Source organism: Catellatospora sichuanensis (assembly GCF_007483665.1).
In the GTDB taxonomy this organism is placed as follows: domain Bacteria; phylum Actinomycetota; class Actinomycetes; order Mycobacteriales; family Micromonosporaceae; genus Catellatospora; species Catellatospora sichuanensis.
Window position 1 is genome coordinate 295393 of the sequence record NZ_ML660183.1, and the last position, 56907, is coordinate 352299.

The following is a 56907-nucleotide window of genomic DNA, read 5'->3' on the forward strand; positions in this document are numbered from 1 at the left end:
AGGCGGCCGGTCTGGGGGTACCCGGGTGCGGGCGCGCCGCCCGGTACGGCCCCCCCGCGCCCCCCCGCCACGGCGCCTGCTCAGTGGTGCCCGGCGTGGGCCAGGTGCGACGAGTGGTCGACGACACCCGGCTTGCCACCCGGCGGCACCACCACGAACTGGCCCATCATGCCCGCGTCCTCGTGGTAGAGCACGTGGCAGTGGAACATGTACGGGGTGTCCGCGTCCGCGAAGTCACTGAACCGCATGATCACCTCGAAGGTGACGTCGCCCGGCAGGTAGATCGTGTCCTTCCAGCCCGACAGATGCGGCGGTGGCGCGGCCCCGTCCTGGGTGAGCACCTGGAACTGCACGTCGTGGACATGGAAGTTGTGCGGCTGGCCGTCCCTGTTGACGAGCTTCCAGATCTCCACGCTGCCCCGCTCCGGGGCGAAGTCGATCCGGGTCATGTCCATCTGCTTGCCGTTGATCGCGTGACCGCTCATCGTGAACCGGCGCTCCTGCGCGGCGTCCTTGCGGTCCAGCCGCGCGGTCTCCACCAGGCGCTGCGGCACGGCCGGGCGCGGCGCGAGCGTGCCCGCGGCACGCAACTGCAGCACGTCGAAGGTGTCGGCACCGCCGACGAACCGTTCGAAAGGCCCGGCGCCCAGGTCCGGCGGGTAGCTGCGCAGCACCGCACGCTCACCGGCCCGCACCGTCACCACGATTTCGGCGCGCTCGCCGGGCGACAGGGTGATCCGGTCGGTGTCGTACGCCGACGCCAGCAGCCCGCCGTCGGTACCGACCAGCGCGAACCTGCGCCCGTCGGTGAACCCGAACTCGTAGGAGCGGGCGTTGGACCCGTTGAGCAGCCGCAGCCGTACCCGCTCGGTGGTCACGTCGAGGTACGGCCCGACGGTGCCGTTGACCGCGATGGTGTCGCCGAGCACCCCGACCCCGCTCATGAACTCGGAGCTGTCGTCGAGCTCGCCGTCGCCGTCGAACTTCTTGTCCTGCACGATCAGCGGGATGTCGTCGACGCCGTACTCGTGCGGCAGCGCGTCCACCGACGTCGCCGGGTCGTCGACGAGGAACAGTCCGGCCAGCCCGCGGTACACGTGCTCGGAGGTCTCCCCGTGCAGGTGCGGGTGGTACCACAGCGTCGCCGCGGGCTGGTCCACCTTCCAGGTCGGCGACCACGTCTTTCCCGCCGCGACGAGCTGGTGCGGGCCGCCGTCGGCCTCCGCGGGCAGGTGCATGCCGTGCCAGTGCACCGTGGTGGTCTGGTCCAGGGCGTTGGTCACGTTGACCGCGACCTGCTCGCCGCGTGCGGCCCGCAGCGTCGGCCCGAGGTAGCCGCCGTTGAACCCCCAGGTCGGCGTCGCGCCGCGGCCGAAGTCGTGCTCCCCGGCCTGCGCCTTGAGATCGAACACCCGTCGGCCGCCCTCCATCCGCGACGGCGCGAGCGGCGGCACCGCCAGCGGCCGGGTGAAGTCGACCTGGTCCGCCGTCGAGATCACCTGCGCGTTCCAGAGCCACACACCGGCTCCCGCGCAGACCGTGCACAGCAGCAGCACCACCACACCGATGATCGCCAGCACCCTCCTGAGGCGCACCCTGACCAGCTCCCTTCCCCGTGTCCCTGTGAGCGCTGACAGGGTGCCGGGACGGAGGTGGCCGCGTCGAGCAATCGACGCCGATACCCGGGACGAGCCAGGGTCAACCCTGGCTCTGTGTTCGAGTTCACCGGGAAAACCCCGGGGGGATAACCCGTGCGAGCGCTTACGGTCGGACGATGACCGCGACGACCGAGAACGAGACCGCCGCCGCGACCCGGGCACCGTGGCCGCTGGCGGGACTGCTCGTGGTGGCCGCGGGCACCTTCCTGTCGGTGACGACCGAGATGCTGCCGATGGGCCTGCTCAGCTCGATCAGCCGGGACCTCGACGTGTCCGAGCCCACGGTGGGCCTGCTCGTCACCGGATACGCCCTGATGGTGGCGCTGTTCGCGGCTCCGCTGGGGCGGCTCACCGCCCGCTTCCCGCGCCGCGGGCTGCTGGTCGGCGCGCTCGTCGCTTACGCCGCCAGCAACGTGATCATGGCGTTGAGCACGGTGTACCCGCTGGCGGCGGCCGCCCGGCTGATCGGCGGCCTGACCCACGGCGCGTTCTGGGCCATGGTCGCCGGATACGTCGCCCGCATGGTCACCCCCGACCGGGTCGGCCGCGCGGTGACCCTCGTGTTCACCGGCGGCACCGTGGCGATCCTGGTCGGCCTGCCCGCGGGCACCGCGCTCGGCGTCGCCGTCGGCTGGCGGGCCACCTTCGCCGTGCTCGCCGGGATCTCGCTGGTGCTGGCGTTCGTCGGCTGGCGGCTGTTGCCCGACTACCCCGGCGAGACCCCGGGCGGCGGGATGAGCCTGCTGCAGGTGCTGCGCACCCCGTCCGTGGCGATCGTCGTGGTCACCACCGCGGTGACGATGCTCGGCTACTTCAGCTTCTACACCTATATCTCGCCGTTCCTGCAGTCCACCGGCCTGAGCGAGGCGGCGCTGAGCCCGGCGCTGCTCGGCTACGGCGCGGCCGGCGCGGTCGGTCTGCTCGCCGCCGGGCTGCTGGTCGACAAGCGGCCCCGGTTCGCCATGCTGGCGGGCACCGCCACGCTGACCGTCGCGCTGATCGGCCTCGCCCTGTCCGGCCGCTCCCCGGCCGCGGCCGTGGCGGCGGCCGCCGTCGCCGGCATGGCGCTCAACGCCCTCGCAACGCTGTTGCAGGCGGCGATCCTGCGCGCCGCCCCGGCGGGGGCCGCCGACACCGCCGCGGCCCTGAACGCGTCGGCGTTCAACGTCGGTATCGGCGGCGGCGCGCTGGTCGGCGGGCTGGTGCTCGCCGGCTGGGGACCGGCCGCGCTGCCACTGGTCGCCGCACTGCTCACCTGCGTCGGCGTTTTGGGCGTGGCCTACGGGCGGCGCGAGGGCTTCCCTGCCACCGTCCCTTCGTCGGCCGGCTGATCCGGACGACCCGTACCACTCGATCGGCGGCGGCAGACCGGATTCGGGTCTGCCGCCGTTCGTCGCGTGCCCGGTGCAGCGGCCATACCCCGAATGCGCCGCACTGCGCGTGACGCTAAACTGCGAACAGCGTTCGCTGTTTAGGACCGAGGGGAGCAGTCATGGAACGGGTCACGGCGCCGGACGGCGCGAGCATCGCCCTGCATTCGACCGGCACCGGGCCGGGGGTCGTGCTCGTGCACGGCGGCGGGATCACCATCGACGAATACCGCCGACTGGTCGCCCGGCTCTCCGACCGGTGCACCGTGCACGCCTACAACCGGCGCGGCCGGGCCGACGCGCCCGCCCGGCGGGAGCCCTACTCCGTCGAGCAGGAGATCGACGACCTCGGTGCCGTCCTGGAGCACACCGGAGCGCGCTACGTCATCGGGCACAGCTACGGCGGATTCGTCGCCCTGCGGGCCGCGCTGCGCCTGCCGATCGAGCGGCTCGCCCTCTACGACGCGGCACTGTGCATCGACGGGACGCCCGAGTGGACCTACCTCGACGCCGTGGAGGAGGCGCTGCGCAGCGGCGAGACCGCCCGCGCCGTCGCGATCGTCGCGGCCGGGGTCAACACCCACTCCGCGGTGTCCCGGCTGCCGCTGAGCGTGCGCACCGCGATCTGCCGCGCTTTCCTGCGTACGCCGATCGGCCGCAAGATGGGCGACCTGCTGCCGATGTCGATGTTCGAGACCAGGCAGGTGGTCGCCCACGCCGGCTCGGCCGACGTGTATGCGGCAGTGACCGCCGACGTCCTGCTGGCCTGCGGCGCCAGCGCCCCCGGCTACTTCGCCGAGCACCACGAGAAGCTGGCCCGCGTCATCCCCCGGTCCCGGACGATGGTCGTCGCCCGCGGCCGCCACGACGCGATCGCCATCGCCCCGCCCCGCCTCGTCGACCCGATCGCCGACTTCTTCACCACCCCCTGACCACACCATCCACCGGCGCCGCCCAGACCCGCAATCCCGCCCCGCGTGCACAGGACGGGGCGGGAAGGCGGCCCATCGGGGTCGCCACCGCCGCCCCCTGCGTGCCAGGACGGCGCGGTGCAGGCAGAATGTTCCACCGTGACGACGTCCATTGCGCAGCGCATTGCCGAGGAACTCGGCGTACGGCAGAACCAGGTGAACGCGGCGGTCGAGCTCCTCGACGGCGGATCGACCGTCCCGTTCATCGCCCGGTACCGCAAGGAGGTCACCGGCGAGCTGGACGACGCCCAGCTGCGCACCCTCGAAGAGCGGCTGCGCTACCTGCGTGAGCTGGAGGAACGCCGGTCGACGATCCTCGAGTCGATCCGCTCCCAGGGCAAGCTCGACGACGCCCTCGAAGCGATGATCAACGGTGCGGACTCGAAGGCGCGGCTGGAGGACATCTACCTGCCGTACAAGCCCAAGCGGCGCACCAAGGCGATGATCGCCCGCGAGGCCGGCCTGGAGCCGCTCGCCGACCTGCTGCTCGGCGACCCCTCGCACGACCCGCAGACCGCCGCCGCCGGCTTCGTCGACGCCGACAAGGGCGTCGCCGACCCCGCCGCCGCGCTGGAGGGCGCCCGCTCGATCCTGGTCGAGCGCTTCGGCGAGAACGCCGACCTGATCGGCGCGCTGCGCGAGCAGATGTGGACCCGCGGGCGCATCGTGTCGAGGATGCGCGACGGCAAGGCCGAGGAGGGCGCGAAGTTCTCCGACTACTTCGACTTCTCCGAGCCGTACGCCAAGCTGCCCAGCCACCGCATCCTGGCCATGTTCCGCGGCGAGAAGGAGGAGGTGCTCGACCTGGTCATGGAGCCCGACGAGCCCGCCGCCGAGGGCGCGCCCGCCGGCCCGACCATCTTCGAGCAGCGCATCGCCGCCGCGTTCGGCATCAGCGACCGCGGCCGCCCCGCCGACAAGTGGCTGGGCGACACCGTGCGCTGGGCCTGGCGCACCCGCATCCTGGTGCACCTCGGCCTGGACCTGCGCACCCGGCTGTGGCAGGCCGCCGAGGAGGAGGCCGTCCGGGTCTTCGCGATGAACCTGCGCGACCTGCTGCTGGCCGCCCCGGCCGGCACCCGCGCCACGATGGGCCTGGACCCCGGCTACCGCACCGGCGTGAAGGTCGCCGTCGTCGACGCCACCGGCAAGGTCGTCGCCCACGACACCATCTACCCGCACGTGCCGCACAACCGCTGGGACGCCTCGCTGGCCACCCTCGCCAAGCTGGCCGCCGCGCACAACGTCGAGCTGATCGCGATCGGCAACGGCACCGCGTCGCGGGAGACCGACAAGCTCGCCATCGACCTGATCAAGCTCGCTCCGCAGCTCAACCTGACGAAGATCGTCGTGTCCGAGGCGGGCGCGTCGGTGTACTCCGCGTCGGCGTACGCCTCGCAGGAGCTGCCCAGCCTCGACGTGTCGATCCGCGGCGCGGTCTCCATCGCCCGCCGCCTGCAGGACCCCCTCGCCGAGCTGGTGAAGATCGACCCGAAGTCCATCGGCGTCGGGCAGTACCAGCACGACCTGTCCGAGGTGAAGCTGTCCCGCTCGCTCGACGCGGTCGTCGAGGACTGCGTGAACGGCGTCGGCGTCGACGTGAACACAGCCTCCGCGCCGCTGCTGGCCCGGGTCTCCGGCATCAGCACCGGCCTGGCCGAGAACATCGTGATGCACCGCGACACCAACGGCCCGTTCCGCTCGCGCACCGCGCTCAAGGAGGTCGCGCGCCTGGGTCCGAAGGCGTTCGAGCAGTGCGCGGGCTTCCTGCGCATCCCCAACGGCGACAACCCGCTCGACGCCTCCAGCGTGCACCCCGAGGCATACCCGGTGGTGCAGCGCATCCTGAAGAACAACAGCATCGAGATGGCCAAGCTGATCGGCAACGGCTCGCTGCTGCGCACCCTCAAGCCCACCGAGTACGCCGACGACGTCTTCGGCCTGCCGACCGTCACCGACATCATCAAGGAGCTGGAGAAGCCCGGCCGCGACCCGCGCCCCGCCTTCAAGACCGCCTCCTTCAAGGACGGCGTCGAGAAGATCGGCGACCTGCAGCCAGGCATGCTGCTGGAGGGCGTGGTCACCAACGTGGCCGCGTTCGGTGCGTTCGTCGACATCGGCGTGCACCAGGACGGCCTGGTGCACGTGTCGGCGATGTCGCGGACCTTCGTCAGCGACCCGCGCGACGTGGTCAAATCCGGCGACGTGGTCAAGGTCAAGGTGCTCGACGTCGACATCCCGCGCAAGCGCATCTCGCTGACCCTGCGCCTGGAGGACGAGGCGGCTCCCGCCGGTGCCGCACGCCAGGGCGGCGGAGGCGGCGGAGACCGTGGCCAGCGCGGCGGTGGCGGTGGCGGTGGCGGTCAGCGCGGCGGCGGTTCGGGCGGCGGCCAGCGCGGTGGGCAGGGCGGCCAGGGCGGCCAGGGTGGTCAGCGCGGCGGGCAGCCGCGCCAGCAGCGCAGCGAGCCGGTCGGCAACAGCGCCATGGCCGACGCCCTGCGCCGCGCAGGCCTCGACAAGCTCCGCTGACGCGCGTACGACGCTCCATCTTTTATCGACGCTGGCCTATCTCATCGAAAATCCGAGCCTCGGATTCGACGAGATAGGCCAGCGTCGATCACGATTGCCTGCGTTGGTTGAGCCGGCGATGGCTGAGCGCGACGAGGCCCACGCCGCCGACGATCGGCACCAGGCTGCCGAACCCGAACAGGACGTTGTTGGACTTGCCGTCCTCGATGTCGGCGATTCGCCACTGCCGCAGCCGCACCTCGCCCTCCCTCCGACTCGGACAGCAACTGCTCGGCGGATGCCTGCTCGTCGACGAGCTGCGTATACCCGTACACGGCCACCGCCCCGACCAGCAGTCCGAACCCGACCAGCACCACTCCCACCGCGTACCAGAGTCTCCACATGACGTATGCCCTCCTGCCCGTGCCGATGAAGGGCGAACGTAGGACCGGATTCGCCCGCGTGACCCGACCGTGGGGCGTATCCGCACGTGTCATGGGAGAACAAGTCCCCGGTGCGGGCCGGTGCGGGAGGCAGACGCGACGCGCACGAGGGTCGTGGCGTCCGACCGCCGGGGCCCCGCCTCCGGTGTCGGCTTGCCGATACCTCAGCCGCCTCGATCACCTCGTTGAACGGTCGAGATTGGTCTATCGAGGAGGATCCGCGTGCGCGGACGGGCAAACAGGGCGGCGCTGGCGGCGCTGGTGGGCGTGGCGGCCGCGTGCGGCGGGGTGATCGCGGGCGGGTCGCCCGCCTGGGCCGATCACCAGGTGACGGCGACGTACACGGCCAACGGTGGTGAGCAGGTCTGGAACGTACCCGCGGGCGTGACGAACGTGCATGTCGTCGTGATCGGCGCGCGCGGCGGGGGCGGCGACGGCAGCGGCGAGGACGGCCGCCCCGGCGCACGGGTCGAGGCCGACCTGGCGATCCCGGCCGGCGTCACCCGGCTGTGGGTCGAGGTCGGCGAGCGCGGCGGTGACGGCGGCGACGGCGCGTTCCCCGGCTTCGGCGGCGGCGGCGAGGGCGGCGCGGGCTCCCCGTTCAACGGCGGCGCGGGCGGCGGTGCGTCGGACCTGCGCACCTGCTCGCTGGGCAGCCCGTGCGACTCGGCCGCGTCGCGGCTGGTCGTCGCCGGTGGCGGGGGCGGCGGGGGCGGCGGCTGCTTCGCCGCCAGCTGCGCGCCGTCCGGTGACGGCGGCGACGGCACCTCGGGCGGAGCGGGCAACGGCGGACTGCCGTTCGGGCCGCTCGGGCTGGTCGGCTTCCCCGGCGCGTACGCCGTCGGCGGCGTCGGCGCGCTCGCGCCCGGCACCACCGGCGGGGGCGGCGGCGGTGGCGGCGGGGGCTGGTACGGCGGTGGCGGCGGCTCGTCCGGCGGCGCTCCCCCGGCCCCGCTGCTCGCCGGGTTCGACGGCGGCAACGGCGGCTCCGGCGCGAGCCACACCGCCGCGGGCGCGAGCAACGTCAGCATCGCCGAGACCGCCGACGACGCCTCGATCACCATCTCCTACCAGGTACGCGACACGACGCTGAGCTACCTCGGCGCGACCTCCGGCCCGGTGGGCGCACCGGCGAACCTGCGCGCCCGGCTCACCTACACCACCGGCGGCGCCCCGATCCCGGGCGCGACGGTGCAGTTCGCGCTGGCCGGAACGCCGGGCTGCAGCGCGGTCACCGACGCGGCCGGCGACGCGGCGTGCGCGGTCACCCCGCAGGCGCCCGCCGGCAGCCGCACGCTGACCGCCTCGTACGCCGGGGACACCACCCAGCACGCGTCGAGCGTGTCGACCTCGTACCAGGTCAATCGCAAACCGACCACGCTGGCCTGGACCGGCGACGTCACCGGCGACCACCACGACCCGGTCCGGCTGGCCGCGAAGCTGACCTTGACCGACACCGGCGCGGCACTGCCCGGCGAGCCGGTCAGCCTCGCGCTCAACGCGACCGAGTCCTGCGACGCCGTCACCGGCGACGACGGCGTCGCGAGCTGCACGGTCGTGCCGCAGGAAACGCCCGGCCCGTACACGGCGACGGCCGGCTACGCCGGGGACGAGGTGCACCTGCCCAGCGCGGCGACGGCGAACTTCACCGTGACCAAGGAGCAGACCCGGCTCGCGTACACCGGCGAGGTGAACGTCGCCAACGACGAGCCCGCACGGCTGACCGCCCGGCTCACCGAGGGCTCGGCACCGCCGCTGCCCGGTGACGGCACGCCCGTCGCCGCCGCCCCGGTCACGTTGACGCTGGGCAGCGGCCCGTCCGCGCAGACCTGCACCGCGCACACCGACGCCACCGGCACCGCCGCCTGCGTCATCGCCGACGTGGCCCAGCCGCTCGCCGCCGGCGGCCGGCTGCCCGTGACCGCGGGCTACGCCGGCAGCCCCTTCTACGAGCCGAGCCGGGCCGCCGCGACGGTCGGCCTGCAGCACGAGACCGGCCGGGCGTACGGCCTCTCCGGCAAACTCAAGGTCCTGGTCGGCACCGCCACCCTGCCCGCAGCCCCGGACACCGGCGCGGTGCGGACCCCCGACCCGTCGACCACCGCCACCCCGTGCACGGCCGCGGTGAACGTGCTGGTCCTGCGCGCCGCGGCGCTGTGCGCGAACGTCACCACCCGCACCGCACCGGGCGGCTCGACCGCGACCGCGACGGTCGGCTCGGTCGAGCTGGGCCTGCCCGGCCTGCCCGCGATCGCGCTGCGCGACGTGCGCACCACGTCCGTCACGGACTGCGCCGGGTCCACCGGCGCGGTCACGGTCGGGCAGCTGCTCGTCGGCGGCGTCGCGGTGACCGTGACCACCGGTCCGAACAGCACGGTCGCGATCCCGGGCGTACCCGGTGCGAAGATCGTGTTCAACGAGCAGGTGCCCGTCGACGGCGGGCTCACCGTGCGCGGCGTGCACCTCGTCGTCCCGCAGACGCTGGGCGTCAGCGCCGACATCGTGCTCGCCTCGGCCACCAGCGACATCCACCACTGCCGCTGACCGGCATCGGGCGGCCGGGCCGCGAAGGCCCGGCCGCCCGCGTTCACCACCGCGCGGCAGCGGTCACCGGCCGACCGCCTACAGGCAGACCCGCCACTGTCCGTCCTCCTTGAGCAGCGGGATGCCCAGCACGTACTGCGAGCCGTCGTCGGCCCGGGTCAGCTCCAAGGTGACGACACCGCTCACGGTCGAGTTGTGCTGCTCGACGTTGACGCCCGCCACCGAGTAGCCGCTGATCCGCGGCCGGGCGCTCTGCTCCGCGATGTACTGCTGCTCGCTGGTCAGTTCACGGGTGCGGCGGCACAGGCTCGCGTACGCGCCGGCGTAGTCACCGGCGACCAGGTCGTCGGCGTACGCCACAGCGGCGTCCCTGGGCGGGCCGGTCAGCGAGGTGATCCCGCGGTACGCGAAGAAGCCGGCGACGCCTGCGCCACCGCAGCAGAGCACGAGGACGATCGCGGAGATGATAAGGATCTTGCGTACCGGGCTCTTCGGCTGAGGCTGGCCGGGCGGCAGAGACGTCATGGCACACACTGTGCGCGACCACCGCAAGACCCGGGTATGCGGCGTTGGCATCTCGGCTCACGACACGGCAAGGTCACGGTATGCGTGAGTTCCGGTTCTCGTCGAACGTCTTCTCGGTGCCCTCCGGCGATGCCTTCGTGCAGCGCTGCCGGCTGGCCGAGCGGCTCGGCTACGACACCGTGTTCGCCGCCGACCACCTGGGCGCGCCCGCGCCGTTCCCGGTGCTGGTCGCGGCTGCGGCGGCGACCGAGCGGCTGCGGGTCGGCACCCTGGTCCTCAACGTGCCGTTCTGGAACCCGGCACTGCTGGCCCGCGAGATCGCCACAACCGACCTGCTCACGGGTGGGCGGCTCGAGGTCGGCCTCGGCGCGGGGCACATGAAGTGGGAGTTCGACGCGGCGGGTCTGCCGTTCGCCCCGTTCGGCGTCCGGGCCGGGCAGCTCGACCGGATGATCGGCGAGCTGGGGCGCTGGTTCCGGACCGACGACACCAGACCGCTGCCCGGCGGAGCCCCGCCTGTCCCGGTGCAGAAGCAGGGCTTCGGCGGGTACGGGCCGCCGCTGATCGTCGGCGGCACCGGCGACCGCATCCTGCGCATCGCCGCCGAGCAGGCCGACATCGTGTCAGTGGCCGGGGTGTACCAGATCAAAGGCGCGGAGCCGGGCACCTTCCGGCTGGCGTCGGCGGCCGAGACCGACGAGCGTGTCGCCTTCGTCCGCACGCACGCGGGTGACCGCGCCGAGCAGCTCGAGTGGCACGCGCTCATCCAGCGGGTGGTCGAGACCGGCGACCGGCACGCCGCCGCGGAGAAGGTGAGCGTCGACACCGGCGGTGCGATGACCGTCGAGCAGGCGCTGGAGTCACCGTTCCTGCTTTTCGGCACGGTCGAGGAGATGGCCGCCCAGCTGCTGCGGCAGCGCGAGCGCTACGGCTTCAGCTATCTCACCGTCCACGACCCGTACCTAGAGGTCTTCGCGCCCGTCATCGCCGCCCTGCGGGCCTGAGTTCGGTGTCCGCTGACCGTATGCCACGGGAAGGGAGTGACGTCATGACCGTCGCAGAGCACGTCGACGGCGTTCCGGCACCGCACCTGCGGCCCTACGTGCACCAGTACCTCGGCTATCACTACCGCGGGTTCGCCCCGGGCGTGCACCTCGGCCTGCCCTCGCCCGATCTGACCGTGGTGATCAGCTTCGAGGAGCCGACCCTGGTCTCGCTGGACCCCGGCCACACGCCGAGCGGCTACGCCGCCCTCGCCTGCGGCCTGACCATGGCTCCCGCGTTCATCCATCACGACGGCAGCCAGTTCGGGGTGCAGTTGGCGCTCACTCCGGCGGGCGCCCGCGCCCTGTTCGGCTTGCCGGCCGCGGCGCTTGCGGCGGTGGTGGCGCCGCTGTCGCTCGAGCCGCTCACGGATCGGCTGCGGGCGGCGTCGTGGCCGGAGCGGTTCGCCCTGCTGGACACGGCGCTCACCCACCGCCTGGACCCTGTGGAGGCCGCACCCGAACTGTCCTTCGCCTGGCGGCGGATCATGCGCTCGGGCGGCCTGCTGCGGGTCGGCGAGCTCGCCGCCGAGACCGGCTGGAGCAGGCGTCACCTGGGTGCGCGGTTCGCCGCCGAGTTCGGCGTCGGGCCCAAGGACGCGCTGCGCCTGGTCCGCTTCGGACGCTCGACCCGGCTGATGCGTGACACCCACCGGCCGGCCCTGGCCGAGATCGCCGCCGCGTGCGGGTACTACGACCAGGCCCATCTCGCCCGCGAGTGGCGCGAGTTCGCGGGCGTCGCGCCGTCGCACTGGGCGCAGGCGGAGGAACTTCCCATTCTTCCAAGCCACGACCACGTCGAAGCGGTCACGCTGGACGCATGAGTGACAACGCCATGGTCTGGCCCTGCCTGACCTACACCGACGCGCACGCCGCCATCGCGTTCCTGGAGGAGGCGTTCGGGTTCAAGACCACGGCCGTGCACGGCACCGGCCCGACCGTCGATCACGCGGAGCTGCGCTGGCCGCCCGGCGGCGGTGTCATGCTCGGCAGCCCGCGCCCGGACAACGTCCACGACATCCCCGCCGGCCAGGGCCTGGTCTATCTCGTCACCGACCAGCCCGACGCGCTTTACGCACGGGCCGTAGCCGCCGGGGCGACCGTCCTGCGCGAGCTGCGCGACGAGGACTACGGCTCCCGCGGGTTCAGCGTCCGCGACCCGCAGGGCGTGATCTGGAGCTTCGGCACCTACTCCGGCGAGTGAGCCCATCCGCCGCCGGAGCCTCGTCCACGGGGGGCGGGGCTCCGGCTCGGACTGGTCGCCGGACCAGGTCCGGTGGATCACGACCCACGTTCCGCCGGACACGGCGCTCCCGGCCGCTCCGGAGCAGCTCAGCCGACAGGGGCCGGCTCGGCGGACGTCGGCTCGGGCACCGGCTTGCGTCGGGCCTGGCGCCAGGCGGGCAGGTAGAGCGGCGCGGCCAGGGCGAGCACCGCACCACCGACCAGCATCGCCGTGCTGATGCTGGTCGCGGCGGCGAGAGCGGTGAGCGCGACCCCGCCGAGCGCTCCGGCGGGTTGCCCCATCATCGAGTTCAGCGAGATGACGCTGGTCCGGTACGGGCCGTCGACCTGGCGGTGCAGTAGCCCGGTGTGCAGCGGGTTCGACGCTCCGTGCACGGCGTAGCAGGCCAGGAAGGCGATCAGCACCCCGACGGGCCCCGCGAACACTCCCATGCCGACCACCGTCAGCCCTTGCAGGATCCGCAGCAGCGCGGCGCCGGGCGCGGCACCCGGCCAGCGCAGCAGCAGTGGGGTCAGCGCGGCCGCGGCGGCCGAGACCAGCCAGGCCGCCGAGCTGGCCGGGCCGAGCATCGCGGCGGCCCGGTCGGCGTCGCCGACCACCTCGGCGAGCCGGACCGGCAGCAGCCCTTCGAAGGTGACCATGCCGAAGCCCCAGAACAGTTCGACGGCCACGAGCGCCAGCAGCACTCGGGAACGGCGCAGCAGGCCGAACGCCTGGCCGACCATCCGGGGCGCTTCGCGCACCGAGGCCAGCAGTGCGCCCACGCCACGCGCCGGGCGGACCTCGGCCATCAGTATCAGCAGGACGATCAGGGCGACGACCTGCAGCACGGCGGCGGCGACCATCGGCACGGTGAGTGCGCTGAACGGGCCGATCGGGCCCAGCGCGACCAGGCCGCCGGAGATCAGCGCGCCGGCGGAGATGGCCACGCCGATGACGGTGCCCGCGAGTCCGAGGCCGGACTCGTAGTTCGCCTCCGGGTCGGCGGCCAGGGTCGCGTCGACGTACCAGGACTCCAGCGGGCCGCTGTCGAGGGCCCGGTGGATGCCCTGCAGCGCCCAGGCGAGGTAGAACATCGCGAACGAGTCGGCGGTGACCACCAGCGCCAGGCTCAGCAGGTTCACCGCCCACGACGCCGCCAGCACGGGCTTGCGGCCGATGGCGTCGGCGAGCCCGCCGGTGGGCAGTTCGAGCACGAGCACGACCAGGCCCTGCGCGGTGGCGGCCAGGCCGATCTGCGGCAGGGTCAGGCCGCGTTCCTGCATCAGCAGGATCATGACCGGGACCATGAGTCCGGTCGGCAGCCAGCGCAGGCCGTGCAGCAGCAGGAACCGGTGGCGCACCTGCTTGACCGACAGCGTGCTCATCGCAGCTCCTCCGCCCGCGGGAAGCTCGCCAGGAACACGTGGACCTGGGCGGCGCCCTCCTCCTCGGCGAGCGCGGGATCCAGCCGGTACTTCACGATCAGCTGCCAGATCTCCTCGTTCAGGGCGCGCAGCCGCTCCGGTGCGACGGTCAGTATCGCGTCGCTGATCGTCGCGGCCTCCCGCCAGGCGTGCGGGGCCTGCTGCTGCGCCGCCAGCCAGAGTTCGGCCTGCTCGCTCATGAACTGCACCTGGTGGTTCTCGATCCATTCGGCGGCGGCGCGGGCGTCCGGGTCGTCGTCGAAGTCGGTGGGCCGCCAGGTGCTGGCGTCGTGGGCGGCGCGCCAGAAGCGCTGGCGGCTGGTGCCGAGGTCCGCCTCCTCCACCACGAGGCCGACGTCGGCGAGCTGGCGCAGGTGGTAGCTGGTCGCACCGGTGTTGGTGTCCAGCAGCCGGGCGAGGGTGGTGGCGGTGGCCGGTCCGTCGACCCGGAGCAGGCCCAGCAGGCGGGCCCGCAGCGGGTGGGCCAGGGTGCGGATCTGTAGCGCGTTCAGGCGTACGACGCTGTGCGGGGCAGCACCGGTCTCATCGTCCATGAGATGCACAGTAATTGTGCAAACTAGTTATGCACAATAGTTGTGCAAGATTTCGTCAGGCCATGGCCCGGGCAGCGAGGCGGGCGGCGCCGGCCTCGCCGGGACCGGCGACGGTGATCGGGGTGCCGGGGAAGCGGTGGTCCAGCAGGCGGGTGACTGCGGTGCGGACCGGCGCGGACGTCGTCAGGACGCTGCCCGCGAGCACGACCGGGCCGTCGATGTGCACCTCGTCGAGGCAGTCCGCGAGGTGGGCGGCTGCCCGGTCGACGATGGCGAGCGCCTGCGGGTCGCCGTGTTCGGCGGCCTCGCTGACCAGGGGCGCGAGCCGGGACAGGTGGCGGGGCGGCTGGTCGTGCAGCGCGCCGATCAGGTCGTCGGCGGCCTGCCGGGAGGCCGCGTCGGGCACCGTGCCGAGCACGGTCGTGGCGACGCTGCGGGCCAGGTGGCCTTCCGGAACACGGGTGTACAGCTCACGCGCGGTCAGCGCGGCCGCTTCCCGGCCCAGCCAGAAGCCGGAGCCGAGGTCGCCGAGCAACCAGCCGATGCCGTCGGCCGTGCCGACCATCTCCCCGTCATCGATCCGCGCCGCGATCGCCCCGGTCCCCGAGATCAGCACGCTGCCGCACGGTTCGGCGGTCCCGGCCGCGTACGCCACCAGCACGTCGCCCACCGGCTCCACCGGCACGGTCAGCCCTAGCCCGGCGAACGCCTGCCCGAAGGCGGCGGCCACCACCGGGTCGGTGAACCGGCCGGTTCCGGCGATGCCCATCACCGCCGCCCGCACGTCGCGCGGGTCCAGACCGGACAGTGCCGCCCGCACTGCGTCCGCGACCGAGGTCACGGCATCGGCGAGCGGCACGGACACCGGATTGCCGGCGCCCGCGCGGCCGGAGCCGACGCGGGCGCCGTCGAGAGTGGTGATCAGCGCCCGCGACGACGTGCCGCCGACGTCAAGGCCGAGGACGAGTGTCACGGGCGCTGATCCTTTCACTTCAGACAGGCCTTGGACAGTGCTGCCTCAGCAGCGGCCAAGGTCTTCCCACTGCTGGGTCCAGCCGGGCTCGCTGCCCTGCGTCCACCAGCGGGCGCGCCACAGGTGCACGCCGTCACCGGACTTCGGGCCGCCGGGGTTGCCGTTGGCGCTGCGCTCCCACTTGACCTGGTTGCCGGTGGTGTACACGCCGCTGATGTTCCACAGCGGAGCGTTGACGCAGCCGGTGCCGCCGGTCGGCGGGGCCGACGGCGACGGCGACGTGCTCGGCCGCGGGGACGGCGAGGACGACGGCGGCGTGCTCGGACCCGTGCTCGGCGACGCGGTCGGGCAGGTGCCGGTCGCGCCGACGCTGTCGGTGTGGCTGACCCCCTGCGCCCGGTACGACGCGACGCGGGCGTTGGCCTGCGCCGGGGTCAGCACCTCGTTCTGCGTGTACAGCAGGTAGTCGACCTGCTGGCGGTACGTGGCCATGCCGCCGGTGTGCGCGGCCGAGTCGATGAACCACAGGTTGAAGTTGATCGACATGTTCGTCTCGGGGTAGTAGATGCCGCTGTGGTCGGCGACCAACGTCCCGTCGATGTAGTACTTCACGTGCCCGGCCGAGACCGTGAACACCAGGTCGTGCCAGCCCGCGTAGGACTGCCGCTGCTCACCGTGGGCGTTGACGGCCTCCCACGGGTCGGGCCGGTAGGTCTCCCAGGTGGTCTCGTACATGATGTTCGACGGCTCGCCCCACCCGCCGTTGGGCAGGTACTCGAAGTCGATCTCGCCGTAGTTGGGGTCCATCGGGGCGGCCAGCGGGGTGATGGTGAAGAAGGTCTCCACCAGGTGGTCGCCGTCGTTGCCGGAGACCGGCGCGTCGGTGAACTTGACCCGCGAGGCGTACGTGCCCTCGAAGAACTTCTGCTGGTGCAGGAACTCCGCCTGGCTGGTGCCGCCGGCCGTGCCGTCGGTGGACGCCTGCAGCTGCAGGGACTTGGCGCCGTCCACGGTCGGGAACGAGACGTTGGAGGCCGGCCAGGAGGCGCCGGGGATGCCGGGGCCGCCGGAGTTGGTACGCACGGACCAGCCGCGCTGGTTGATCAGCGGGTCGGCCGGGCCGCTGTAGCTGAAGTCGTCGAACAGGGCGTTGCAGACCGCCGCCGAGGCGACCGCGGTGGTGCCCGCGGTCAGCGCGACGAGCGTGCCTGCCGCCAGCGCCGTCACGGTGGCGCCGACGGCAGCGATGATGGGACGTCTGCGGGATGAGGTTCGGAGGGACACTGTTCTCTCCTTTCGGGGTGGCGGACTACGGTGGTGGGCAGCCCCGGCGCGCCGCGTGAGAGGCGGCGCGCCGGGGTCTTTCTGCCCCCGCGGTCCGTGGGAGGTGCCTTCTTGCGGGCACGGTCGGGCACGCCGAAGAGCGCACTCTCCCCGAGTTCGGCGTAAACGCTCGTCCGTGCGGTCTGTGGGTGTTACTTGAGCGCGCCGGAGGTCAGCCCGGCGCGGATCTGCCGTTGGAAGAAGACGTACGCGAGCAGGACCGGCAGGATCGCGATGATCAGCCCGGCGAACAGGCCGCTCCAGTCGCTGCGGTAGCCCTGGCTCACCGCGAGTTCGGCGAGGCCCTGGGCGAGCACGTAGTGGTCGGGGTCCGGGTTGAGCACCTTGGGCAGCAGGTACTGGTTCCACAGGCCGAGGAAGTTGAAGATGCCGACGCTGACCATCCCGGGCCGGGCCATGGGCAGCATGACCCGGAAGAACACCCCGGCGTGCGAGGCCCCGTCGATGAACGCCGCCTCGGCGACCGCGCCGGGCAGCGAGCGGAAGAACCCGTGCAGGAAGAACACGGTGAACGGCAGGGCGTACGCGGCGTACACGAGGATCAGCCCGTGGTACGTGCCGAGCATGCCGAGGTTGTCGACCACGAAGAACAGCGGGACCAGAGCCAGGAAGACCGGGAACAGCATCCCCGCGATCAGCGTGTAGTACAGGAACCGGTTGCCCGGGAACTCGTAGCGGGCCAGGCAGTACGCGGTGAGCGCGCCGAGCAGCATGGTCAGCGCCAGCGCGCCGCCCACCACGATCACCGTGTTGAACAGGTACTGCCCGATCGAGGCCTGCTCCCAGGCCCGCGACCAGTTGTCGAAGCGCGGCGTCGCCGGCGGCGTCCACGGGCTGTCGAAGATCTCGGCGTCGGTCTTGAACGACGACATCAGCGCCCACAGCAGCGGCAGCGTCACCAGCAAGGCCCACAGGGTCAGGACGGCGTGCTTGGTCCTCATGCCAGCTCCACCCTTTCCCGCTTGGTGACCCGCAGCAGCAGCACCGCGATGGACAGGGTGAGGAAGAAGATCGCCACTCCCATCGCCGAGGCGTAACCGAACTTGCCGAAGGTGAAGGCGGTCCGGTACAGCCCCAGGCCCATGACCTCGGTGCTGTTGTCCGGGCCGCCCGGCCCGACCGTCATGATCTGCACCAGGGCGAAGCCGTCCAGCGCCGCGATGCCCAGGTAGATCCAGCCGACCTGCACGCTCTCCCAGATCAGCGGGAGCGTGATGCGCCGGAACACGGTCACCGGGCCGGCCCCGTCGATCGCGGCGGCCTCCATGATGTCGTCGGGCACGGACTCCATCGCGGCCGAGAACAGCACCACGTAGAAGCCGACCGACGACCAGATCATGACGGCCATCACGCTCCACAGCGCCAGGTCCGGCTCGGCGAGCCAGGACCGCCGCCAGGAGTCCAGGCCCACCGCGGACAGCGCGCCGTTGAGCAGCCCGCTGTTGGGGGTGTACACGAACTGCCAGAGCACCGCGATGATCGCGACGCTGAGCAGCTGGGGGAAGAAGTACACCACCCGGTAGACCCTGGTCCCCTTGGTGCCGGCGGCCAGGGCCAGCGCCAGCGCGATGACGGCCAGCGGCACGACAAGCAGCATCAGCCCGTTGTTGCGCAGCCCCGCCAGGAACAGCGGGTCATCCCACAGCCGGGCGAAGTTGCCGAACCCGACGGAGCGCGGCTGATCCGACACCCCGTTCCAGTCGGTGAACGCCAACTGGAACGCCTGCAGGTACGGCGACAGCACGAACACGCCGTACAGCGTCAGGGGCACGATCAGCGCCCCCGCCAGGAACCGGTACTTGCCGTGCCGCATGGCCCCTCACCGCTGGTGTTTGACGATGGAGCTGTCCTTGGCCACCGCGTCGGCAGCCTTCTGCACACGCTCGGCCCACTGCTGCGGGTTGATCCGCTTGGTGGCCAGCTCGCCGGTGGCGTCGTCGAGCGCCTTGCTCAGCGGCGCGTACCAGGTCCGGAACTTGTAGCTGAACACGTTCGGACCGGCCGCCTTGACCGCCTCGGCGACCGAGCCCAGGCCGCTGCTCAGAGTCAGCCCGTCGGTCGCGCCGGTGACCACCGGCAGCGCCTTGGCGCTCTCCGCGAAGCCGCGCGCCACCTTCTGCGAGAACAGGTGCCGCAGGAACTCCAGGCCGCCGGGCACGTTCTTGGCCTTGGCGGGCACGATGAACGACTCGCTGCTGGCCGCCATGACCGCCCCGTTGGGCAGCTTGTCCGAGCCGGTCAGCGCGGGCACGGTGCCCATCACCATGTCGAACCCGGCCGGGGTGACCGCCTGCTGCTCACCCTCCAGCCACGACCCGCACGGGATGAACGCGACCTGGCCCTTGCACCAGGCGTTCTGCGCCTCGGTGTGGGACAGGCCCTCCGACCCGGCCAGGATGTGACCGCGGGCCCCGAGCTGGTAGATCGCTTCCGCGGCCGCCAGCACCGCCGGGCTCTGCCACGCCCCGGGCTGCAGGTTGTCGATCGACTTGACCAGGTCGAAGCCACCGGCCTTGGCCGCCAGCGACATCAGCGGGTCGTTGAGGTACTCCGGGTACTTGCCCTGCCACGTCCACGGGGCGAGACCGGCCTTCTTGATCTCGTCGTTGAGCGTGAGCATCTCGTCCCACGTCTTCGGGAAGACCCACCCGTGCTTGGCGAACAGCGACTTGGAGTACCAGACGCCCCACAGCACCGACGAGTAGTTGAGCACCAGCGGCTTGCCGTCGAACGTGCCGTCCTCGATCACGCCCGGCATCAGGGTGTCGCGGAACTTCTTGCCCGGGTCGTCCAGGCTCGGTGCGTCCAGCAGCGACGTCAGGTCGGTGAGCTTGCCGGCGGAGACGAGGGTGGCCAGGTCGAGGCGGCCCGCGCCGCTGTTGTCGACCACGTCCGGCGGGCTGTCGGCGACGAAGCGCGGCTGCAGCACCTCGCCGACGCCCTGGATGCCCTTGTGGTCGACGGCGACCTTCGGGAACTTCTGCTTCAGGCTGGTGCCGGCGTCGATCGCGTACTGGTCGCCGTACCCGCCCTTGAAGATCACTACCTCGAGGGCCGCGTCCGCCGATACGCCCAGCGGGTTCTCCGCACTGGTGTCGCCCTGCTTGACCTTGTCGTCGTCACCGCCGCCCGCGGTGGCACAGGCCGCCAGGCCCGTGCTCGCCGCGACCGCGGCCACACCGGCCAGCGCGCTACGTCTTGTAAGGTTCATCATGTCGCCCTTCATGCACTTCAGGAGGGGTTGATGGGTTAGGCGATACGCCGGATGCGCCCGGCGTATCGCGCTTCCAACTGCTGGTTGTGCTCATAGCCGCCCGCGATGTTCGCGGACAGGTAGATGGGCGGGGTCTGCCCCGCCTCCTGCAGGCGCCGGACCACCTCGGTGACCACCATCTGGGCCAGCACGGCCGCGGTCACCGACGACACGGCGCCGGACTGGTTCTCCAGGATCACGTCGCCGTACGGGGCGCCGTTGTCCAGCACCACGTCGGCGATCTCCGACAGCCGCTTGCCCGAGGGGTGCCGCGGCTCCGAACGTGCGGTGTGGTCGAGCGAGGTCACCGCGATCAGGCCGTGCCCGCGCTCCTTGATCAGCAGCGCCAGCTCGACCACGACCCCGTTGATGCCGGAGTTCGAGGCCAGCACGAACACGTCCGCGGGCTGGATCGGGGCCAGCTCGTAGAGCCGGTGCGCCACCTCGGTGCGCCGCTCCAGCAGCTGGTCCTCCAGCACCTCGACCGGCTCGCCGCCCCACAGCACGATGTCGCGCAGCGCGATCCGGTTGGTCGGCACGAGCCCGCCGGCCCGGCCCGCGATCTCCATGGCCAGGGCCTCGGAGTGGCCGCTGCCGAAGGCCTGCACCACCCCGCCCGCGTTCAGGCTCTCGGTGATCAGGTCCGCGGCCCGCTGCACGTTGCCGGCCTGCTCGGTGCCCACCTTGCCCACCAGCTCGGTGATGGCTTCCAGGTACGTCTGCGCGTTCATCTCGCTCCTTCTGTTGTGCTGCCTTGCCCGGTCGCCCCACCGGGACCGGTCCGCCACGTGGCCGCCTCGACGTTCTTTCCCCGGCTGCCCCGGTCCCCGGCGGCCCGGTCCCGGGGCCTGCCCGGCCGACGGCTCGGTCCCGGGCTGCGGCCGGCCTTGCCCGGCGGGCCGGTTCCGCGCGTCACCAGGTCTGCCCGGTGGTGCGGTTCCGGCGCCGAGGTCCGCCCGCCGGGGTCGGCCTTCAGTCCGCGGCGCTGCGGGGGACGACCGGCCGGGACTGGTCCACGGCCTCCCTCGCCGCGCGGCGGCGGTGCGAAGTCGGCTCGTCGTGCAGCCGGTGCGCCTGCACCGCGCGGGCGGTCACCTCGAAGGCCTCGGTGGTGCGCGCATAGGTGCGCTGCGCCACCGCGACGTAGATCAGGTCAAGGGCGACCAGCTGACCGTGCAGCGCCGACAGCGCCGCGAGCCGGAACGTGGTCTCGTGCACCGCCGTGGTCAGCACCACGTCCACGGCCTCGGCCAGCGGCGACTTGTCGAACGAGGTCACCGCGACGGTGAGCGCGCCCGCGTCGGCGGCCTCAGCCAGCACCTCGATCACCTCGCGGGTGCGGCCGCTGTGTGACAGCCCGATCGCGACGTCACCGGGGCCGAGCAGGGCCGCGTTGGTCAGCGCCTTGTGCGCGTCCTCCCGGTGCCAGCAGGGCACCCGGATGCGCTCCAGCCGGAACGCCAGCTCACGCGCCGCAGTGCCGCTGCTGCCGATCCCGAACAGCTCCACCCGGTTGGCCCCGGCGATCGCGTCCGCGACCCGCGCCACCTGGGCGAGGTCGAGCCGGGCCGCGGTCTCCTGAATGGCGCGGGCGTCCGCGCTGGCGATCACGCCGAGCACCCGGTCCATCGGGTCGCCGGGCTCGATCTCCCGGTCGATGTCGGTCTCCCAGCGCGCCTGCGCCTCGCGCCCGCTTTCGGTGGCGATGGCGACCCGCAGCGCGGCGTATCCCTTGAAGCCCAGCACCCGGCAGAACCGGGTCACCGTCGCGGTCGACGTGCCGGCCCGCTCGGCGAGGTCCACGATGGAGGCCTGCGCGGCGAGCACGGGGTCTTCGAGGATCTGCTCCGCCACCCGCTGCAGCGCGTCGGGCAGGTTGGGCAGCTCCATCCGCATCCGGCCGATCACACCCTGCACAACAATTCCCTTCATCATGGTCCGTTGATGAAGAAAATTACGACCCCCAGTCCAAAGTGTCAATGCCAACCAACAAAAATTTTGACGCGATAACCCGTTACACCACAGCAATAATTTTGATCGCCCCTCGCGATCGGACCCATGGTCCCCCCGCCCCACCCCAGCCCTCTCCCCGCAACTCTTGAAGAGTTGTCGCAGGTGGGGCGGGTGGTGACTGGGCGCGTCAGATGCGGACGAAGCCGATCATGGCGGAGCCGATGCCGGCCTGGAGGACGGCGGCGGAGACGAGGACGGCGGCGGGCCAGAAGCGTTCGGTGCGGGCGCACAGCCACGCAGCGCCGATCTGGAGGTACACCGCCAGGAAGATCCACAGTCGGACCGTCTCGCCGCGGTTGATCCCCCACAGGTCGAGCACGATCAGCACCGCGATCCCGGACAGGGTCAGCACCGCGGCCGGGTGCGCCGAGCGACTTCGCACCGCGTCGAAGCACGCGGCGGCGAGCATCACGCAGGACGCGATCCCGCCGGCCAGCGCCAGGTACCACAGGTTGCGGGTGACCCACATCCCGTACGGCCGCCAGCGGGCGTTGAAGTCGTTCGCGTCGGCCAACACGTACCCGAAGTTGTCGAACAGGTCGTAGCCGAACAGCCCCCGCATCGCCGCGTAGCAGCCGGCGAACCCGGCCACCGTGAATCCGACCAGGCGCAGCGTGTCCGGCCAGGTGAGCGTGCGCTGCCGCAGGGCGACGCCGAGCAGTGCCGCGAACACGATGCCCAGGACCAGCGGCAGCGCTTCGAAGAAGACGGTCAGGTAGAGCGCACCGCCGAGCCCGAGCGCGTACCCGGCCCGGCGGGTCTTCAGGAATCGCACGTGCAGCCACAGCGCGAGCAGGATCGGCACCGGCGAGACGGCGTTGAGCACCGGGACGAAGTACAGCGCGCCGGGCAGGAACAGGCACAGGACCAGGGTGTACAGCGCGATCCGGCGGTCGCCGGTGAGGTCGCGCACGATGAGCCACAGCAGCACGGCGGACAGGTTGGCCACGGCCAGCACGACGACGCCCATCGCGGCCGGGGCGAGCCCGAGCGCGTCGAGCAGGAAGTACAGCATGGTCTTGCCGGGCATGTTGGTACGCGCGTGCGGCGGCAGATGCTCGACCAGGCCCATGTAGTTCCCGAGGAACTCGCCGATCCCCCAGCGCTGCGACGGGGAGTAGAACGAGTTGGCGCGGTCGCTGGCCACGATGTCACCCAGCGACGGCAGCGCCTTCACCCGCAGCAGCAGCTGGAGCGGGATCACCGCGAGGAACCACCCCGCGACCGCTGCCCCGTCGAAGCGCTCGGGCAGCCGCCTCGACAGCCACAGCAGGCCGAGCACGGCGGGCGCGACCACCAGCGCGGGCCATACGACGTGCCACTCACCCGCGGCACGGTCGTACGGATACGTCCACCCGGCCAGGCGCGAGCCCGTCGGCAGCCGCCGCAGCACCATCGCGACCAAGGCAAACACGGTCAGGCCCGCTCCCGCGAGCGCCGCCCAGGCCACCAGGCGCGGCACGCCCGGACGCGACGCGACCGGGGAGACGATGCCGGCTGCCTGCTCCTCGACCAGAATCCTGTCCACGTATCGCCTCTCCTCGCCCGTGCGTGACGTCCGCAAGGGCTAACGAGCCAGCACGCGAACAGGGCCCCGACCGAGGTCGGGGCCCTGTGTCAGCTGGTATGCAGGCTGGTCAGGCAGCAGTGGCGCGAGCGGGAGCGGCGGCGCTCCTCGTCCGTCGCGTCCGCCCGACAGCGCTGTCGGGGCGGTCGCCGTACTCCCGGGCGACCTTCGCGGTGCGGTCCTGCGCCTTGATCGTTCCCACGTCCGGGTCGGCGTTCCGTGCCGGCGTCGGGTCTGCGGAGGCCCGCAGGGCGGAGGCGGACAGCACCTCGTAGCGGATGGCCGGGGTCACGCCGGCACCACCTGGCTCTCGCTCACGATCGAGAGGATGTCCTCGACCGAGACGTTTGCCCTGTTCGCGACATGTTCGATCGGAACATTGCACGCGATGGCCTCACGGATCGCGGAACGCCACACCTTGTCGGCGTCGTCGGCGCGACCGGCAGATGCCTCGTCCACCAGGCACAACGCCAGATCAGAGTTGACGTACACAGTCGATCTCTCCTTCCGTGGCGGCATCTGGGCCGCCGTGCGAGGCTCCCGGCGCACCGGGCGTCCTCACCTGAACAAGACTCCGCCAAACGTAGGTGCGAAACATCCGCCACCACGCGGAAAGCCCGAACCGGCAAAAAAGGATTAAAATCCTGATAACACGCATCCGCCCCACCGGGCGGCCGTATCCAGGCTCGCGATTCGCACATGTGCCCGGCGAGTCGGACGATCTTCGTGGCGGGGCGGAAAGGGTGCAGCGCGGGGCGGGGGCGTCGGGGGTGGCGGATACGCTCCGGCGCATGGACGATGATCAGGAACTCGCCCTGGCCCGGGCGCGGGGTGACCGCTGGCTGCCCGAGACCAGGCCCCAGACCGTCGAGCAGGCAGGCCGGTTCGTCGACGACGTCGGCTTCGCGCTGCTGTTCCCCGCCGCGAACGCGCTGGCGCCCTCGCTCTACGAGACCGTCGCCGACGAGGACGCCGTCGCCTGGGCCGACGGCATGGGCGAGGCCGAGTCCACCGTCTGGACCTGGAAGGACGCGCTGCCCGAGGCCGGACTCGCCTGGTACGGCAAGTTCCTGTTCCGCCGCGCGAGCGTGCTCTCTCCCGCCCTGCTGCGCGCGCTGTACACCGGCGACGGCGAGCTCGACGACCACGAGGACCTCGACCTGCCCCGCGAGGCGCACGAGATCGCGCGGGCGCTGCTGACCGGGCCGCTGACCTCGCGCGCCCTGCGGGAGCTGATCGGCGACCGGGCCGCGTACGACCGCGCCATGACCGAACTGCAGCGCCGCCTGCTGGTAACGTCCGCTGGCGTGCGCGAGCAGCGCGCCGGCTGGCCGGCCTCCATCGTGGACCTGACCTGCCGACGATTCGACGTCGGCGGCGGTCACGACGCCGCCGAGGCCGCGCGCTGCTACCTGGAGACCGCCGTCGAGGCGACCCCGGCACAGCTCGCACGGGCGTACGGCTGGACCGCCGCCGTCGCCCGGTCCCACCTGGACACCCTCGTCGACGCCGGACGGGCGCGGCGGCGGGCGAACTCATACCGCAGCCAAGGAGCACCCGATGTGCCACAGTGACGACAGCCAGGCCCCCAAGGCCCCGAACGCGGGCGCGATCGCCGGGCACGGCCCGCTCGAACTGCACGCCGAGGACGGCAACGCCCTCGCCGGGTACCGGGCGATCCCGCAGACCCCGAACGGCATGAAGATCGTCGTGCTGCCGGACGTGCGCGGCCTGCACCCGTTCTACGTCGGCCTGACCCAGCGCCTGGCCGAAGCCGGGTACGAGGCGATCGCCATCGACTACTTCGGCCGCACCGCAGGGGTGTCCCAGCGCGACGAGAGCTTCCCGTACATGGAGCACCTCCCGCAGGTCACACCCGCGCACGTGCAGGCCGACACGGCTGCCGCGATGGCGGTGCTGTGCGAGTCCGAGCCGGACGCGTCGGTGTACACCATCGGGTTCTGCTTCGGCGGCGGCCACTCGTGGCGGCTGGCGGCCTCGGACCTGGACCTGGCCGGGGTGATCGGCTTCTACGGCAATCCCCAGCGGGTCGCCGACGTCGTCGACGAGGTCGACAAGCCGATGCTGATGCTGGTGGCGGGCGCGGACTCGACGCCGGTCAGCGAGTTCGAGAAGCTGGCCGCCCAACTGGAGGAGGCCGGCGTCGGCCCCGAGATGCACGTGTACGAGGGCGCCCCGCACTCGTTCTTCGACCGCTCCTTCGCCCAGTGGTCCGACGCCTGCACCGACGCCTGGAACCGGATCATCTCCTTCACCGCACGGCACCGCCTCGGCTGACCCGGTTCATCGATACCGGCCCTGTGAGAGCGCTCTCACAGGGCCGGTATTACGTTATGGCGTCCCGCCGCCGTCACGCTGTGTCCACGTCCCGGGATTAACTCAGATGCCATGGCACCGAAACATTGACGTATTGAGGGGTTGCCCGATAGTTTGCGCTCAGAGAGCGCTCTCACAGCGTTCACGGCACACCGCTCCTCCGTTCTCCCCCGCCATGCCAGCCCCAGCCCCGGAGGCCAAGCACATGGAACCGTCCATCCGGTCCGTGACCCCAGGCGGCGAACCGCGCCGCGCGGGTCGCCGACGTCAGTCCTGGGCGCGCCACCGCGCCCTCGTCCTCGGCTCGGTCGCCGTCCTGGCCGCAGCCCTGTTCGGCATCGCCGTCGCGCAGACCGCCCAGGCCGGCACCGTCGGCGCCGGCAGCTACCTCGACAGCCTGCCCGCGGGCCGCTCGCTGCCCGCCGGCTGCGGCTCGCTGTCGACCAACCCGCGGCAGTACGTCACCGCCAACGCGCCCACCGGCGGCGTGCCCACCAACGACTGGTGGTCGTCGCTGCTGTTCAAGAAGTTCGACTGCAGCTACAGCGAGCCGCTGCACGCCCACCCCGTCTCCTACGACACGCTCGCGGGCGGGCTCGGGTTCTCCTACAACACCACCCCCGCGATCAGCGGCAGCGCGACCGGGGTCGGCGAGTTCCACTACCCCTACGTGCAGGACATGCTCGTCGGCGTGGCGGGCCTGAACTCCCCCGACACCAAGGTCGACGGGTGGAGCGACTGGACCGTGACGCCGTACTGGAGTGACGGCGCGCGGACCATGAAGGCCACCATCGGCCACGGCCTGCCGTTCGCGTACTTCCAGGTCACCGGCGGCAACGCCCAGATCACCACGGCGGGCACGCCGACCGTGTGGTCCAACAGCGGCGGCCAGCTCGGCTTCAACGTCAACGGGCGTGACTACGTCGCGTACGCCCCGACCGGCTCCACCTGGACGGTCAGCGGCACGTCGATCAGCTCGTCGCTCAACGGCCAGGGCTTCTTCTCGGTCGCGGTGCTGCCCGCCGGCGCCGACCGGGTCGCGCTCGCGAACACCTACGGCCAGTACGCGCACGCGCACGTCACCGGCACCCGGGTGTCGTACAGCTACAACCAGTCCGCGAGCACGCTGAACACCACGTACACGTACCTCACCACGGCCCGGCAGGGCTCGCAGACGGCCACCGTCGCGGCGCTGTACCCGCACCAGTGGAACAGCCTGACCGGCGCGTCGCCGCTCGCGAACACCTACACGAGCGCGCGCGGCCAGATGAAGATCCTCACCGGCATCGGCTCGTTCACGACGTCGATGAAGTACACCGGCGTGCTGCCGGAGATCCCCGCGGTCGCCGACAGCTCCGGCGGCGACCTCACCACGATCACCAACTACCTGAACGCGGTGGCGGGCAACCCGGCCGACTTCCGCGGCGACGACACCTACTGGACCGGCAAGGGCCTGGGCCGCGCCGCGCGCATCGCGGAGATCGCCGACCAGCTCAACCTGACCTCGATCCGCGACACCGCGCTGAGCACCATCCGGACCCGGCTCAACGACTGGTTCACCGCTTCGGCGGGCAAGACCAGCCGGGTCTTCTACTACAACAGCGCCTGGGGCACCCTGCTCGGCTACCCGGCCTCCTACGGGTCCGACCTGGAACTCAACGACCACCACTTCCACTACGGCTACTTCGTGGCCGCCGCGGCGACGCTGGCCAAGTTCGACAAGACCTGGGCCACCAACAGCCAGTACGGCGGCATGGTGGACCTGCTGATCCGCGACGCCAACAACTACGACCGCACCGACACCCGCTTCCCGTACCTGCGTGACTTCGACATCTTCGCCGGTCACGACTGGGCGGCCGGGCACGGCGCGTTCGGCGCGGGCAACAACCAGGAGTCCTCGTCCGAGGGCATGAACTTCGCCAACGCCCTGATCCAGTGGGGCCAGGCGACCGGCAACGCCGCCGTGCGCGACGCCGGCATCTTCATCTACACCACGCAGTCCGCGGCGATCGCCGAGTACTGGTTCGACGTGCGCAACCAGAACTTCCCGTCCGCCTTCGGGCACAACACGGTCGGCATGGTCTGGGGCGACGGCGGCGCGTACGCGACGTGGTTCTCCGGCGAGCCGGAGATGATCCAGGGCATCAACATGCTGCCCATCACCGGCGGGCACTTCTACCTCGGCGACAACCCGGCCTACGTGACGACCAACTACAACGAGCTGGTCACCAACAACGGCGGGCCGCCCACGGTCTGGCAGGACATCCTCTGGGAGTTCCAGGCCCTGGGCAACGGCCAGGCTGCGCTGAACAACTTCAACGCCAACAGCGGGTTCACCTCCGAGGAGGGCGAGTCCAAGGCGCACACCTACCACTGGATCCGCAACCTGGCCGCGCTGGGCAACGTGGACACCTCGATCACCGCGAACCACCCGCTGGCCAAGGTGTTCAACAAGTCGGGCGTACGCACATACGTCGCGTCCAACATCAGCAACGCGGCGATCACGGTGACCTTCTCCAACGGCACCACGCTGAGCGTGCCCGCCTGCAAGACGGTCACCTCGGGCGCGTTCACCTGGACCGGTGGCAACGCCTGCGGCGGCGGCAACCCGACGCCGTCCAACCCGCCGTCGAACCCGCCGTCGTCGCCGCCCGCCTCGCCCAGCCCCTCGCCGTCGGCACCGCCCTCGCCGAGCCCGTCGACCTCGCCGAACCCGCCCGGTTCGTTCGCGGCGACGCGCTACCTCACCTCCGGTGGCGGCCTGCCCGGCACCGCGGGCGCGGCCGGCTCGGTCACCGTGGCCGCGGCCAACGGCAACTGGGACGGCAACCCGCACAGCGCCCAGGTGTTCAACGCCACCGGCCTGAACGCCACGCACAACGGCGGCGCGACGAACTTCGACATGTTCGTCGACGCAGGCGCCGGAGTCGGCAACGCCACCCAGGTCAGGGTGTCGTACGACTTCACCGGCAACGGCAGCTTCGACCGGGTGGAGACGTACAACTACTTCCCCACCGACCCGGTCGCCGGCTACGAGCACTACACCCAGGCGTTCGGGATCAAGACCGCCACCGGATCGTTCGCCAACCTGGCCAACGGCTCGGTGCGGGTCGAGGTCTGGAGCGCCATCGGCAGCACGTCGACCACCCTCGGCATCGGCAACCAGTCCCGGCTCGTGCTGCCCTACACCGGCACCACGAGCCAGCCCTCGGTCAACGTGGCCCTGAACAAGCCGACCCTGGTGTCCAGCACCGAGACGGCCGCCTACCCGGGCTCGGCGGCGGTGGACGGCAACGCCACCACCACCCGCTGGTCCAGCGCCTTCGCGGATCCGCAGACGATCCGCGTCGACCTGGGCCAGACCTACTCCATCAGCCGGGTGCGGCTGGTCTGGGAGGCCGCCTACGGGTCGGCGTACCAGATCCAGACCTCACCCGACGGCAACACCTGGACCACCATCCGGTCCGTCACCGGCGGTGACGGCGGCGTCGACGACCTCACCGGCCTGACCGGCAGCGGCCGCTACGTCCGCGTCAACGCCACCACCCGCGCCACCGCCTGGGGCTACTCCCTCTTCGAATTCGAGGTCTACGCCCCCTAACTGAAATGCCGAGAAGGGCACCTTCTTGTCGCTCCGCGTACAAGAAGGTGCCCTTCTCGGCGCCCGCCGGACAAGCGGGCCGGCCACGATGACGTGACGCTGAGGCCACCGTGATGCCCGGGTCCGAACCTGTTGTCACCGCTCCATCGACACAGGAGGAATCATGCGAAAGCTCCACCGGGCAGCGATGATGATCGCGGCGTTCGCGATCGTCGGCCTCACCGCCCCGACCGCGCCCGCCGCCGCCGCGGAGCCGGTCGACAAGCACTGCGTCGCCCGCGCCAACGTGGCCGAGCCGCAGGCGATCTGCTTCGACACCTTCGACAAGGCGCTGCAGTTCGCCAGCGGCGGCGTGCTCTACGACCTGCCCAAGGGCAGCAGCGTCGCGGCGAAGGTCGACGCGCTGAACGCCAAGTTCGGCGTCAACGTCGTCAACACCGTGATCAGCATCGAGTACACCGGCAGCAACTTCACCGGCTCCGAACTGATCTGGACCGGCACCTCCGGCAACTGCAGCACGCCGACCGGCAACGTCGACTACTTCGCCGCCAGCATGCCCGTCGGCTGGGCCAACGTGATCTCGTCGTTCAAGACCTATGCCAACTGCTGGGACAAGCACTACGAGAACACCAACTTCGGCGGCGCATCGGTCGGCTACGAGCCGACCAGGTCCTACATCGGTGCCGCCATGGACAACCGCACCAGTTCGCAGCGCTGGAGCTGACCGTCACCGGAGGGACCCCGGGGCAGCTTCGCCGACGCGGAGCTGCCCCGCTTCCGGCCCTGGCGCGGCTTTCGCCCGCCTGCGCTCCCTGAGCCGGACCGCCGCCGCGGCGATCGCCCGGCGGCGGCGCTGCCCTGCCGTCAGTACGACGGGTGGACGGCCACGAGCATCGCCGTGCCCGCCCAGTCGGAGAGCTCGTCGCCCTCCCGCCAGCCCTGGTAGCGGGCGGCGAGCAGGTGGCGGGCCTGCGCTTCGACGTGCGGGTCGCCGCTGACGGGACGGGCCTCGGCGGGCACGGCGCCGTCGGCGGTCAGCTCGCGCGGCCCGCCGACGCGCCATAGGACCTGCGGGTTCGCGAGGATGTTCCGGACCCAGTCGGCACGCTCGCGGTCGCCGGACATCAGGTAGATCACCCCGCCCCGGGCCGCGTACCAGATCTCGACGGTGTGCCACTGGCCGGTGTTGCGGCCGACGGTGCTCAGGTAGCCGTATTCGCTGCTCTCAGTCATGCATACGATCTTGCTGGTTCAAGCGAGGTTGAGGTCAAGAAGCTGTGACGCGGAACAACGTCACGTCTCCGAAGTGGTCGGTACGCGCCTGCGGGTACCGACGCAGCAGCAGCGAGCCGAAGAAGTCCGGACTGGTCAGCGCGGGCACATCCGCGGTGAACGCCTTCGCCGCAGGCCCGTCGGTGTACACCAGCACCACCTCGCGCGCCTGCCGCAGCCCCAGCCGCAGGAAGCGCGACAGCTCCCGCTGCTCCAGGAAGCGCCACACGTCCACGCTCACCACGGTGTCGAACGTCCCGTCCGGAAACGGCGACCACACTCCCAGCAGGTGCAGGTTGTGCTCGGACACCGGCCGTCCGTGGTCGTAGGTGACCGAGCCCTCGCCGAGCGCCACTTCGTCGGTGCCGAAGGCCTGGCACAGCACCGCGCCGGACAGCTCCGCCAGCAGCAGCGGCGACACGTCGGCCAGCCGACCCAGGCCCAGCTCGGCGCAGCTCGCCAGCACCCGGCGGTAGTGCCGGATCTTCCGGGTGACGTCGGTGGGCGCCGGCATGTCGACCAGCTCCGCAGCCAGGCTGCGGTGCTTGTCCCGGAACAGCTCCAGGTTGGCCTGGTAGTCGCCCGCCAGGTTGGACAGGTCGCGCACCGCGGGCACGTGGAAGCCCACGGCCAGACCGTCGTAGCCGAACGCGTCGTCGCCGAGCACCTGGTGGATGCGGTACGCCAGGTCGGTGTCCTCGAAACCCCAGCGTGCCCCGTACGCCTCGTCGAACATGCCCGCGTCGAGCACCGTCTGCCGGGGCATGGACACGTTGTTGGTCAGCGCGAACACCCACGGCGCCCCGGCCAGCCACTCCTCCGGCGAGCTGTCGCGGCCCGGCACCCGGAACCGGAAGTCCTCGTGCACGGGGCGCACCAGGTCGACGGTGAGCGGCTCGCCCGCCTGCGCCGCCGCCAGCACCGCCCAGTCGCCCTCGTAGCGTTTGCCGATCAGCACCGCGGGCCCGTCGCGCCCGTCGTGGAAGGCCAGGTGCCGGGCCAGCAGGTGCGGCTCGGCCAGCACGTCGCTGTCGAGGAAGCAGACCAGCTCCCCGGCGGCCAGGCGCACCGCCTGGTTGCGCGCCGCGGCCCGCCCCAGGTTCGCGGGCAGGCTGTCGAACCGGAACCGGAAGGGGTACACCGCACCGGTGAGCTCCGCATACGGCAGCGGGTCGGAGCCGTCGTTGACCACGACGACCTCGAACAGGTCAGACGGCAGCGTCTGTGTGCACAGCGTGGACAGGGTCAGCGCCAGCGTATGCGCGTCGCCGAACGTCGGAATGAGCACGCTCAGCCGCGGGGCACCGCCGGACATGTGACTCCTTCAGCGGCGGGGCCGCGCTCTCACGGGGCTTACCGACCGATCCTGCGGGTATCGAGAGAGCGCTTCAACAACTACCCAGCCAGTGGAACATGTCGATCGTTCAACTTCTTCCGGAAACCTCGTCGCGGGCGCGGGCGCCCGGTGCTACCTTGGCGACGTGATCTTCTCGTCGTGTCCGGTGATGATGCCCCGCTTCCGGGGCTGCTGACACGCGCGTGCACGACCGCGAGGCCCGAGTCCGGGGCCTCGGCACGGGTCGACGCTCCGGCTTCATCAAGCCAGGAGGAATCCATGACCCGCATCTACCTCACCACCACCATCCCGTACGTCAACGCCGCCCCACACCTCGGCTTCGCCCTCGAAGCGGTGCAGGCCGACGTGCTCGCCCGCCACCATCACGGTCTCGGCCACGAGGTCCGGCTGCTCACCGGCACCGACGACAACTCGCTCAAGAACGTGCTCGCCGCCGAGCAGGCGGGCGTGCCGGTACAGGACTTCGTCGACGCCAACGCGGCCGCGTTCGCCGGCCTCCGCGAGCCGCTGGCACTGTCGTACGACGACTTCATCCGAACCAGCCGCGACCCGCGCCACCGGCCCGGCGTCGAACGGTTCTGGCGCGCCTGTGCGCACGACCTCTACCAGGACACCTACACCGGCCTGTACTGCGTGGGCTGCGAGCACTACCTCACCGCCGACGAGCTCGACGCCGCCGGGCACTGCCCCGAGCACGCGGTGCCGCCGCAGCGCATCGAGGAACAGAACTGGTTCTTCCGGCTGTCCCGCCACGCGCAGCCGCTACGGGAGGCGATCACCAGCGGGCGGCTGCGCATCGAGCCGGAGTCGCGGCGCAACGAGGTGCTCGCTTTCATCGACGCCGGGCTGCGTGACTTCTCCGTCTCGCGGTCGCAGCAGCGGGCCCGCGGCTGGGGCATCACCGTGCCCGGCGATCCCGACCAGGTGATCTACGTCTGGTGGGACGCGCTGGGCAACTACCTGACCAGCCTCGACTACGGCACCGACGGGCAGGCGTACCGCACCTGGTGGGAGGACGCGGACCGGCGGGTGCACGTGATCGGCAAGGGCGTGCTGCGCTTCCACGCCGTGTACTGGCCGGCGATGCTGCTGTCCGCCGGGCTGCCGCTGCCGACCGACATCCTGGTGCACGACTATCTCACCGCCGACGGCCGCAAGATCAGCAAATCGTCCGGTGCGACCGTCGACCCCGTGGCGCTGGCCGAGGCGTACGGCACCGACGCGCTGCGGTGCTGGCTGCTGCGCGAGGTGCCCCGGGTCGGCGACGCCGACTTCACCGTCGACCGGCTGATCGCCCGCGCCAACGAGGACCTCGCCGGCGGCGCGGGCAACCTGGTCAACCGGATCGTCACCATGGCCCACCGCTTCCGGGGCGGCCGCGTCGACCTCAACGTGCCCGCCGCGGCGGACGCCAAAGACCTGGTCGCCGCCTGCGCGGAGGCACCCGGGCTGATCGCAGCGGCGCTGGACGACTTCGACTTCCGGCGCGCCGCGGCCGCGGTGTGGGCGGTGGTCGAGGAGGCCAACCGGCACATCGACCGGGTACGCCCGTGGGACCTGGCGAAGGCCGAACGCGGCGGTGACGCCGAGGCCAAGGCGCGGCTCGACGCGGAACTTGCCGTGCTCCTCGGCGCGTGCCTGACGCTCGGCGACCTGCTCGCCCCGTTCCTACCCGGCGCATCCTCCCTGATCATCGCCCAGTGCACCCCCGACGCCTCCGGCTCCCTCCCACCCGTGACCCCCCTCTTCCCCCGCCTCGATCCCCACTGACGGACCGAACCCACGCCCGCGCCGCGCCCCCGCCCCGTTTTCCATAGACGCCGGCCTATCCAGGTGAATAATTCGCGATCGAAGTCATCTGGATAGGCCAGCGTCGATGACAAGCGGGAGGCGGGGCTGGGCGTGAGGGAGCGGGTTTCGGGGTAAACGGCTCTTATCCGCCGGAGCAGGGCTGGGGTGATGGGCGCATGGGTGAGATCCGGGTCGGCACGGCCTCGTGGACGGACAGCACGCTGCTGGCGTCGGGGTGGTATCCCGAGACGGCGAAGACGCCGGAGGACCGGCTGCGCTATTACGCGCGCCAGTTCCCGCTGGTCGAGGTCGACGCGACCTATTACGCATCACCGGCGGAGAGCACGGTCGCGCTGTGGGCGACACGCACCCCGAAGGACTTCGTCTTCAACATCAAGGCGTTCAGCATGCTCACCGGGCACCCGACCAAGGTGAGCGCGCTGCCGAAGGACCTACGCCCGGAGACCGACAAGCACAACATCTACCCGGACGGGCTGAAGCCGCAGGCCTACGAGGAGGTCTGGACCCGGTTCCTGGCCGCGCTGGACCCGCTGGTCGAAGCCGGCAAGCTCGGCATGATCCTGTTCCAGTTCCCGCCGTGGTTCACCATCCGGCGCGACAACAAGCAGTACCTGCTCGAGGTCGCCAAACGCTGCGCGCCGCTGCGGGTGGGCATCGAGCTGCGCCACGAATCCTGGTTCAAGGACGACAACGCCGCCGAGACGCTGGACTTCCTGCGCAAGCACAAGCTGCCGTACGTGTGCGTGGACATGCCCCAGGGACACAAGAACTCCGTGCCGCCCGTGGTCGCCGCCACCGCCGACCTGGCCGCGGTGCGCTTCCACGGCCACAGTGACAAGTGGACCAGCAAGGACATCCACGAGAAGTTCGGCTACCTGTACTCGCCCCGAGAGCTGAAGGACTGGGCGCCGAAGCTACGCGAGCTGGCCGACGAGGCCGAGCAGACCCACGTGCTGATGAACAACTGCTACTCCGACTACGCCCAGCGCAACGCTGCCCAGCTCATCGACCTGCTCGGCGCGAAGTGACCGGTCACCCGGCCGGCGTGTCCAGCCCAGTGCGGAGAGTCTCGACACCGAGCGTCGCCGGGACCAAGGCGCGCATGGCGTCCCGATCGGCGGGCAGGCCCCACCGGCGGAGCGTGGAGCTGTGGAAGCGGGCGGGTGCGGGCGGCCACGCTCCCGGCAGCTCAGCCAACGTCTTGATCAAGTCCTGCTGACGTGCCGTGTAACCGGCCCACCCCATCGGCGTGGGTGGCGAAGGGCGGTCGGTACGGGCAATCTCAGCCAGGTTGCCCAGTACTCCCATACAGTCTGGATAGGGTGTCGCGGCCAGACCTCGCATGGCTGCCGCGAACAACTCGTCCTCAAGGTCAGGTCGCCACCGCCGAAGCACATCGCAGGCGTAGAGGCCGATCCGCGTACCGAACACTCGGTGCTCCCGGACCGAGGATTGGTCGCACGCCGTCAAGCGCAGCAACTCGCGGACCGCCGCGTCGGGAGCGTCGGCGCCGAGCGCATGCACCAGTGCTGCGGCACTCGCGAACCGTACCTCCGGCTTGTCAACCAGCAGCCAATGGCGACCGATCTCGCCGCCCAGCATGCCGATCGCCGCGATCACCGTCGACAGCTCCTGGCCGGTCGAGTCAGGTCGCAGGCAGGCGGAAAGGGGCGGCAGACTCAGGTCGGCCTCCTCCGGAAAATGGGCGAGCGCGTACGCTGCGCGCTCACGCAGCGCCGGGTCCTCGGAGCGCAGCAGCGTTCGCACCAGCGGCAGTCCGGCACGGAGCGCGTCGTAGGCGCTCAGTTCGACGAATGATTGGAGACGATCTGCATCCTCGACCTGCAGGGCGATGAGGTAAGCAAAATATGCCCCGGGTGCAGCGGTGGGCTTTGCCGCCATGAGCGCCGCACCGCCCTCCGCCTGCGATCGCAGATATGCCACGGGCACTGGCCCTGGAGGCCAGGGCGCATCCATGGGCCGGCTGTTGGTGATGATGAGGTCCAGTAGTGCAGCGCGGTCAGGGCAGTGCTCATCGGCCAGCAGTTCCAGCAGGAACGGTGTCGCGTACGCCGAAGCCTCGCCGATGGTGTCCTGGTGAACCATCCGGCTGCCAAGCCATTCACGTGCATCGGCCCGCATCCGCGAGTCTTCGGATCGCAGCATGCGGATATAGGCAGGCACCTGGGTCGCGGATCCCTCCATGTGGCAGAGCCGTGTCCAGTCGACATCGTCAAGTCCCGACAGCATGCGGGGATCGTGCCAGTAACCCCAGACATGACGGCAGCCGAACAGCCGCACCGCGCCATCGTGCAAAGATTTGACGATCTTTACTAAGAAAGGCGATCTATGCAATGTAAAATCTTGTAAATCTATGATAAACAATGTCTCATGGACATTGCCTTCGCCTTCGACGAGGCATACGCCGCCCACGCCCAGGTCGCCGTCGAATCCGTGCTCGACTGCCACCCCGGGCGTGAGGACATCACGTTCTGGCTGCTCACCACCACCGACGTGGCCAAGGAACGCGAGCCCGCCCTGCGCCGCCAGTTCGCCGGGCGCGCCCGTCTGCGGCTGCTGACCACCGGCGACGACTTCCGCGCCCTGCCCGTGGTCGACGAGGAATGGCTCGCCTACGTCAGCACCGGCATGTACCTGCGCCTGCTCCTGCCCGACCTGATCGGCGACCAGGCCCGGCGGCTGCTCTACCTCGACGTCGACGTGCAGGTCTGCGGCGACCTCGCGCCGCTGTGGGACGTCGAGCTCGGCGACGCACCGCTGGCCGCGGTCCGCGACGCGTTCACCGCCACGTTCGCCACGCACGGCGGTTTGCCCGGGTCAGGCCCGGAGCACGACCCGGACGCCCCCTACTTCAACTCCGGCGTGCTGCTGATGAACCTGCCGGTGTGGCGACGCGAGCGGGTGTCTGCTCGCTGCCTGGAATACCTGGCCGCATACGCGGGCCGGTTACGCTTCCCGGACCAGGACGCGCTGAACCTGATTGCGTACGGGCGCTGGCTGCGGCTGCCGCACCGCTGGAACAACATGCGCAGCTTCCTGCTGGAGCAAACCCCGCCGCCGGCCGACCCGGACACGCGGATCATGCATTTCGCGGGCCCGCGCAAACCGTGGACCGAGGGCTTCCGGCCGGGCTTCCGGCACGACCGCTACCGCGCACTGGCCGCCCGGGTGGCGACCTTCGCCTGACGGACCTGCCGCCGACCAGTGGCCAGGATGCTGCAGGCCGCGTCCGGTCAGTGGCCGAGCAGGCCGCGCAGGCCGTGGCTGATCAGCAGAACGCCGAACACGAGCAACAACCCGGCCATGACCAGCAGGTGGTGCTTGGACAGCCAGGTCTTGAGCCGACCGAGGTGCCTCGCGGCACGGTCACCGCCGGCCAGGTAGAGGACCACCGGCACCGCCACCGGCAGGCACGCCAGCACCGCGAACAGGCTCAGCGCCACCATCGCGACGACCGTCGACGACGCGGCGAGGCTCTTGGCCGCACCCACGCACAGGGCGAGGTTCTTCGGATCGACGCCGTACATCAGCAGCGCCAGGATCGCCGCCTTCACCGGTGACCAGCGATCCGCGCTCGCCATCCACTTCGGCATGGCATGCTGCCCGTTGCTCCGGCGGTGCCGGACGACGTGCAGGTATGCGGCGAACAGCAGGGCCAGGCCCAGCGCGATACGGACCACCTGCGAGGCGGTGCCCGCGTGGTGCTCGCCGTCGAGGTAGCCGTAGCCGGTGAGAATGTAGACGGCGGCGCCCACCGCGATCACCCCGGCCAGTGCCCCGGCCAGGAACGCGGGCCCGGCGATCCGGGCCCGGTCGGAGAACAGCACGAGGATCACCGCGATGATCGGCAACGGACTCGCCGCCACCCCCAGCGCGTACGGCACCACCCCCGCAACCGCCCCGCCCACACCCCCATCCTGGGGGACTCCGCCCTGGTCGGGGCCGGTTCCGTCTGACGATCTTGCGGATCAGATCGCGGTGACGGTGGTGACCTTCCAGGCACCGCCGACGCGGGTGAAGGTCAGCACGACGCGGTTCTGGTCGACCTTCTCCCCGGTGATGTTCACGTTGCGCCGGTACTGGTTGACGAAGACCAGCAGCTCCACCCGGTCGGGCGCGGCGGCCACCACGCTGACACCGGTGACCTGTGCGGTCACCACGGCCTGCTCCTTGACCGCGGCCTCCTTCAGCGAGGCCGTGGTACGGGCGTACTCGTCGGCGAACGTGCCGGCCGCGAAGGACCGCCCGCTCGCCGCGCTGGCATCGAAGGTGCGGTAGTCGTAGGAGAACAGCGCCACGGCGGCCGCCGGAGCCACCGCCGCGCACTCCCGCGCGGCCGCCTCCGCCTCACCCATCCGCGCCCGGTCGAACCAGAGATACCAACCGACGCCCAGCACGATCGCGATCGCCAGGGACAGCGCGAGCACCGCCCGCCTCGGCCGGCGCGCCGGCCCGTCACCGTCGCGCGGCTCATCGCCCGGCGCGTCGTCCACCTCTACCTCGGTCACAGCCATCTGCACGGTCACCGTCTCTCCCCTATCCCACGAACTGCAGCTTGGCGACCAGCCACGTGCCGCTGCCCGCGTCGCGGGCCAGGTCGAGCTGGATGCGGTAATGGGCCACCCGGCCCTCGGGCGCCTTCACGTTCTTCACCGTCGCGTCGGCGGCCACCAGCACCACGGCCGAGTCGGCATCGGCGGACACCAGCCCGGCCCGCAGCGCGGTCCCGGCGGACTCCACCTTGTTCTCCAGCACCGCCGCGCGTACCGCGGGCATGCCCTGCCGGAACTGCTCACCGAACTCCCCCGTCGCGGCGACCGCGACCCGGGCCATGTCCTGGTCGATGGTGGCCGCGCTGACCGACACGAAGTCCACGACGAACTGGCGCGCCGCGGACACCGCCTGCTCGCGTGCCAGCTCCTGCTGCTGCGTGTCGTGCCAGCGCCAGCCCAGCCAGCCGGCCGCGCCGAGCAGCACCACCAGCACCGCCGCCAGCACCGTGGTCGACCTGAATCTCATCGTCGTCTCCTTCATCGGCCCGTCAGGGTGCGAGCCCGTTGAGCAACAGCAACTTCCAGGACTGCTCGCCCGCCGTCGCGGCCTGCCCGCCGGTGCCGCCGAACTGCAACGGCAGCCCGTCCGGCCCGATCACCAGCCCGGTCACCGGGTCGAACCCGGCAACGGTGGAGCCGGGCGCCGGCGCGAGGGGGCTCGCGCCGGCGCCCGGGCCCGCGGGCGCCGCACCCGCGCCCAAAGGCGCAGGGGACGGAGGGGCACCACCCCGCGGGGCTTGAGTGGAGCTGCGTACGCCCGAACCGCGTCCGAGCTCGGCGCCGGTGCACCGCAGGGACTGTCCGGACTTCGTGTAGTTGCAGGCCGGCGGATCACCGACGTTGAGCACCAGGCCCAGGTGCGCAGTCCCGTCGCCGGGCGCGACGGTGAACCCGCCCGCGACCACCAGCGGATACGTCACCAGGATCTGCTCGATGCCGTTCAGTCGGCGCACGGCGACCCCGTTGACCGTGATCAGGTTGCCGAGCAGCGGGCCCAGCGACGGGTCGAGGTCGCGCAGCAGCGCCAGCAGCTCCGCCGAGGCGGGCGGCCCGTTGGCCAGCAGCCGGCGCAGGTCCGGATCGGCGGCCCGCACCGTCGCGGCCAGCTGCGCCAGGGCCTTGGCGAAGCGGCGGATCTCGTCGGCGGACCGCGCCTGGGTCTGCAGCACGGTGGCCGAGTCGCGGATCAGCGCGACGGTCTGCGGCAGGTACGTGTTCGCGTCGGTGAGCAGTGCGTCGCCGGAGTCGAGCAGGGTGCGCAACGCGCTCTCGTTGCCCGCGAACGCCGTGCCCAGCTCGTCGACCAGCGCCCCCAGCTCCGCCGGGTCGACCGAGGCGACCAGCGCGTCCAGGTTCGCCAGCAGCGTCTCCACGGGCAGCGGCACCCCGGTACGGCTCGCCGGGATGACGTCCCCGTCGGCCAGGTAGGGCCCGGCGTCGGTGTCGGGGCGCAGGTCGACGTACTGCTCGCCGACGGCGGACCGGTGGGCCACCACCGCGCGCAGGTCGACGGGGACCCGGGTGCCGCCGTCCAGGCGCAGGTCGACGCGCACCCCGTCGCCGTGCAGGCGCACCGCGTCGACCCGGCCCACCGGCACCCCGCGGTAGGTGACCGAGGCGTTCTCGAAGATGCCCCCGGCCACCGCGAAATCGGCGTGCACGGTGTACCGGCCGGTCAGCCCGTCGCCGACACCCACGTAGCGCACCGCTACGTAGCCGACGCCGAGCACTGCCACCAGCGCGAACAGCAGCAGCTGCAGCCGCGCGAGCCGAGTGAGGATCATGCTTGACCTCCGGTCAGCAGCTCGTTCAGGCCGCCGCGCACCCGGACCACCTCACCGGTCGCCGGGTCCCAGCGGCCGTCGCGGGTCGCCGTGGTCGCGGCCAGGCCCGGCAGCCCGGGCAGGCCCGGCAGGAGGCCGCTGGGCAGGATCCCGCTGGGCAGCGGAAGCGGCAGCGACGGCAGCGGCAACGGCAGGGGCGGCAGGCTGGGCAGCGGCAGGGGCAGCGGCGGCAGCGGCAGGCCGGGCTTCGTCGGCGTGCCCGGGGCGGCCGGGCCCGCGGCCATGGCGTTGGCCAGGATCGAGGCGGCGTCGAGGTCGAGCGTGGCGTGCAGGCGTACGAAGTCGCCCGCGATCGCCTTGGCCGCGTTCGGCGGGAACGGGTAGGACAGCGCGAAGTCCAGCCCGCGCGGCAGCGCGTCACCCGCCTTGACCAGCTGCTCCAGCAGCGGCTGCAGGGCGCGCAGCGAGCGCAGCGTGTCGTCGCGGCTGGCCTCGATGACCCGCTCGCCGACCGCACCGAGGTCGCGCAGCGCCGTCAGCATCGCGGTGAGCTGCGGCCGCTGGTCGGCCAGCACGGTCAGCCCCGGCTCCAGCGCGTCCACGGCCTCGGCCAGCGTCCCGGTCTGCTCGGCCATCCGTGCCGAGAACCTGTCCAGCGCCTCGATGGCCCGGACGATGTCGTCCTTCTGCGCGTCCAGCCCGGTCACGAACCGGTCCAGCTCCCGCAGCGCGCCCTTGGCGTCACCCTCCCGGCCGGACAGCGCCTTGGTGATCTCCGCGTTGATCGTCTTGAGCTGCCCGAGGCCGCCGCCGTTGAGCAGCAGACCGAGCGCACCGAGCACCTCCTCGACCTCGGCACCGCGGCGGGTGCGGGCCAGCGGGATGGTGTCGCCGTCGGACAGCTCGCCGTGGGCCGCCTCGCCCTGCGGCCCGGCCAGCGCCACGAACTTCTCGCCGAGCAGGCTGGACTGGCGGATCGCCGCGGTCGCGTTGTCCGGCAGCGCGACCGTGTCGGCGACCTTCAGCCGCACCACCGCGGTCCAGCCGCGCAGCTCGATGCCGCTGACACTGCCCACCGTCACGTCGTTGACCTTCACCGCGGCCTGCGGCACCAGATCGAGCACATCGGCGAACTCGACCGTCACCCCATAGGACGGCCCGTCCGGCGAACCGCCCGGCAGCCCCACGTCACAGCCCGCCAGCAGCGCCAGGGTTGTCATAACGGTAGCCGCCCGAACCCCGGCCCTCACTTCTTCACCACCGCCTTGAGCAGCTTCTGCAGCTCGGCGGTGAGCGGCAGCTTCGCCGACTGCAGGGTCTTGGCCAGGTCCGTGCAGGCGGCGGGCACCTGGGCCACCGGGACGCTGCTGACCAGCAGCGAGCAGACGAAGCTGGCCGGCTCGTACGGCCCCAGCACGTTGTCGCGGGTGTCGATCGTGCCCGAGCGCGGGTTGTACGCCAGGTTCAGGTTGGACAGCGCCAGCGGGGCCATGTCCAGCACCTGGGTCAGCGCCTTCTGCTGGCGTGCCAGCACCCCGGTCAGGTCGGCCAGCGCGGCGACGTTGGCTTTGAGTTCGGCCCGGTTGGCCCGCACGAACGCGGCGACGTCGGCCAGCGCCAGCGACAGCGCCCGCACCGCCGCGGCGAGGTCCGCGCGCTCGGCGGCCAGCTGCTCGGAGACGGCGGCCAGCCGGTCGTTGAACTCGCGCACCGTCCCGTCGCTCTTGGCCAGCATGGTGGTGAACTGCTGCAGGTCGGCGACGGATCCGAACAGGTCGCCGCGCCCGGCCGACAGCGTCGACATCGCCTGCGACAGCCCCGACAGCGTCTGGTGCAGCTCGTCGCCGTTGCCCCGCAGGTTGGCCGCGCCGGTGCGCACCAGGTCGCGCAGCGCGCCGTCGGCGTTGGCCCCCTTAGGCCCGAGCGCGGTGCTCAGCTCGTCCAGCGACCGGTAGACCTCGTCCAGCTCGATCGGCACCGAGGTGCGCTCCACCGGCAGCTCGGCCCCGTCGGGCAGCGCCGGTCCCCCGGTGTAGGCGGGTGTGAGCTGCACGTACCGGTCGCTGACCACGCTCGGCGGGACGATCAGCGCTTTGGCGTCGGCGGGTACGGGCCAGTCGGGGTCGTAGCGCAGCTCCACGCGTACCCCCTTGCCCTGCGGGGTGACCGCGACGACCTCGCCGACCTCGACCCCCAGGATCCGCACCTCGGATCCGGCGTGGATGCCGACCGCGGCCGGGAAGTGCACGGTCAGCCGCAGCCGGGCGGGTTCCGGCCGCACCACCAGCGCCGCGGCCGCCACGGCCACGGCCAGCGCCGCCGCGCCCGCGACCCGCCAGGTGCGTGTCGGGTTCATCAGCGACCTCCGGTCGTCGGGGTGAAGCCCTGCACCAGGCCGTCCACGTACGAGTCGAACCAGCGGCCGTTGCCCGTCACGTTCGCGAACGCGGTGACGAACGGGGCGAGGCTGGTCAGCGTCGCCTCCAGCCGGGTCCGGTTGCGCTGCAGCACGCCGACGACGGTGCGCAGGTTGCGCAGCGCGGGGCCGAGCGTGTTCTTGTTGTCGGCTACCAGCCCGGACAGCTGCTGGGACAGCTCGACGGTCGCGCCGAGCAGGGTGTGGATCGCGTCGCGGCGGCGCTGCACCTCGGCCAGCAGCAGGTTCGCGTCGCCGAGCAGCTTGCGGAACTCCGCGTCGCGGTCGGCGAGCACCTTGGTGACGCCGCGGGTGTGCGCCAGCAGCTCACGCAGCTGCTGGTCGCGGGAGGCGACGGTCTGCGAGAGCCGGGACAGACCCGACAGCGACGCCTGCACGCTCGCCGGGGTGTCGGCGAACGTCTCCGAAAGAACCGTGAACGCCTGCGCCAGCTGCCCGGTGTCGATCTCCTGCAGGGTCCCGGCCAGCCCTTCCACCGCCTGCATCACGTCGAACGGCGACGAGGTGCGGGCCAGCGGGATCTCGGCGTCCTCGGCGAGCCGCCCGTCACCCTGCGGCGCGAGCGCCAGGTACTTCTGCCCGAGCACCGTCTTGATCCGGATGGTGGCGCCGGTGTCCGCGCCGAGTTCGACGTCGCGGACCCGGAAGGTGACCCGCACGTACGGCCCGGACTCGCCGCGGGCCAGCGCCACGTCGGTGACCTTGCCGACCTTGACCCCGGCGATGCGGACCTCGTTGCCCTCGGCGAGGCCGGACGCGTCACGGAAGGCGGCGTGGAAGGTGTCTCCGCCGCCGATCAGCGGCAGGTCGTCGATCCGGAACGCGGCCAGCAGCAGCCCGACCGCGACCACGATGCCCACCGCGCCGACCAGTGCCGGCCGCGACCGGCGGGGCGGCCGTCCCGTACGCCGGGTGCCGCCGCTGATCGCACGGGCGGCGGCCGCCCGCAGCCGGGTCAGCGGGCGCGTCGGAAGAAGCCGCTTCACCGCCCACCCCCGGAGCACTTGGCGGACGTGCCGTTGAGCGTCGCCGGGTTGAGCGTCTGCCCGGCGGCGACGACGCGGCCGTCGAAGTCGCACAGGTAGAAGTTGAACCAGGATCCGTACGAGGCGGTGCGGGTCAGCGCGTCGAGGCGGCCGGGCGCGGTCGCCAGCGTCTTCTCGATCACCTCGGTGTTGTCGATCAGCGTACCCGCGAGCTTGTTCAGCGCGGTGATGTCGGCGGCGACGCTGGGCCGGGCGTCGCGCAGCAGCGAGGAGGTCGCGTCGGCCAGACCGCTGAGGTTGGTCAGCGCGTCGCCGATCGCGGCACGGTCCCCGGCCAGGCCGGACACCAGCAGTTGCAGCTGCTTGACGGTCTCCGACAGCCGGGCGTCGCGCTCGTCGAGCGTGCCGAGCACCTTGTTCAGGTTGGTGATGACCCGGCCGATGACCTCGTCGCGGTCGGCGAGCGTGCCGGTCAGCGACGCGGTGCGCCGCAGCAGGTCGGCCACGGTGCCGCCCTCGCCCTGCAGCATCTTGATGATCTCGTACGCGAAGCCGTTCACCTCGTCCGGCGACAGGCCCGCGAACAGCGGCCGGAAGCCGTTGAAGACCACGGTCAGGTCCAAGGCGGGCGTGGTCTGCGCGAGCGGGATCAGCCCGTGCTCGGCCAGCGGGGCGGTGCCGCCCGGCCCCTCGGCCAGTGCCAGGTAGCGCTGGCCGACCAGGTCCCGGTAGCGGATCTTCGCGCGTACGCCCGCGGCCACCGCGACCTGCTCGTCGACGGTGAACTCCAGCTCCGCGACGGTGCGGTCGACCAGCCGGATCGCGGTCACCTCGCCGACCTTCACCCCGGCGATGCGCACGTCGTCGCCGACCAGCACACCCGTGACGTCGGTGAACCGGGCACGGTAGGTGTGCCCGCCGCCGAGCCCGAACGAGCCCAGCGTCTGTGCCAGCGCGCCGGTCAGCACCAGCGTGACCGCGGCGAACGCCAGCAGTTTGAGCAGCGGACCCCGGACGCCTCTCACGACGCGTTCACCACCGTTCCACGCAGCAACGGGCCCCACAGCAGGACCGCGACATCGGGGACCTGCTCGGGACCGGCCCCCTGAGCCAGCCCGAGCAGTGGTTTGAGCAGTGCCTGCTCCTGCGCGGTGCCGGCTGAGCCCATGTCGGCGTACGGCAGCGGCGAGCGGTTCGCGCCGTACTCGTAGCCGTCGTCGATCTGGTGCTGGGCGGCCGGGACCTTCGGGTCGGGCAGGCCGCGGCACTGCGGGCCGTCGTCGGCGCCGTAGACGGGCCGGTCGGCGGCGGTGTACTTGCCGTTGTCCCGGCCCACTTCGAGGGTGATGTGCATGCGGCCGGTGCTGAACACCTTCTCGACCCGCGGCTGCAGCGCGACCAGGCCGCGCATCAGGCACGGATACTCCGGGGCGTACGCCGCCAGCAGCTCCAGCACCGGGCGGCTGACCTGCCCGACCTGGATGATGCGCGCATCGTGGCGGTCCAGGAACTCCCGCCCGCGCCCGGCCAGGTCGGTGGTGTCGGCGAGGAAGCGGCTCAGCTCCGCACGCTGGTCGACGACGGTCCGCGCGGTGACGGTGACGTCGCGCAGCAGCGCCAGCAGGTCCGGCAGCGCGCCGTGGTAGACGTCGAGCACCTGGGTCAGCCGCTTGACGTCGGTCGCGATGACCGGCATCTGCTCGTTCAACGCGGCCAGGTAGGCGTTGGCGGTGCTCAGGTCACGGCCGAGCTGGTCCCCGCGGCCCTCCAGCGCGTACGCGAGCGCGCCGAGGGTCGCGGCGAGCTTGTCCGGCTTGATCGACTGCAGCACGGGCAGTGCCCGGTCGAGCACCTGCTCCAGCTCCACGGCGCTCGCCGAGCGGTCCTGGTCGATGACCGCTCCGGCGCGCAGCCGCGGGCCGGAGGGCGCGACCGGCGGGACCAGCTCGACATATCGCTCGCCGAACAGCGTCTTGGGCAGCAGCCGGGCCGTGACGTCGGCCGGGACCGAGCCGATCAGCGCCGGGTCCAGCGCCAGCCGCAGCGTGGCGGCCTCGCCGTCGGCGCTGATCTCCCGCACGTCGCCGATGACGACACCGCGCAGTTTCACGTCGGCGCCCTCGGACAGCTGCATGCCGACGTGGTCGGTGCGCAGCGTCACCCAGTCCACCGGCGTGAACGCCCGCTGGTACACCAGCACCGACAACGCCAGCGCGCTCACCAGCACCAGGACGAAACCCGCCCCGAGCAACCGTTGCCTGATCTGCGTCACGCCGTCACCCCGCGATCCGCACGGTGGTGCCCGCGCCCCAGATGGCCAGCGAGAGGAAGAAGTCGACGATGTTGACCGCGACGATGGCGGTACGCACCGCGCGGCCGACCGCGATGCCGACACCGGCCGGGCCGCCGCTCGCGGTGAACCCGTAGTAGCAGTGGATCAGCACCACCAGCACGCTGAACACAAGCACCTTGCCGAACGACCAGAGCACGTCGCCGGGCGGCAGGAACAGGTCGAAGTAGTAGTCGTAGGTGCCCGGCGACTGCCCGAAGTACACGGTCGCGATGCCGCGGGTCGCGAGGTAGCTGGCCAGCAGGCCGAGCACGTACAGCGGGATCACCGCGACGAAGCCGGCGATCATCCGGGTGGTGACCAGGAACGGCACCGACGGGATCGCCATCACCTCGAGCGCGTCGACCTCCTCGGAGATGCGCATCGCGCCCAGCTGCGCGGTGAAGCCGCAGCCCACCGTCGCCGACAGGGCCAGCGCCGCGACCAGCGGCGAGATCTCCCGGGTGTTGAAGTAGGCCGAGATGAAGCCGGTGAAGGCACTGCTGCCGAGCTGGTTGAGCGCCTGGTAGCCCTGCAGGCCGACCTCGGTCCCGGTGAAGAAGGTCAGGAAGCAGATCACGCCGATGGTGCCGCCGACCACGGCCAGGCCGCCGGTGCCGAAGCTGATCTCCGCCAGCAGGCGGGCCACCTCGCGCTTGTACCGGCGCAGCGTGCGCGGCGTCCACGCCGCCGCCTTCAGGTAGAAGGCCAGCTGGCCGCCGAGATCGTCCAACAGCCGCCACATGTCAGGACCCCTTCTGCGGCACGACCTGGAAGTACACCGCGGTCAGCACGAAGTTCAGCGCGAACAGCAGCATGAAAGTGATCACCACGGACTGGTTGACGGCGTCGCCGACGCCCTTGGGCCCGCCCTTGGCGTTCATCCCCAGGTAGGTCGCCACGAGCGCGGCCACCAGGCCGAAGACCAGCGCCTTCAGCTCTCCGGAGATCAGGTCGGGCAGCTGCCCGAGCGCCTGGAAGCTGGCCAGGTACGCCCCCGGCGTGCCGCCCTGCATGATCACGTTGAAGAAGTAGCCGCCGGACACGCCGACGACGCTGACCACGCCGTTGAGCAGGACCGCGACCAGCATCGACGCCAGCACCCGCGGCACGACGAGGCGGTGCACCGGGTCGATGCCCAGCACCCGCATCGCGTCCAGCTCCTCACGGATCTTGCGAGCGCCGAGGTCGGCGCAGATCGCCGAGCCGCCCGCCCCCGCGATGATCAGCGCGGTCACGATCGGACCCGCCTCGCGCACCACCGCCAGCACCGACGCCGCGCCGGTGAACGACTGCGCCCCGAGCTGACGCACCAGCGAACCCAGCTGCAGCGCGATCACCGCACCGAACGGGATCGACACCAGCGCCGCCGGCATGATCGACACCGACGACAGGAACCACGCCTGCTGCACGAACTCGCGCACCTGCCACGGCCTGCGGAACAGTGCCCGCATCGTGTTCCCGCAGAAGATCAGGAAACCGCCGACGGCGGCCAGCGCGCTCATGCCTTCCCCTCGCTGCGCTCGTCGGCGGTATGCCCACAAGTCCGCTCGAGTCGCCCAGCGCGTTCTCCGTCGGCACGAGAACAGGTCCTCGTGATGGGCTCGCTCATACCCACTCCTCCACGGCGACGGGGCGGAACGAGCCCGGCGGCGGTGTCACGCCGTTGGCCGCACACCACTGGCCGGGGATCCGCTCGGCCCGGCGCGGGCCGTCGTCCGACGGGCGCAGCTGCAGCGGGATCGGCGGCAGTGCGGCCAGGCGCTGGCCGGACGCGGCCTCGGCGGCCAGCTCGTCGGCGTCCTTCTCCTCGGACATCCCGATCGGGCCGACCCGCTGGGCGTTGAGGAACTGCCGGACCACCGGCTCGGTGCTCGACAGCAGCATCTCCCGCGGCCCGAACATGGCCAGGTGCCCGTGATAGATCAGCCCGATGTTGTCGGGCACCGTACGGGCGGTGTTGATGTCGTGCGTGACGATCAGGAACGTCGCGTCGAGCTGCTGGTTCAGATCCACGATCAGCTGGTTCAGGTACGCCGTGCGCACCGGGTCCAGGCCCGAGTCGGGCTCGTCGAACAGCACTATCTGCGGGTCGAGCACCAGCGCACGGGCCAGCCCGGCCCGCTTGCGCATACCCCCGGAGATCTCACCCGGCAGCTTGCGCTCCGCGCCGGTCAGGCCGACCATGTCCAGCTTCTCCGCGACGATCGCGCGGACCTCCGCCTCGGTCTTGCGGGTGTGCTCGCGCAGCGGGAACGCCACGTTGTCGTAGATGTCCATCGAGCCGAACAGCGCGCCGTCCTGGAACAGCACCCCGAACAGCTTGCGCACCTCGTAGAGTTCCCGCTCGGGCAGCGCGGGCAGGTCCCGGCCCTCGATCCAGATCGAGCCGCGGTCCGGGCGCAGCAGCCCGACCAGGGTCTTCAGGAACACCGACTTGCCCGTGCCGGAGGGCCCGAGCAGCACCGAGATCTCGCCCGCGGGCAGGGTCAGGGAGACGTCCGACCACACGGGCGTACGCCCGAACGACTTCGTCAGCCCCTCGACCCGCACCTCGACGCCCACCGCGCTCCCTCCGTAGTCCGCCCTCACATATCGCTGCCGGGGCGCGCGGTGTTACACGAGAATTTCGCGTGATCGTCCGGGCTCGGGTTTCTGCGTCCGGCCGCAGGCCGATAGGGTGCACGTACTCGTACGTGCGGCGCGGCGGTCGGGGACCCGGGAGGAGGTGTCGTCGCCTTGACCTGGTCGGAGACCGAACTCGTGGCTCGCGCCACCCGCGGCGAGGCCGACGCCACCGCCACCCTGCTGGCCGACGTGCGCCCCGGCGTGATCCGCTACTGCCGGGCCCGACTCGGGCCGGTCGGCGGTGCGTACACCACCGCCGACGACGTGGCCCAGGACGTCTGCATCGCGCTGCTGCAGGCGCTGCCCCGCTACCGGCAGCAGGGCGTGCCGTTCTCCGCCTTCGTGTACGGCATCTCCGCCCGCAAGGTCGCTGACGCCCAGCGCGCAGCGATGCGGCACCTGACCGCCGCCGTGCCGGCGCAGCGCACCGAGGCCGACCCGCTCGACCAGCCCGACGACACCCCCGGCCCGGAGCAGCAGGCGCTGGAGAACGACCAGGCCCGCCGCCTCGCCCGCCTGCTCAGCCTGCTCCCGGACCCGCAACGGGAGATCATCGTGTTGCGGGTCGCGGTCGGCCTCACCGCCGACGAGGTCGGCGTCTCCCTCAACATGTCGGCCGGAGCCGTCCGCGTCGCCCAGTCCCGGGCACTGGCCCGGCTACGCGCGCTCGCCGACGACCTGCGCGAGGACGTCGCGCAGCAACCGACCCTGGAGCGGAGGCCCGCATGAGCACGCTCGACCGCGACGACGCGCTGCTGGACGGGCTCGGCCTGGGCGGGGCCGCCCACTCCGACGACCTGCTCGCCGGGATGCTGGCCGCCTGGCGTGACGACCTCGCCGAACCGCCGTACGCGCCCGCCCTCGCCCTCGACATCGCCGAGCAGGCGGCCCTGGCCGAAGCGATCGACCTGGACGAGGACTCCTTCGAGGAGCCGGCGGCGACGATGCTGCGGCCCGCCGCCTCGGGTCACCCGGTCGCCGCGACCCACGTGGTCACCGCGGGCGAGCCCGCGACGGGACGTCATGGCGCGCCGGGATCCTCGCGGCCGTCCGCTCGCCGCGGCGGCGCGGCGCGACCGGTGCGAGGGGGGCGGCTGCGTCCGGGACGCCTGCTGCTCGCGGCAGCGTTACTGATCGCCGTGCTCGGCGGCGGAGTCGTCGTCGGGGCCGGGGCCGGGCGGCCCGGCACCCCGCTGTGGCCGGTGACGCAGCTCGTCTACACCGAGCGTGCCGACTCCCGTGTCGCCGCGCAGGAGACGGAGGAACTGCTGGCGCGGGCTGACCGTGCCCTGCGGGAGCAGCGGCACGGCGACGCCGAGCAGTTGCTCCGCCAGGCCTGGGACCAGCTCGGACAGGTCCGCGAGAAGTCGGACCACCAGCGGCTGCGCACGGAGCTGATGCGTCTGCTGGCCGCCTTCGCCGGGGTCACCGCACCGCCGAGCACGCCATCCGCGCCGCCGACGCCCGGCAACTTGCCGCGCCCGGCCGGCGGCACGACCGCACCGACCCCGGCACCGACCGAAGCGCCGGCGCCCAGCCCCACGCCGGGTGCCGGTGGCCTCCTGCCGAGCCTGCCGCCACTGCTGCCGGACCTGCTGCCGATCCTGCCGTCGCTGCTGCCGGACCTGCCGCTGTTGTGAGGCACACGCGCCTCGCCCCGGCCTTGAGCCACGCCCTCGTATGCCGCTGCGGCTGAAACCGCCGAGGGTCGTGGCAGGTCACCTCGGAGCTGAAACACCGGAGCTCCACCCGTGTGGGCACGGGCGGAGCTCCGGTGCGAGAGCACGATCAGGTGCCCCGGATCAGGGGCAGCTCAGGACCGCGTCGAGCGGGTCGGCGCTGCACAGGTCGAAACCCGGTCCGCCGTCGGCGTTGTCGTTGCCGGACACCTTGTCATCGATCTTGATGAGGTCGTTGCCGGCTTCGCCGTACACCATGTCGTCGCCCTTGCCACCGCTGAGCAGGTCGGTGCCGGGGCCGCCGTAGATGATGTCGTTGCCGCCCTTGCCGTTGATGATGTCGTTGCCGCCGAGGCCGCAGATGACGTCGTCGCCGAGCGTGCCGTTGATGATGTCGGTCCGCGCGGTGCCGGTGATGGTGCACAGCGGAGTGGTCGGGCCGATGTCGGTGTCCGCGATGGCGGTGTTGTTCATGACGTCCGGGTCGGACGTGGCGCTGGTGATGCTGCTGCGGTTGGAGATGCGGCCGGTGGCCGTCGCGTCGACCTTCACCACCAGCGTGAACACCGCGACCGGATCCCCGGCCGCGACGACGGCCCTGGTCGCGGTGACCTCGCCGGTGCCGCCGACCGGTGGCACCGTGCCGAGCGCCCAGCCTGCCGCGGCGGTGAAGGACACGAACGTCGTGTTCGCCGGGATCTCGTCGCGCATGACCACGGACTGCGCCGCGTCGGGTCCGCTGTTGCCGACCGAGATCGTGTAGGTCAGCGTCGCTCCCGGGACGACCGGGTCCGGGAAGTCGGTCTTCGTGATGGCCAGGTTCGCCGACGGCTGACGCACCGTGGTCGTCGTCGCGGCGCTGTTGTTGTCGCTGTCGGGGTCGGTCGAGTCGCTGCCGGCGGTGGCGGTGTTCGTGATCGTGCCGGTCGCCCCCGCGGCTACGAGCACCGTGATGGTGAACGTGACCTGCGCGCCGTCGGCGAGGGTCGCCGCGTCCGCGGTCACCGTTCCCCCGCTGCCCACGGCTGGCGTGTCGAGCGTCCAGCCGGCGGAAGAAACGGTGGCCGACACGAACGTGGTGCCTGCCGGCAGGGTGTCTGTCATCTCCACGGCCTGCGCGTCGTCGGGACCCTCGTTGGTCACCGTGACGGTGTACGTGATCTGCTGTCCCGCCGTGACCGGGTCCGGTGAATCGCTCTTCGTCACCACGAGGTCCGCCACGCCGACAACCGGTGGGCTGTTACGCGGGTTGGGCGCTGCGACGGTGAAGTCGACGCTGTTGTCGTCGGTGTCGGCGGCCCCGGCGTCATCGCGCAGCGCGGCCGAGCTGTTGCTCAGCAGCGGCGCCCGGCCGGCGCCCTCGTACGACGAGGCCGTAGGGCCGTAACCGACGAAGTCGCGCACCCCGGCGAGCGTGGCGCAGCCGGTCCCGCAGGTGAGCGTGGTCTGGTTGGTGACCAGGGCGACCTTGCCGGCGGTCGCGTTCATCGCAATGTTGTCGGCGACGTTCGGGGCGGGCAGCGGCGTCGTGCCCGCGTTGCCCTGCGCCTGCTGGACCAGGTAGTACGCACCGGGCATGATCACCCCGGTCAGCGGCGTGGTCTGCCACGAGTTGCCTCCGGCGCTGGCGTACTGGACCGACCACCCGCTCACGTCGACCTGGGCGGGCCCGCGATTGAACAGCTCGATGAAGTCGTTGGTGTACGTCGCACCGATGTTGCCGCCACCGCCGTACACCTGGCTGATGACGATGTCGGGCGAGACGGCCAGCGCGGGCACGGGCAGGAACAGTCCCGCGACTCCTGCCGACAGGCTGACCACGGCGGCCGAAGCCACCCTGCGGACCCACTGACGCATGTGTACCTCCTCGAGCCCCGGACTGGGGACCTGCTACTCCTGTCCGATCAACTGGGCATGCCCGAGATGGTTACTTAATGCAAGTGCGCGACTACTGATTGTTCAGTCGATGATGCCGTTGCAGCGTGCCTGCCACAGCTCGCGCCGCGCCTGCCTGGTGCCCAGATTCCGCAGCCCGGAGACGGCCCAGAACCGCAGCGACGTGTCGTCCCCGTAGAGGTGCTCCCGGAACACCGGCAGGGCCGCTTCCGACCGCGCCCCGCCCAGCAGTTCCAGCAGCCAGCACCGCAGGCCGTGGTCCTCCTGCTCCCGCTCGAAGGCGGCGATCAGCTCAGGCACGTACCCCGCCGCGTGCGGCAGCAGATCATGGAAGCCGTCCTCCATCTCCTGCGGGTCGCGCGAGCGCATCAGCCGCATGCAGTCCCGGAAGAACTTCGACACCACCGCACGCTAACCCGCGGTGTCGGCCGGATCCGCATGGATTTCCGAGGGCCAGTCGCCGAGCAGGTGGCGACGCAGCAGCGCGGCGTGCGACAGCGAGGTACGCAGGTCGGCCGGGTCCCCGTTGAGCGTGTAGTCCAGCAGCACCACCTGGCCGCCCTCGGCCAGTTCGCGCAACTGCGCCACCTCCGGGGCGGCCGGACCCTCCAGCAGGTGCCGGTATGTCGGCAGGTAGATCTCGCGGCGTGCGTGCTCGTAGCCGAGCAGGACGGTCCCGTGCAGACCTCGCCGATGGCCCAGCGGCAGACCATACGCGGCGGTGGTGCGTTTGAGGCCGCGCATCGCGGTGACGGTCAGCTTGCCCGGGTCCACATCGGCGTGCAGGAACACCTTCAGCGCCTGCCAGACGCCCTCCACGGACCGGCTGGTCACACCGGGCGTGAACGGCACCGGAATGTCTCCGTGGGGGAAGAACGGGCTCAACCGCACCCACGGCTGCGGCCCGCGCGAGGTCACGTCGACAACCACCGCCTCCGGGTACGCCGCCTCGATCGACGCCGCAGCACGCCGTTTGCTCACCAAGTGCACCTGCATGACGCCTCCCCGCGCACCGCGACCGTCACCGCATGATGCGCGACTGGTACGACATGGCCCCGCGGGACGCCAGGGCTCGCGATCAGCAGAGCGATCTATCTTTGTCTACATGACGAATGCCTCGGAGCTGCCAGCCGACCCGACCGAGCGAGAAGATGTGCCCGTGGCAGGCGGAGCCGACCGGCAGAGCGCCTCCGCCCACATCGCCGACGTGAACGGAGACCGGCATCGCGACCTGGTACGCGGAGAGCTGGAGGATTTCGGCTACACAGGCGACCTCGCGATCACGGACGGGGGCCGTGCCAAGGCCCGCTGCCGCCTCGACCACCACGCGGCCGGCAAGGCCGACCGGGCCTGACGTATCACGTTCAGATCTCGGTGACCGTCAGCACGCGGGCGTTCGGGGCGAGGTCGCCGATCTCGGTGCGGAGCTTGGCGCGGTCGGGGTCGGCCAGGTAGGCGTCGAGGCCCGCGCGCGAGGCGAACGAGATCACGTGCACCTCGGCCTCAGGGCCGCGCAGCCGCTGCTCCAACAGGCCGCCGTGGCGGGGCAACAGCGCGAGCACGTCGTCCTCGTACCGCTGCACGGCCTGCTCGTGACCGGACGGATAGTCGACGACCGCCACCAGCCGCAGCCGTGGCGCAATGGTCGGCCCGTCGAGGCGCTTCCAGAAGTGCACGTCGGACGCGTCCCCGGGGTAGCCCTCGGTGCGCCCGGTGGCGACGTACCCGTGGCGGCGGTAGAACTCGGGTGCCTGGAACGAGAACGACGAGACGCTGATCCGGTCGCAGCCGCGGGCACGTGCCTCGTCCTCGGCCGCAGCCAGCAGCCGGCCTCCCCAGCCGTCGCGGCGGTGGTCGGCGTGCACCCACACCATGGAGATCCCGGCGCTGGTGCCCCAGGTCCAGCCGGTGAGCCCGGCGATCACCGCGCCGTCCGGGCCGGTCACCCTCGCCGAAAGCGCCCGCTGCTCGTGTACGCCGACGGCGGCATTGTTGAACGCGGTCAATTCCCGGTCGAGCAGCGCGTCGAGTTCCTCGTCCCTGTCCCCCACCAGCAGCACCGCGGACGTGTATGCGTCGGTCACCAGCGGAGTATGCCCACATTGATGATCAATGGGCAAACCCGTTCTCAGCGCGGTTGCGGCTGGACGTTGCAGGGGAATGTGCCGGAATCGTCGAGGTTCGCCCGCGCCTCCGGGCACTCCGGAGACTCGACCGGCCGGCACCCTGAGCGGGGCCGGCCGGTCGAGATGACGACTACAGGATCAGGACCTGATCAGCAACGGTAGGGGGCGCCGCCGTTCTCCAGGAAAGCGTCCGACATCCAGCCACCCGGACCGCCGCCCCAGACGGACACTCGCGACCACGTGGTGTAGGAGATGCCGCCGCTCTTCACCGTGTCCCCGGTGACGTAGCAATGCGCGTTCATGATCAATCCGTTGGGCGCGCGGTAATTCAAGCCGCAAGACGTGTGCGGTCCGCTACGAACCGCCACGTCAGTCCCGGTCACGTAGAGCAGGGCGGACCCCGCATCGCGAGAAGAATGCGTGCAGGAGGCACTGGCCGGCGTCGCCGATCCGCCGACCACGACAATCGTCACAAGGACAAGGAGGGCGCTCGAGGCAAGAGAAAGCCTCTTTCGCAACCCGGTGACCAAGCGCATTGGATCCATCTCCCCGTTAGGTGGCTCATGATCTGAGTACACTTTGGATCGTAGGTGCGGCCCCGCTTTTCGGGCAACCCGGCGACGCGTGCTGCAGGTCGGTCGCCGCAGCTCGCGGGAACGGATCGCGGCATGCGGCAACCACATGGGAGATCGTGCCTGAAGCAGGACATCCGGCGAGCGTGATCCCAATCCGGCAGACCCACCAGCCGCGCTGCGTCAGCTCTTCGGCGCACCACCGATGGGCTGGAAGCTCGCCGTGATCAGCGCGAACTCGTCGAGGTTGTCCTTCCACTGGGACTCCGGCGTGGACCAGTAGATGGCGTGCGCCTGCTTCGGTCCGGTCACGAAGCCGCGGTTGATCACGTGGACCCGCCCGGAATTGCCGCGGTAGGTGAACTCCCAGTCCGCACAGGTGATGAAGTAGTCGACCTTGACGATGCGCACCCTGCGGTAGTCGTTCCAGTGGCCCGCGGCGAGGCGGTCGCCCTCCTGGCGTGTCCAGTCCGCGACCGGGTCCTTCCTCGGTTTGTCGGTCTGGTCGATCAGCAGCAGCCGGCCGCCGTCGGGCTCCTCGAAGCGCACGATGGTGCCTTTGCGGGTGACCGTCCACGAACGCGGCACGGCGACCGCGAAGCCGGTGCGGTCCCGGTAGAGGTACCAGCCGGCGGGCAGCACCAGGCCGCTCGGCGACGGCGACGGCAGCGGGCTCGGCGAAGCCGCCGCCGACAGGCTCGCGCTCGCCGACGGTGACGTGCCGACCGCGGCGTCGTTGCGCGGCTTGCCACCCAGGCGCGGCACGACCACGACCGCGATCACGGCCAGCACCACGGCCGCCGCCGCGACGATCGCCAGCCTGCGACCTTTCCGGGGTCGTGCCACGAGCGCTCCGCCGGCTGCGCTCGGCACCGCGGCCGCGCCCACCGCCCGATCGGCCGCGCCGGTCCCGGCCCGTTGTCCGGGCACGGCGACCGCCGCCGGGGCGCCTTTCCCCTTGGACTCGGCAGCACCGGACTCCCGCGCGGCGGCCACGGGCAGTGCGGTCTGCTGCACGGCTGCGGCCGGAGCACCGGCGGGCGTCTTCGGCTCGGCGGGCCGCTGCGGGTCGGGCAGGGTCCGGGCGGGCCGCTCGGCTTCGGACGCGGCCGCTGCGGCGGCACCGGCCCGCGCGGGAAGCGCCGGAGGCGGGGTCGTCCGCCGCTGGCCGGGCACCACGCCGGGGCGTACGCCACCGAGGAAGCCCGCGCCGCCACGGCGGCCGACGGCCACCCGCAGCAGCACCTGCTCGGCCTCGGCCGCGCCCATGCGCTGGCGCGGGTCCTTGCGCAGCAGTCCCACCAGCAGCGGCTTGAGCGGCCCGGCCAGGCGCGGCGGGGCCGGTTCCTCGGTGGCCAGCGCGGCGAGCGTGGCCATCGCGTTCGGACGGGCGTAGGGCGACTGCCCCTCGACCGCGGCGTAGAGCGTCGCGCCGAGCGACCACAGGTCCGCGGCGGGCCCGACCTCGCCGCCTTCGACGCGCTCCGGCGAGATGTAGGACGGTGAGCCGAGGATCAGCCCGGTCCGCGTCACGGCGGGGTCGCCGGGCAGCGTGGCCAGGCCGAAGTCGGTGAGCACGACGCGGCCGTCCTCGCCGAGCATGACGTTGCCGGGCTTGACGTCGCGGTGCAGCATGCCCGCGCCGTGCGCGGCCCGCAGCGCGGCGAGCACGCCCAGCCCGATGTCGGCGACCTTGGCCGGGGCCAGCCGCCCCTGCTCGGTCATCAGCGCGGCCAGCGACTTGCCGGACAGGTACTCCATCACGATCCACGGCCGACCGTCGACGGTGACGACGTCGAAGATGCGCACCACGTTGGGGTGGCTGAGCCGGGCGATGGCGCGGGCCTCGCGCAGCGAGCGGGCGTTCATCTCGGCGCGTTCGTCCTCGGTGAGCCCGGCCGGGGGCACGACCTCCTTGACCGCGACGTCGCGGTGCAGGGTCTCGTCGCGGGCAAGCCAGACCACGCCCATCCCGCCCTGGCCGAGAGGTTCGAGCAACCGGTACCGGTCAGCGAGGACACGTGGTGGCACAGCGGGCATTCGAGGACCCTACCCAACCGAGGCGCGGCTCACACCACGCAGGTGACGCGAGTGTGATC

Annotated in this window: 53 protein-coding genes; 17 read left to right on the forward strand and 36 right to left on the reverse strand. The window is 71.6% G+C overall.

Annotated elements, in window-relative coordinates; all coding sequences use genetic code 11:
* Nucleotides 1–80: 80 nt before the first annotated feature.
* A complete protein-coding gene (locus FLL47_RS01295; RefSeq protein ID WP_246157425.1) occupies nucleotides 81–1595 on the reverse strand; it encodes a multicopper oxidase family protein in 1515 nt (504 codons plus the stop codon).
* 179 nt (nucleotides 1596–1774) lie between these two features.
* On the opposite strand from FLL47_RS01295, the gene FLL47_RS01300 reads away from it, so the two are divergent.
* The 3 genes from FLL47_RS01300 (at nucleotide 1775) to FLL47_RS01310 (ending at nucleotide 6528) form a co-directional block, all read left to right on the forward strand.
* Nucleotides 1775–2989: an MFS transporter gene (locus FLL47_RS01300; protein WP_144118526.1), complete on the forward strand. Its 1215-nt coding sequence runs from the start codon at nucleotides 1775–1777 to the stop codon at nucleotides 2987–2989.
* A 161-nt stretch (nucleotides 2990–3150) separates the two neighbouring features.
* Nucleotides 3151–3960: an alpha/beta fold hydrolase gene (locus FLL47_RS01305; RefSeq protein WP_144118527.1), complete on the forward strand. Its 810-nt coding sequence runs from the start codon at nucleotides 3151–3153 to the stop codon at nucleotides 3958–3960.
* A 138-nt stretch (nucleotides 3961–4098) separates the two neighbouring features.
* Nucleotides 4099–6528: a Tex family protein gene (locus tag FLL47_RS01310; protein WP_144118528.1), complete on the forward strand. Its 2430-nt coding sequence runs from the start codon at nucleotides 4099–4101 to the stop codon at nucleotides 6526–6528.
* 88 nt (nucleotides 6529–6616) lie between these two features.
* Here FLL47_RS01310 and FLL47_RS42640 read toward each other — a convergent pair whose 3' ends face one another.
* Nucleotides 6617–6766 carry a hypothetical protein gene (locus tag FLL47_RS42640; RefSeq protein WP_186315509.1) on the reverse strand — a complete coding sequence of 50 codons (150 nt, stop codon included), beginning with the start codon at nucleotides 6764–6766 and terminating at the stop codon, nucleotides 6617–6619.
* A 406-nt stretch (nucleotides 6767–7172) separates the two neighbouring features.
* On the opposite strand from FLL47_RS42640, the gene FLL47_RS44620 reads away from it, so the two are divergent.
* On the forward strand, nucleotides 7173–9494 hold the full coding sequence (locus FLL47_RS44620; RefSeq protein WP_144118529.1) for an Ig-like domain-containing protein: 2322 nt from the start codon (nucleotides 7173–7175) through the stop codon (nucleotides 9492–9494).
* 78 nt (nucleotides 9495–9572) lie between these two features.
* On the opposite strand, the gene FLL47_RS01320 is transcribed toward FLL47_RS44620, so the two are convergent.
* Nucleotides 9573–10019 (reverse strand): Rv0361 family membrane protein, encoded by a 447-nt coding sequence (locus FLL47_RS01320; protein WP_144118530.1) that lies wholly within the window; start codon nucleotides 10017–10019, stop codon nucleotides 9573–9575.
* A gap of 80 nt (nucleotides 10020–10099) precedes the next feature.
* On the opposite strand from FLL47_RS01320, the gene FLL47_RS01325 reads away from it, so the two are divergent.
* Genes FLL47_RS01325 through FLL47_RS01335 form a run of 3 tightly spaced genes read left to right on the forward strand, consistent with a single transcriptional unit; the run spans nucleotide 10100 to nucleotide 12266 of the window.
* On the forward strand, nucleotides 10100–11023 hold the full coding sequence (locus tag FLL47_RS01325) for an LLM class F420-dependent oxidoreductase (RefSeq protein ID WP_144118531.1): 924 nt from the start codon (nucleotides 10100–10102) through the stop codon (nucleotides 11021–11023).
* 44 nt (nucleotides 11024–11067) lie between these two features.
* Nucleotides 11068–11886 carry a helix-turn-helix domain-containing protein gene (locus FLL47_RS01330; RefSeq protein WP_144118532.1) on the forward strand — a complete coding sequence of 273 codons (819 nt, stop codon included), beginning with the start codon at nucleotides 11068–11070 and terminating at the stop codon, nucleotides 11884–11886.
* Nucleotides 11883–12266 (forward strand): VOC family protein, encoded by a 384-nt coding sequence (locus tag FLL47_RS01335; RefSeq protein ID WP_144118533.1) that lies wholly within the window; start codon nucleotides 11883–11885, stop codon nucleotides 12264–12266. Before FLL47_RS01330 ends, FLL47_RS01335 begins: the two co-directional genes overlap by 4 nt.
* Before the next feature lie 128 nt (nucleotides 12267–12394).
* On the opposite strand, the gene FLL47_RS01340 is transcribed toward FLL47_RS01335, so the two are convergent.
* The 12 genes from FLL47_RS01340 to FLL47_RS01395 form a co-directional block, all read right to left on the reverse strand.
* Entirely contained in the window at nucleotides 12395–13675 is a 1281-nt protein-coding gene (locus FLL47_RS01340; protein WP_144118534.1) for an MFS transporter, read from the reverse strand.
* The gene (locus tag FLL47_RS01345; RefSeq protein ID WP_144118535.1) at nucleotides 13672–14268 is read right to left on the reverse strand and encodes a winged helix-turn-helix domain-containing protein; all 597 of its coding nucleotides are present in this window, start codon (nucleotides 14266–14268) and stop codon (nucleotides 13672–13674) included. Before FLL47_RS01345 ends, FLL47_RS01340 begins: the two co-directional genes overlap by 4 nt.
* A gap of 55 nt (nucleotides 14269–14323) precedes the next feature.
* Entirely contained in the window at nucleotides 14324–15241 is a 918-nt protein-coding gene (locus FLL47_RS01350) for an N-acetylglucosamine kinase (RefSeq protein ID WP_186315510.1), read from the reverse strand.
* Between the two features lie 45 nt (nucleotides 15242–15286).
* Entirely contained in the window at nucleotides 15287–16525 is a 1239-nt protein-coding gene (locus FLL47_RS01355; RefSeq protein ID WP_246157427.1) for a family 16 glycosylhydrolase, read from the reverse strand.
* 191 nt (nucleotides 16526–16716) lie between these two features.
* Nucleotides 16717–17526 (reverse strand): carbohydrate ABC transporter permease, encoded by an 810-nt coding sequence (locus FLL47_RS01360; protein ID WP_144118537.1) that lies wholly within the window; start codon nucleotides 17524–17526, stop codon nucleotides 16717–16719.
* On the reverse strand, nucleotides 17523–18398 hold the full coding sequence (locus FLL47_RS01365) for a carbohydrate ABC transporter permease (RefSeq protein ID WP_144118538.1): 876 nt from the start codon (nucleotides 18396–18398) through the stop codon (nucleotides 17523–17525). Before FLL47_RS01365 ends, FLL47_RS01360 begins: the two co-directional genes overlap by 4 nt.
* 6 nt (nucleotides 18399–18404) lie before the next feature.
* Nucleotides 18405–19799 carry an N-acetylglucosamine/diacetylchitobiose ABC transporter substrate-binding protein gene (ngcE, locus tag FLL47_RS01370; RefSeq protein ID WP_246157428.1) on the reverse strand — a complete coding sequence of 465 codons (1395 nt, stop codon included), beginning with the start codon at nucleotides 19797–19799 and terminating at the stop codon, nucleotides 18405–18407.
* Between the two features lie 35 nt (nucleotides 19800–19834).
* Nucleotides 19835–20569 (reverse strand): sugar isomerase domain-containing protein, encoded by a 735-nt coding sequence (locus tag FLL47_RS01375; RefSeq protein WP_144118539.1) that lies wholly within the window; start codon nucleotides 20567–20569, stop codon nucleotides 19835–19837.
* A gap of 241 nt (nucleotides 20570–20810) precedes the next feature.
* Nucleotides 20811–21770, reverse strand: coding sequence for a MurR/RpiR family transcriptional regulator (locus tag FLL47_RS01380; protein ID WP_144118680.1), 960 nt, complete (start codon nucleotides 21768–21770; stop codon nucleotides 20811–20813).
* A gap of 208 nt (nucleotides 21771–21978) precedes the next feature.
* On the reverse strand, nucleotides 21979–23379 hold the full coding sequence (locus FLL47_RS01385; protein ID WP_144118540.1) for a hypothetical protein: 1401 nt from the start codon (nucleotides 23377–23379) through the stop codon (nucleotides 21979–21981).
* Nucleotides 23380–23488: 109 nt separating this feature from the next.
* Complete coding sequence (locus tag FLL47_RS01390; protein ID WP_144118541.1) at nucleotides 23489–23710, reverse strand: hypothetical protein; 222 nt, start codon at nucleotides 23708–23710, stop codon at nucleotides 23489–23491.
* Entirely contained in the window at nucleotides 23707–23910 is a 204-nt protein-coding gene (locus FLL47_RS01395) for a hypothetical protein (protein WP_144118542.1), read from the reverse strand. Before FLL47_RS01395 ends, FLL47_RS01390 begins: the two co-directional genes overlap by 4 nt.
* A 299-nt stretch (nucleotides 23911–24209) precedes the next feature.
* Here FLL47_RS01395 and FLL47_RS01400 point away from each other — a divergent pair, with 299 nt between their 5' ends.
* The 4 genes from FLL47_RS01400 (at nucleotide 24210) to FLL47_RS01415 (ending at nucleotide 30080) form a co-directional block, all read left to right on the forward strand.
* Entirely contained in the window at nucleotides 24210–24992 is a 783-nt protein-coding gene (locus FLL47_RS01400; RefSeq protein ID WP_144118543.1) for an AlkZ-related protein, read from the forward strand.
* Nucleotides 24979–25716 carry a dienelactone hydrolase family protein gene (locus tag FLL47_RS01405; RefSeq protein WP_144118544.1) on the forward strand — a complete coding sequence of 246 codons (738 nt, stop codon included), beginning with the start codon at nucleotides 24979–24981 and terminating at the stop codon, nucleotides 25714–25716. The genes FLL47_RS01400 and FLL47_RS01405 overlap by 14 nt, the downstream gene beginning before the upstream one ends.
* A 244-nt stretch (nucleotides 25717–25960) precedes the next feature.
* Entirely contained in the window at nucleotides 25961–29356 is a 3396-nt protein-coding gene (locus FLL47_RS01410; RefSeq protein ID WP_186315511.1) for a glycosyl hydrolase, read from the forward strand.
* 163 nt (nucleotides 29357–29519) lie between these two features.
* Complete coding sequence (locus FLL47_RS01415) at nucleotides 29520–30080, forward strand: hypothetical protein (protein ID WP_144118545.1); 561 nt, start codon at nucleotides 29520–29522, stop codon at nucleotides 30078–30080.
* 140 nt (nucleotides 30081–30220) lie between these two features.
* On the opposite strand, the gene FLL47_RS01420 is transcribed toward FLL47_RS01415, so the two are convergent.
* Nucleotides 30221–30589, reverse strand: a complete 369-nt coding sequence (locus FLL47_RS01420) for a nitroreductase/quinone reductase family protein (protein WP_144118546.1) — start codon at nucleotides 30587–30589, stop codon at nucleotides 30221–30223.
* Nucleotides 30590–30623: 34 nt separating this feature from the next.
* Complete coding sequence (locus FLL47_RS01425; RefSeq protein ID WP_144118547.1) at nucleotides 30624–31943, reverse strand: glycosyltransferase family 2 protein; 1320 nt, start codon at nucleotides 31941–31943, stop codon at nucleotides 30624–30626.
* 300 nt (nucleotides 31944–32243) lie between these two features.
* On the opposite strand from FLL47_RS01425, the gene FLL47_RS01430 reads away from it, so the two are divergent.
* On the forward strand, nucleotides 32244–33755 hold the full coding sequence (locus FLL47_RS01430; RefSeq protein ID WP_144118548.1) for a methionine--tRNA ligase: 1512 nt from the start codon (nucleotides 32244–32246) through the stop codon (nucleotides 33753–33755).
* Between the two features lie 197 nt (nucleotides 33756–33952).
* A complete protein-coding gene (locus FLL47_RS01435; RefSeq protein WP_144118549.1) occupies nucleotides 33953–34825 on the forward strand; it encodes a DUF72 domain-containing protein in 873 nt (290 codons plus the stop codon).
* Between the two features lie 4 nt (nucleotides 34826–34829).
* On the opposite strand, the gene FLL47_RS01440 is transcribed toward FLL47_RS01435, so the two are convergent.
* Nucleotides 34830–36098: a HEAT repeat domain-containing protein gene (locus FLL47_RS01440; RefSeq protein WP_144118550.1), complete on the reverse strand. Its 1269-nt coding sequence runs from the start codon at nucleotides 36096–36098 to the stop codon at nucleotides 34830–34832.
* 90 nt (nucleotides 36099–36188) lie between these two features.
* Between FLL47_RS01440 and FLL47_RS01445 the strand changes: the two genes are divergently transcribed.
* Nucleotides 36189–37004 (forward strand): glycosyltransferase family 8 protein, encoded by an 816-nt coding sequence (locus FLL47_RS01445; protein WP_144118551.1) that lies wholly within the window; start codon nucleotides 36189–36191, stop codon nucleotides 37002–37004.
* Nucleotides 37005–37051: 47 nt separating this feature from the next.
* Here FLL47_RS01445 and FLL47_RS01450 read toward each other — a convergent pair whose 3' ends face one another.
* The 12 genes from FLL47_RS01450 to FLL47_RS01505 form a co-directional block, all read right to left on the reverse strand.
* Nucleotides 37052–37726: a GAP family protein gene (locus FLL47_RS01450; RefSeq protein ID WP_144118552.1), complete on the reverse strand. Its 675-nt coding sequence runs from the start codon at nucleotides 37724–37726 to the stop codon at nucleotides 37052–37054.
* Between the two features lie 60 nt (nucleotides 37727–37786).
* Nucleotides 37787–38344: a hypothetical protein gene (locus tag FLL47_RS01455; RefSeq protein ID WP_144118553.1), complete on the reverse strand. Its 558-nt coding sequence runs from the start codon at nucleotides 38342–38344 to the stop codon at nucleotides 37787–37789.
* A 10-nt stretch (nucleotides 38345–38354) separates the two neighbouring features.
* Nucleotides 38355–38837 (reverse strand): hypothetical protein, encoded by a 483-nt coding sequence (locus tag FLL47_RS01460; protein WP_144118554.1) that lies wholly within the window; start codon nucleotides 38835–38837, stop codon nucleotides 38355–38357.
* A 22-nt stretch (nucleotides 38838–38859) separates the two neighbouring features.
* Nucleotides 38860–40155, reverse strand: coding sequence for an MCE family protein (locus FLL47_RS01465; RefSeq protein ID WP_144118555.1), 1296 nt, complete (start codon nucleotides 40153–40155; stop codon nucleotides 38860–38862).
* Nucleotides 40152–41375, reverse strand: coding sequence for an MCE family protein (locus FLL47_RS01470; RefSeq protein WP_144118556.1), 1224 nt, complete (start codon nucleotides 41373–41375; stop codon nucleotides 40152–40154). The genes FLL47_RS01465 and FLL47_RS01470 overlap by 4 nt, the downstream gene beginning before the upstream one ends.
* A gap of 26 nt (nucleotides 41376–41401) precedes the next feature.
* Nucleotides 41402–42511 (reverse strand): MCE family protein, encoded by a 1110-nt coding sequence (locus FLL47_RS01475; RefSeq protein WP_144118557.1) that lies wholly within the window; start codon nucleotides 42509–42511, stop codon nucleotides 41402–41404.
* Nucleotides 42511–43578 (reverse strand): MCE family protein, encoded by a 1068-nt coding sequence (locus tag FLL47_RS01480; RefSeq protein WP_246157430.1) that lies wholly within the window; start codon nucleotides 43576–43578, stop codon nucleotides 42511–42513. The genes FLL47_RS01475 and FLL47_RS01480 overlap by 1 nt, the downstream gene beginning before the upstream one ends.
* Nucleotides 43575–44603: an MCE family protein gene (locus tag FLL47_RS01485; RefSeq protein ID WP_246157431.1), complete on the reverse strand. Its 1029-nt coding sequence runs from the start codon at nucleotides 44601–44603 to the stop codon at nucleotides 43575–43577. Before FLL47_RS01485 ends, FLL47_RS01480 begins: the two co-directional genes overlap by 4 nt.
* The gene (locus FLL47_RS01490; protein WP_186315512.1) at nucleotides 44600–45850 is read right to left on the reverse strand and encodes an MCE family protein; all 1251 of its coding nucleotides are present in this window, start codon (nucleotides 45848–45850) and stop codon (nucleotides 44600–44602) included. The genes FLL47_RS01485 and FLL47_RS01490 overlap by 4 nt, the downstream gene beginning before the upstream one ends.
* Before the next feature lie 4 nt (nucleotides 45851–45854).
* Nucleotides 45855–46652, reverse strand: coding sequence for an MlaE family ABC transporter permease (locus tag FLL47_RS01495; RefSeq protein WP_144118559.1), 798 nt, complete (start codon nucleotides 46650–46652; stop codon nucleotides 45855–45857).
* Nucleotide 46653: 1 nt separating this feature from the next.
* Nucleotides 46654–47412 carry an MlaE family ABC transporter permease gene (locus tag FLL47_RS01500; protein ID WP_144118560.1) on the reverse strand — a complete coding sequence of 253 codons (759 nt, stop codon included), beginning with the start codon at nucleotides 47410–47412 and terminating at the stop codon, nucleotides 46654–46656.
* A 103-nt stretch (nucleotides 47413–47515) separates the two neighbouring features.
* Complete coding sequence (locus FLL47_RS01505; protein ID WP_144118561.1) at nucleotides 47516–48472, reverse strand: ABC transporter ATP-binding protein; 957 nt, start codon at nucleotides 48470–48472, stop codon at nucleotides 47516–47518.
* 174 nt (nucleotides 48473–48646) lie between these two features.
* Between FLL47_RS01505 and shbA the strand changes: the two genes are divergently transcribed.
* Both shbA and FLL47_RS01515 read left to right on the forward strand, forming a co-directional pair.
* A complete protein-coding gene (gene shbA, locus FLL47_RS01510; protein ID WP_144118562.1) occupies nucleotides 48647–49264 on the forward strand; it encodes an RNA polymerase sigma factor ShbA in 618 nt (205 codons plus the stop codon).
* Entirely contained in the window at nucleotides 49261–50175 is a 915-nt protein-coding gene (locus FLL47_RS01515; protein WP_144118563.1) for a hypothetical protein, read from the forward strand. The genes shbA and FLL47_RS01515 overlap by 4 nt, the downstream gene beginning before the upstream one ends.
* Before the next feature lie 162 nt (nucleotides 50176–50337).
* Here the strand turns inward: FLL47_RS01515 and FLL47_RS01520 are convergent, their stop codons facing one another.
* From FLL47_RS01520 to FLL47_RS01530, 3 genes are all read right to left on the reverse strand, one after another.
* The gene (locus tag FLL47_RS01520) at nucleotides 50338–52071 is read right to left on the reverse strand and encodes a lamin tail domain-containing protein (RefSeq protein ID WP_144118564.1); all 1734 of its coding nucleotides are present in this window, start codon (nucleotides 52069–52071) and stop codon (nucleotides 50338–50340) included.
* 102 nt (nucleotides 52072–52173) lie between these two features.
* Nucleotides 52174–52512, reverse strand: coding sequence for a HEAT repeat domain-containing protein (locus FLL47_RS01525; protein ID WP_246157432.1), 339 nt, complete (start codon nucleotides 52510–52512; stop codon nucleotides 52174–52176).
* Nucleotides 52513–52521: 9 nt separating this feature from the next.
* Nucleotides 52522–53106 (reverse strand): DUF6939 family protein, encoded by a 585-nt coding sequence (locus tag FLL47_RS01530; RefSeq protein ID WP_144118565.1) that lies wholly within the window; start codon nucleotides 53104–53106, stop codon nucleotides 52522–52524.
* Between the two features lie 109 nt (nucleotides 53107–53215).
* Here FLL47_RS01530 and FLL47_RS01535 point away from each other — a divergent pair, with 109 nt between their 5' ends.
* Complete coding sequence (locus FLL47_RS01535; protein WP_144118566.1) at nucleotides 53216–53464, forward strand: hypothetical protein; 249 nt, start codon at nucleotides 53216–53218, stop codon at nucleotides 53462–53464.
* Between the two features lie 10 nt (nucleotides 53465–53474).
* Here the strand turns inward: FLL47_RS01535 and FLL47_RS01540 are convergent, their stop codons facing one another.
* From FLL47_RS01540 to FLL47_RS01550, 3 genes are all read right to left on the reverse strand, one after another.
* Nucleotides 53475–54194, reverse strand: a complete 720-nt coding sequence (locus FLL47_RS01540) for a GNAT family N-acetyltransferase (protein WP_246157433.1) — start codon at nucleotides 54192–54194, stop codon at nucleotides 53475–53477.
* A gap of 191 nt (nucleotides 54195–54385) precedes the next feature.
* Nucleotides 54386–54709, reverse strand: a complete 324-nt coding sequence (locus tag FLL47_RS01545; protein WP_144118567.1) for an SH3 domain-containing protein — start codon at nucleotides 54707–54709, stop codon at nucleotides 54386–54388.
* Nucleotides 54710–54991: 282 nt separating this feature from the next.
* Nucleotides 54992–56848: a serine/threonine-protein kinase gene (locus tag FLL47_RS01550; protein WP_144118568.1), complete on the reverse strand. Its 1857-nt coding sequence runs from the start codon at nucleotides 56846–56848 to the stop codon at nucleotides 54992–54994.
* Nucleotides 56849–56907: the final 59 nt, after the last annotated feature.

What these genes read in the sequence shown, in the direction of transcription:
- FLL47_RS01375 (WP_144118539.1), bottom strand. Translation starts at nt 20,569, where the DNA reads ATGAACGCGCAGACGTACCTGGAAGCCATCACCGAGCTGGTGGGCAAG.
- FLL47_RS01470 (WP_144118556.1), bottom strand. Translation starts at nt 41,375, where the DNA reads ATGACAACCCTGGCGCTGCTGGCGGGCTGTGACGTGGGGCTGCCGGGC.
- FLL47_RS01515 (WP_144118563.1), top strand. Translation starts at nt 49,261, where the DNA reads ATGAGCACGCTCGACCGCGACGACGCGCTGCTGGACGGGCTCGGCCTG.
- FLL47_RS01495 (WP_144118559.1), bottom strand. Translation starts at nt 46,652, where the DNA reads ATGTGGCGGCTGTTGGACGATCTCGGCGGCCAGCTGGCCTTCTACCTG.
- FLL47_RS01500 (WP_144118560.1), bottom strand. Translation starts at nt 47,412, where the DNA reads ATGAGCGCGCTGGCCGCCGTCGGCGGTTTCCTGATCTTCTGCGGGAAC.
- FLL47_RS01335 (WP_144118533.1), top strand. Translation starts at nt 11,883, where the DNA reads ATGAGTGACAACGCCATGGTCTGGCCCTGCCTGACCTACACCGACGCG.
- FLL47_RS01445 (WP_144118551.1), top strand. Translation starts at nt 36,189, where the DNA reads ATGGACATTGCCTTCGCCTTCGACGAGGCATACGCCGCCCACGCCCAG.
- FLL47_RS01520 (WP_144118564.1), bottom strand. Translation starts at nt 52,071, where the DNA reads ATGCGTCAGTGGGTCCGCAGGGTGGCTTCGGCCGCCGTGGTCAGCCTG.
- FLL47_RS01420 (WP_144118546.1), bottom strand. Translation starts at nt 30,589, where the DNA reads ATGACTGAGAGCAGCGAATACGGCTACCTGAGCACCGTCGGCCGCAAC.
- FLL47_RS01425 (WP_144118547.1), bottom strand. Translation starts at nt 31,943, where the DNA reads ATGTCCGGCGGTGCCCCGCGGCTGAGCGTGCTCATTCCGACGTTCGGC.
- FLL47_RS01415 (WP_144118545.1), top strand. Translation starts at nt 29,520, where the DNA reads ATGCGAAAGCTCCACCGGGCAGCGATGATGATCGCGGCGTTCGCGATC.
- FLL47_RS01380 (WP_144118680.1), bottom strand. Translation starts at nt 21,770, where the DNA reads ATGAAGGGAATTGTTGTGCAGGGTGTGATCGGCCGGATGCGGATGGAG.
- FLL47_RS01465 (WP_144118555.1), bottom strand. Translation starts at nt 40,155, where the DNA reads ATGATCCTCACTCGGCTCGCGCGGCTGCAGCTGCTGCTGTTCGCGCTG.
- FLL47_RS01305 (WP_144118527.1), top strand. Translation starts at nt 3,151, where the DNA reads ATGGAACGGGTCACGGCGCCGGACGGCGCGAGCATCGCCCTGCATTCG.
- FLL47_RS01550 (WP_144118568.1), bottom strand. Translation starts at nt 56,848, where the DNA reads ATGCCCGCTGTGCCACCACGTGTCCTCGCTGACCGGTACCGGTTGCTC.
- FLL47_RS01410 (WP_186315511.1), top strand. Translation starts at nt 25,961, where the DNA reads ATGGAACCGTCCATCCGGTCCGTGACCCCAGGCGGCGAACCGCGCCGC.
- FLL47_RS01300 (WP_144118526.1), top strand. Translation starts at nt 1,775, where the DNA reads ATGACCGCGACGACCGAGAACGAGACCGCCGCCGCGACCCGGGCACCG.
- FLL47_RS01320 (WP_144118530.1), bottom strand. Translation starts at nt 10,019, where the DNA reads ATGACGTCTCTGCCGCCCGGCCAGCCTCAGCCGAAGAGCCCGGTACGC.
- FLL47_RS01360 (WP_144118537.1), bottom strand. Translation starts at nt 17,526, where the DNA reads ATGAGGACCAAGCACGCCGTCCTGACCCTGTGGGCCTTGCTGGTGACG.
- FLL47_RS01435 (WP_144118549.1), top strand. Translation starts at nt 33,953, where the DNA reads ATGGGTGAGATCCGGGTCGGCACGGCCTCGTGGACGGACAGCACGCTG.
- FLL47_RS01345 (WP_144118535.1), bottom strand. Translation starts at nt 14,268, where the DNA reads ATGGACGATGAGACCGGTGCTGCCCCGCACAGCGTCGTACGCCTGAAC.
- FLL47_RS01400 (WP_144118543.1), top strand. Translation starts at nt 24,210, where the DNA reads ATGGACGATGATCAGGAACTCGCCCTGGCCCGGGCGCGGGGTGACCGC.
- FLL47_RS01535 (WP_144118566.1), top strand. Translation starts at nt 53,216, where the DNA reads ATGACGAATGCCTCGGAGCTGCCAGCCGACCCGACCGAGCGAGAAGAT.
- FLL47_RS01330 (WP_144118532.1), top strand. Translation starts at nt 11,068, where the DNA reads ATGACCGTCGCAGAGCACGTCGACGGCGTTCCGGCACCGCACCTGCGG.
- FLL47_RS01460 (WP_144118554.1), bottom strand. Translation starts at nt 38,837, where the DNA reads ATGAGATTCAGGTCGACCACGGTGCTGGCGGCGGTGCTGGTGGTGCTG.
- FLL47_RS01340 (WP_144118534.1), bottom strand. Translation starts at nt 13,675, where the DNA reads ATGAGCACGCTGTCGGTCAAGCAGGTGCGCCACCGGTTCCTGCTGCTG.
- FLL47_RS01430 (WP_144118548.1), top strand. Translation starts at nt 32,244, where the DNA reads ATGACCCGCATCTACCTCACCACCACCATCCCGTACGTCAACGCCGCC.
- FLL47_RS01365 (WP_144118538.1), bottom strand. Translation starts at nt 18,398, where the DNA reads ATGCGGCACGGCAAGTACCGGTTCCTGGCGGGGGCGCTGATCGTGCCC.
- FLL47_RS01405 (WP_144118544.1), top strand. Translation starts at nt 24,979, where the DNA reads ATGTGCCACAGTGACGACAGCCAGGCCCCCAAGGCCCCGAACGCGGGC.
- ngcE (WP_246157428.1), bottom strand. Translation starts at nt 19,799, where the DNA reads ATGATGAACCTTACAAGACGTAGCGCGCTGGCCGGTGTGGCCGCGGTC.
- FLL47_RS01475 (WP_144118557.1), bottom strand. Translation starts at nt 42,511, where the DNA reads ATGAACCCGACACGCACCTGGCGGGTCGCGGGCGCGGCGGCGCTGGCC.
- FLL47_RS01530 (WP_144118565.1), bottom strand. Translation starts at nt 53,106, where the DNA reads ATGCAGGTGCACTTGGTGAGCAAACGGCGTGCTGCGGCGTCGATCGAG.
- FLL47_RS01325 (WP_144118531.1), top strand. Translation starts at nt 10,100, where the DNA reads ATGCGTGAGTTCCGGTTCTCGTCGAACGTCTTCTCGGTGCCCTCCGGC.